45 protein-coding genes and 3 pseudogenes are annotated in these 54,720 nt (G+C 61.5%); 27 read left to right on the top strand and 21 right to left on the bottom strand.

Annotated features, from left to right (window positions below; all coding sequences use genetic code 11):
• The 3 genes and pseudogenes from AC5RTT_RS07380 to AC5RTT_RS07370 form a co-directional block, all read left to right on the top strand.
• Positions 1-440, top strand: a 440-nt coding sequence (locus tag AC5RTT_RS07380; RefSeq protein ID WP_494144646.1) for an ATP-binding cassette domain-containing protein, incomplete at its 5' end; no start/stop codon positions are given.
• The gene (locus tag AC5RTT_RS07375) at positions 437-2,212 is read left to right on the top strand and encodes a glycoside hydrolase family 3 protein (RefSeq protein ID WP_494144645.1); all 1,776 of its coding nucleotides are present in this window, start codon (positions 437-439) and stop codon (positions 2,210-2,212) included. The genes AC5RTT_RS07380 and AC5RTT_RS07375, both read left to right, overlap by 4 nt.
• 866 nt (positions 2,213-3,078) lie before the next feature.
• Positions 3,079-5,105: pseudogene (locus AC5RTT_RS07370) on the top strand (PhoX family protein).
• A gap of 904 nt (positions 5,106-6,009) precedes the next feature.
• On the opposite strand, the gene AC5RTT_RS07365 reads toward AC5RTT_RS07370, so the two are convergent.
• The 13 genes from AC5RTT_RS07365 to AC5RTT_RS07305 all read right to left on the bottom strand — a co-directional run bounded on the left by AC5RTT_RS07365 (position 6,010) and on the right by AC5RTT_RS07305 (position 17,285).
• A complete protein-coding gene (locus AC5RTT_RS07365; RefSeq protein WP_494144644.1) occupies positions 6,010-6,288 on the bottom strand; it encodes a hypothetical protein in 279 nt (92 codons plus the stop codon).
• 47 nt (positions 6,289-6,335) lie between these two features.
• Positions 6,336-7,085, bottom strand: a complete 750-nt coding sequence (locus tag AC5RTT_RS07360) for an SDR family NAD(P)-dependent oxidoreductase (RefSeq protein ID WP_494144643.1) — start codon at positions 7,083-7,085, stop codon at positions 6,336-6,338.
• Positions 7,082-7,855 (bottom strand): SDR family NAD(P)-dependent oxidoreductase, encoded by a 774-nt coding sequence (locus AC5RTT_RS07355; protein ID WP_494144642.1) that lies wholly within the window; start codon positions 7,853-7,855, stop codon positions 7,082-7,084. Before AC5RTT_RS07355 ends, AC5RTT_RS07360 begins: the two co-directional genes overlap by 4 nt.
• A gap of 3 nt (positions 7,856-7,858) precedes the next feature.
• The gene (locus tag AC5RTT_RS07350) at positions 7,859-9,334 is read right to left on the bottom strand and encodes a gamma-aminobutyraldehyde dehydrogenase (RefSeq protein WP_494144641.1); all 1,476 of its coding nucleotides are present in this window, start codon (positions 9,332-9,334) and stop codon (positions 7,859-7,861) included.
• Between the two features lie 45 nt (positions 9,335-9,379).
• Positions 9,380-10,459, bottom strand: a complete 1,080-nt coding sequence (locus AC5RTT_RS07345; protein WP_494144640.1) for a proline racemase family protein — start codon at positions 10,457-10,459, stop codon at positions 9,380-9,382.
• On the bottom strand, positions 10,456-11,373 hold the full coding sequence (locus AC5RTT_RS07340) for a dihydrodipicolinate synthase family protein (RefSeq protein WP_494144639.1): 918 nt from the start codon (positions 11,371-11,373) through the stop codon (positions 10,456-10,458). The genes AC5RTT_RS07345 and AC5RTT_RS07340 overlap by 4 nt, the downstream gene beginning before the upstream one ends.
• A 26-nt stretch (positions 11,374-11,399) precedes the next feature.
• On the bottom strand, positions 11,400-12,665 hold the full coding sequence (locus AC5RTT_RS07335; RefSeq protein ID WP_494144638.1) for an NAD(P)/FAD-dependent oxidoreductase: 1,266 nt from the start codon (positions 12,663-12,665) through the stop codon (positions 11,400-11,402).
• A gap of 52 nt (positions 12,666-12,717) precedes the next feature.
• Positions 12,718-13,527 carry an amino acid ABC transporter ATP-binding protein gene (locus AC5RTT_RS07330; RefSeq protein WP_258804268.1) on the bottom strand — a complete coding sequence of 270 codons (810 nt, stop codon included), beginning with the start codon at positions 13,525-13,527 and terminating at the stop codon, positions 12,718-12,720.
• 56 nt (positions 13,528-13,583) lie between these two features.
• A complete protein-coding gene (locus AC5RTT_RS07325) occupies positions 13,584-14,324 on the bottom strand; it encodes an amino acid ABC transporter permease (RefSeq protein WP_494144637.1) in 741 nt (246 codons plus the stop codon).
• Positions 14,325-14,343: 19 nt separating this feature from the next.
• Positions 14,344-15,192 carry a substrate-binding periplasmic protein gene (locus AC5RTT_RS07320; RefSeq protein WP_494144636.1) on the bottom strand — a complete coding sequence of 283 codons (849 nt, stop codon included), beginning with the start codon at positions 15,190-15,192 and terminating at the stop codon, positions 14,344-14,346.
• Between the two features lie 438 nt (positions 15,193-15,630).
• Positions 15,631-16,224 (bottom strand): short chain dehydrogenase, encoded by a 594-nt coding sequence (locus tag AC5RTT_RS07315; RefSeq protein WP_494144635.1) that lies wholly within the window; start codon positions 16,222-16,224, stop codon positions 15,631-15,633.
• A 7-nt stretch (positions 16,225-16,231) separates the two neighbouring features.
• The gene (locus AC5RTT_RS07310) at positions 16,232-16,948 is read right to left on the bottom strand and encodes a GntR family transcriptional regulator (RefSeq protein ID WP_494144634.1); all 717 of its coding nucleotides are present in this window, start codon (positions 16,946-16,948) and stop codon (positions 16,232-16,234) included.
• Positions 16,949-17,039: 91 nt separating this feature from the next.
• Positions 17,040-17,285 carry a hypothetical protein gene (locus tag AC5RTT_RS07305; RefSeq protein WP_494144633.1) on the bottom strand — a complete coding sequence of 82 codons (246 nt, stop codon included), beginning with the start codon at positions 17,283-17,285 and terminating at the stop codon, positions 17,040-17,042.
• Between the two features lie 190 nt (positions 17,286-17,475).
• Between AC5RTT_RS07305 and AC5RTT_RS07300 the strand changes: the two genes are divergently transcribed.
• On the top strand, positions 17,476-18,981 hold the full coding sequence (locus AC5RTT_RS07300; RefSeq protein WP_494144632.1) for a CoA-acylating methylmalonate-semialdehyde dehydrogenase: 1,506 nt from the start codon (positions 17,476-17,478) through the stop codon (positions 18,979-18,981).
• Positions 18,982-19,074: 93 nt separating this feature from the next.
• Here AC5RTT_RS07300 and AC5RTT_RS07295 read toward each other — a convergent pair whose 3' ends face one another.
• Positions 19,075-20,427: a helix-turn-helix domain-containing protein gene (locus AC5RTT_RS07295; protein WP_494144631.1), complete on the bottom strand. Its 1,353-nt coding sequence runs from the start codon at positions 20,425-20,427 to the stop codon at positions 19,075-19,077.
• Positions 20,428-20,791: 364 nt separating this feature from the next.
• Here AC5RTT_RS07295 and AC5RTT_RS07290 point away from each other — a divergent pair, with 364 nt between their 5' ends.
• The 5 genes and pseudogenes from AC5RTT_RS07290 (at position 20,792) to ppsA (ending at position 27,869) form a co-directional block, all read left to right on the top strand.
• Positions 20,792-22,153: an aspartate aminotransferase family protein gene (locus AC5RTT_RS07290; RefSeq protein WP_494144630.1), complete on the top strand. Its 1,362-nt coding sequence runs from the start codon at positions 20,792-20,794 to the stop codon at positions 22,151-22,153.
• Positions 22,154-22,594: 441 nt separating this feature from the next.
• Positions 22,595-24,073 carry an alanine/glycine:cation symporter family protein gene (locus AC5RTT_RS07285; protein ID WP_494144629.1) on the top strand — a complete coding sequence of 493 codons (1,479 nt, stop codon included), beginning with the start codon at positions 22,595-22,597 and terminating at the stop codon, positions 24,071-24,073.
• 79 nt (positions 24,074-24,152) lie between these two features.
• Positions 24,153-24,503, top strand: coding sequence for a CBU_0592 family membrane protein (locus AC5RTT_RS07280; protein WP_494144628.1), 351 nt, complete (start codon positions 24,153-24,155; stop codon positions 24,501-24,503).
• Positions 24,493-25,309 (top strand): annotated as a pseudogene (locus tag AC5RTT_RS07275) (pyruvate, water dikinase regulatory protein). The gene AC5RTT_RS07280 and the pseudogene AC5RTT_RS07275 overlap by 11 nt, the downstream one beginning before the upstream one ends.
• 154 nt (positions 25,310-25,463) lie before the next feature.
• The gene (gene ppsA, locus AC5RTT_RS07270; RefSeq protein ID WP_494144627.1) at positions 25,464-27,869 is read left to right on the top strand and encodes a phosphoenolpyruvate synthase; all 2,406 of its coding nucleotides are present in this window, start codon (positions 25,464-25,466) and stop codon (positions 27,867-27,869) included.
• A 949-nt stretch (positions 27,870-28,818) separates the two neighbouring features.
• Here the strand turns inward: ppsA and AC5RTT_RS07265 are convergent.
• The 6 genes from AC5RTT_RS07265 to AC5RTT_RS07240 all read right to left on the bottom strand — a co-directional run bounded on the left by AC5RTT_RS07265 (position 28,819) and on the right by AC5RTT_RS07240 (position 35,231).
• Positions 28,819-30,339, bottom strand: coding sequence for a SulP family inorganic anion transporter (locus AC5RTT_RS07265; protein WP_494144626.1), 1,521 nt, complete (start codon positions 30,337-30,339; stop codon positions 28,819-28,821).
• Between the two features lie 199 nt (positions 30,340-30,538).
• Positions 30,539-30,967 carry a universal stress protein gene (locus AC5RTT_RS07260; protein WP_494144648.1) on the bottom strand — a complete coding sequence of 143 codons (429 nt, stop codon included), beginning with the start codon at positions 30,965-30,967 and terminating at the stop codon, positions 30,539-30,541.
• 179 nt (positions 30,968-31,146) lie between these two features.
• Positions 31,147-31,950, bottom strand: a complete 804-nt coding sequence (locus tag AC5RTT_RS07255; protein WP_494144625.1) for a sugar phosphate isomerase/epimerase family protein — start codon at positions 31,948-31,950, stop codon at positions 31,147-31,149.
• Between the two features lie 52 nt (positions 31,951-32,002).
• Complete coding sequence (locus tag AC5RTT_RS07250; RefSeq protein WP_494144624.1) at positions 32,003-32,935, bottom strand: carbohydrate ABC transporter permease; 933 nt, start codon at positions 32,933-32,935, stop codon at positions 32,003-32,005.
• A complete protein-coding gene (locus tag AC5RTT_RS07245; RefSeq protein WP_494144623.1) occupies positions 32,935-33,921 on the bottom strand; it encodes a carbohydrate ABC transporter permease in 987 nt (328 codons plus the stop codon). The genes AC5RTT_RS07250 and AC5RTT_RS07245 overlap by 1 nt, the downstream gene beginning before the upstream one ends.
• On the bottom strand, positions 33,918-35,231 hold the full coding sequence (locus AC5RTT_RS07240; protein ID WP_494144622.1) for an ABC transporter substrate-binding protein: 1,314 nt from the start codon (positions 35,229-35,231) through the stop codon (positions 33,918-33,920). The genes AC5RTT_RS07245 and AC5RTT_RS07240 overlap by 4 nt, the downstream gene beginning before the upstream one ends.
• A gap of 179 nt (positions 35,232-35,410) precedes the next feature.
• On the opposite strand from AC5RTT_RS07240, the pseudogene AC5RTT_RS07235 reads away from it, so the two are divergent.
• The 4 genes and pseudogenes from AC5RTT_RS07235 to AC5RTT_RS07220 form a co-directional block, all read left to right on the top strand.
• Positions 35,411-35,535, top strand: a pseudogene (locus AC5RTT_RS07235) (LysR family transcriptional regulator); the annotation flags it as partial.
• Positions 35,536-35,541: 6 nt separating this feature from the next.
• Positions 35,542-36,342 (top strand): LysR substrate-binding domain-containing protein, encoded by an 801-nt coding sequence (locus AC5RTT_RS07230; RefSeq protein WP_494144647.1) that lies wholly within the window; start codon positions 35,542-35,544, stop codon positions 36,340-36,342.
• A 297-nt stretch (positions 36,343-36,639) separates the two neighbouring features.
• Entirely contained in the window at positions 36,640-37,848 is a 1,209-nt protein-coding gene (locus AC5RTT_RS07225; protein WP_494144621.1) for an aspartate transaminase, read from the top strand.
• Between the two features lie 23 nt (positions 37,849-37,871).
• On the top strand, positions 37,872-38,552 hold the full coding sequence (locus tag AC5RTT_RS07220) for a 4-carboxy-4-hydroxy-2-oxoadipate aldolase/oxaloacetate decarboxylase (protein WP_494144620.1): 681 nt from the start codon (positions 37,872-37,874) through the stop codon (positions 38,550-38,552).
• Between the two features lie 518 nt (positions 38,553-39,070).
• On the opposite strand, the gene nac is transcribed toward AC5RTT_RS07220, so the two are convergent.
• Positions 39,071-40,006 carry a nitrogen assimilation transcriptional regulator NAC gene (gene nac / locus AC5RTT_RS07215; protein WP_494144619.1) on the bottom strand — a complete coding sequence of 312 codons (936 nt, stop codon included), beginning with the start codon at positions 40,004-40,006 and terminating at the stop codon, positions 39,071-39,073.
• A gap of 301 nt (positions 40,007-40,307) precedes the next feature.
• On the opposite strand from nac, the gene AC5RTT_RS07210 reads away from it, so the two are divergent.
• The 14 genes from AC5RTT_RS07210 (at position 40,308) to AC5RTT_RS07145 (ending at position 54,124) form a co-directional block, all read left to right on the top strand.
• Complete coding sequence (locus AC5RTT_RS07210; RefSeq protein WP_494144618.1) at positions 40,308-41,390, top strand: ABC transporter substrate-binding protein; 1,083 nt, start codon at positions 40,308-40,310, stop codon at positions 41,388-41,390.
• A 48-nt stretch (positions 41,391-41,438) separates the two neighbouring features.
• Positions 41,439-42,563: an ABC transporter ATP-binding protein gene (locus AC5RTT_RS07205; protein WP_494144617.1), complete on the top strand. Its 1,125-nt coding sequence runs from the start codon at positions 41,439-41,441 to the stop codon at positions 42,561-42,563.
• Positions 42,560-43,480, top strand: a complete 921-nt coding sequence (locus AC5RTT_RS07200; RefSeq protein ID WP_494144616.1) for an ABC transporter permease — start codon at positions 42,560-42,562, stop codon at positions 43,478-43,480. Before AC5RTT_RS07205 ends, AC5RTT_RS07200 begins: the two co-directional genes overlap by 4 nt.
• Positions 43,481-43,483: 3 nt before the next feature.
• A complete protein-coding gene (locus AC5RTT_RS07195; protein WP_494144615.1) occupies positions 43,484-44,299 on the top strand; it encodes an ABC transporter permease in 816 nt (271 codons plus the stop codon).
• A 223-nt stretch (positions 44,300-44,522) separates the two neighbouring features.
• Positions 44,523-45,311, top strand: coding sequence for a LamB/YcsF family protein (locus tag AC5RTT_RS07190; protein ID WP_494144614.1), 789 nt, complete (start codon positions 44,523-44,525; stop codon positions 45,309-45,311).
• A gap of 1 nt (position 45,312) precedes the next feature.
• Positions 45,313-46,032, top strand: a complete 720-nt coding sequence (locus AC5RTT_RS07185; protein WP_494144613.1) for a 5-oxoprolinase subunit B family protein — start codon at positions 45,313-45,315, stop codon at positions 46,030-46,032.
• Positions 46,029-47,042, top strand: a complete 1,014-nt coding sequence (locus tag AC5RTT_RS07180) for a 5-oxoprolinase subunit C family protein (protein ID WP_494144612.1) — start codon at positions 46,029-46,031, stop codon at positions 47,040-47,042. The genes AC5RTT_RS07185 and AC5RTT_RS07180 overlap by 4 nt, the downstream gene beginning before the upstream one ends.
• 45 nt (positions 47,043-47,087) lie before the next feature.
• Complete coding sequence (locus AC5RTT_RS07175) at positions 47,088-48,428, top strand: MFS transporter (RefSeq protein WP_494144611.1); 1,341 nt, start codon at positions 47,088-47,090, stop codon at positions 48,426-48,428.
• Between the two features lie 79 nt (positions 48,429-48,507).
• On the top strand, positions 48,508-49,269 hold the full coding sequence (locus AC5RTT_RS07170; protein WP_494144610.1) for an SDR family oxidoreductase: 762 nt from the start codon (positions 48,508-48,510) through the stop codon (positions 49,267-49,269).
• 50 nt (positions 49,270-49,319) lie between these two features.
• The gene (locus tag AC5RTT_RS07165) at positions 49,320-50,261 is read left to right on the top strand and encodes a 2-hydroxyacid dehydrogenase (protein WP_494144609.1); all 942 of its coding nucleotides are present in this window, start codon (positions 49,320-49,322) and stop codon (positions 50,259-50,261) included.
• Positions 50,258-51,028, top strand: a complete 771-nt coding sequence (locus tag AC5RTT_RS07160) for an SDR family oxidoreductase (RefSeq protein WP_494144608.1) — start codon at positions 50,258-50,260, stop codon at positions 51,026-51,028. Before AC5RTT_RS07165 ends, AC5RTT_RS07160 begins: the two co-directional genes overlap by 4 nt.
• On the top strand, positions 51,028-52,095 hold the full coding sequence (locus tag AC5RTT_RS07155) for an L-idonate 5-dehydrogenase (protein WP_494144607.1): 1,068 nt from the start codon (positions 51,028-51,030) through the stop codon (positions 52,093-52,095). Before AC5RTT_RS07160 ends, AC5RTT_RS07155 begins: the two co-directional genes overlap by 1 nt.
• Positions 52,096-52,409: 314 nt before the next feature.
• Positions 52,410-52,925: a gluconokinase gene (locus tag AC5RTT_RS07150; protein WP_494144606.1), complete on the top strand. Its 516-nt coding sequence runs from the start codon at positions 52,410-52,412 to the stop codon at positions 52,923-52,925.
• Between the two features lie 812 nt (positions 52,926-53,737).
• Entirely contained in the window at positions 53,738-54,124 is a 387-nt protein-coding gene (locus AC5RTT_RS07145) for a hypothetical protein (protein ID WP_494144605.1), read from the top strand.
• Positions 54,125-54,720 lie beyond the last annotated feature (596 nt).

The raw sequence follows: 54,720 nt of genomic DNA, 5'->3' as shown, positions 1-54,720 counted from the left end.
CCGCCGATGCACTCCAGCGGTACCCCAGAGAATTCAGCGGAGGACAACGACAGCGGGTAGCCATCGCACGGGCACTTGCGCTGTCACCAAAACTCATCGTATGCGACGAACCTGTTTCCGCCCTCGATCTGACGACCCAGGCCAAGGTAATGGAACTGCTCCTGGACGTACAGAAAGAAACAAACGTCGCCCTGCTGTTCATCTCCCACGACCTCAGCGTCGTCAGGGTCCTCAGCCACAGGGTCGCCGTGATGTACGGCGGACAAATAGTCGAAACCGGTGAAGCGGCCAAAGTCACCACCGCACCCGAACACCCCTACACCCAACGCCTCCTTCTGGCAGCCCCCGTAGCCAATCCCAAACGCCAAGCCGAACGCCGGCAGGCGCGGGCAGCAGCCATCCAAAAAGACAGCAACGAAAGAAACCGGATCAACGCATGAACACCCCTAACCCTCCCAGGACCATCGAAAAGTCCAGCATCGAAGACACCCTCGCCAATCTCACCCTGGAAGAAAAAACCGGACTGCTGTACCAGCCCATCGTGTTGATTGACGACGAACTTGATCTCGACGCCCCCTCTCCGCTGAACGGAGAGTCATTAAGGGAGCAAATCGTCGACAAGGGCATCCGCTACTTCTGCCTCGGAACAATGCCTTCCCCGGCCAACGCCCACACTGTTTTCCAGGAACTGCAGAACCTGGCAACCTCCACGGGCTCCAGGTTGCCGATTATCTTCTCAACGGACCCGAGGCACTCATTCATCCAGAACGAGGGCGCCAGCCACAGTGCTTCCGGTGTTTCCCAATGGCCGGAACCGATCGGTTTAGGCGCGATGCGTGATCCCGAAACTGTCCGTGCCTTCGCCGACATCGTGCGCCAGGACTACCTCGCCATGGGCATCCGCATGGCGCTTCACCCCCAAGTCGACCTGGCCACGGAACCGCGCTGGGCACGTCAAGCCCAGACATTCGGTGCCGACCCCCATCTCACAGCGACCCTCCTCCGGGCCTACCTCGAGGGCCTGCAGGGCCCCACCCTGGGACCAACCAGCATCGCGGCAACGACAAAGCACTTCCCGGGAGGCGGTCCCCAACTCGACGGCGAGGACCCGCACTTCCCGTACGGACGCGAGCAGGTCTACCCGGGCGGCCGACTGCGCGACCACCTGCTCCCCTTCGAAGCCGCGATCGACGCCGGCACGGCAGCGATCATGCCCTACTACGGCATGCCGGTAGGACTGACTCTCAACGGTGAACCCGTCGAGGAAGTTGGCTTCGCCTTCAACCGACAAATCCTCACCACGCTGCTCCGCGAGGAACTCGGATTCGACGGGATCATCCTCAGCGACTTCGGCCTCATCACCGACGCGACCGTTTTCGGCAAACCCTTCCCGGCCCGCGCCTGGGGCGTGGAACACCTGAACCGCCACCAACGTGTCAAAAAGCTTCTCGAAGCTGGCGTCGACCAGTTCGGCGGTGAAAGCGACACCAGTCTCGTCACTTCGCTCGTCCAAGCCGATGAGCTGGACGAAGAACGAATCAATTCATCCGCCCGCCGTCACCTTACCCTGATGAACAACCTGGGCATCATGGCATCCAGCCAGGCCCCCCGACCGCAGCAATTCGGCACTCCCGAGCAGATCATCCTGGGCAGGTCCGCCCAATCCAAGTCCCTTACCGTGCTGACCAATAAAGACGTCGACGGCGTGGCACCTCTTCCGGCCACCAGGCCGCATCGCGTCTTCTTGTCGAATTTCGACCCCACAGCACTCCCGGACGGCTGGACGGAAGCGCCCCTGGAAGACGCGACCATCGCCGTTGTCAGGGCCCACGCACCCTACGAAAAGCGCGATGCCTACTTCCTGGAAGATGCCATGGAACAAGGCACCCTCGAGTTCGCACCGGAATTTATTGACAGAATGCGTTCCGTGGCGCAAAAGGTTCCGCTTATCTTCATCGTTACCCTAACCCGCCCCGCAATCCTCACACCCATCGCCGAATTTGCCTCCGCCGTCGTAGCCGACTACGGTGCGTCAGACGAAGCCGTCATGGACGCCATCACCGGCAAGGTCCAGCCGCTGGGCAAACTTCCTTTCGAACTGCCTCGCAGCATGGACGCCGTTACAGCGAGCCGTCCCGATGTGCCCTCTGACACCAAGGACCCTCTGTTTCCCATCGGTTGGGGCCTGGACCTGAACGCGGTCCGGGCATGAACACCATGAGCGAAGCCACCCGTGAGCTCCTCGTCCAAGCGTTCCGCAGAGCACCACCTTCCATTAAAGGGAGGCGTTGTGGCGGTAAGGATATGTATTACGGATGCGGAAGGCAGCTGCCGCAGCCTCTAGCCGCTCCTTTCAAGCCGCTAAGCATGGCTGTTGCGTATGCGTCGGCCCATTCCGGTGGGGACTTAGACCTCGAACGGGGATAGTGGGTGCTATCCACCGCTAAGCATGGCGATGGACGAAGGATTTGCGACTGCAGTGCCTGTTAGTCAGGGACATGGCAGGGAAAGGGCGCGCAGCCCTCATTGGGCTGCGCGCCTTGTGTCAGACCTTTCGGGGCAGGTGGATATTCAGTCCGGTCCGCGTGAACGAGGACGATGCGCTCGAACCATACGTATCCGGCTCCTTGGCGTCCGGCGATGCACTCCATCGCATGGCCATTCGAGCAGGAAGTCATTTTGGCCGTCCCGGGCGCAATGTTTTGCCAGCTGACTTCCCGGACTCGAATAACTGCGTCGGCAATCTGTATGTGTTCTTCGCCGGACGCGGATCCGGTCTTTTTTCTGAGTCCTTTTGGCCCTGAAGGTTTTATCTGCCTGTACCGGTCTGCTTTGCCCCAGAGGACTTCGAGGGTGCCGACGAGGAGGGGGGCTCCAGCAGAAAATCGCTCTCACGTTGAGAGCAACGTTGTGGCGGCGATCCCTGGCGGGTGAACCTCGGGGGACAAAAACGTGAGCAAAGGAGCCGAGATGTTCTCGGGAAAGAATTCCAGGGTCTCCAACGACGGCGCTGAACCGTCGACATTGACTATTCGAGGAGGAATAGTGTCTGAAGGAAAGCGGCGGATCCACCTGCCTATGGCCGAACACGTCCGCGGTAAGCGCAGCCCTGTAACCTGCGCACTGAAATGCGGCAACGCCTGCGCAGGCCCCCTCTGCAACACAAGTTCCAACGGCTACTTCCGCGAGGTCGTCGAGGGCGCGATCTCGAGGCGGGCCGTACTGGGGCTGGGGCTCACAGGAGCCCTGACGCTAGCGCTCACAGGCCCCGGACGCGCTCAGGCCTTGGCCCCAGCGGTAACGGCCCCCGGTCGTTCCAAGCTGGTCTTCGAACCGATTGCGCCAGTTGGCGACACGGTCGACGGGGTATCCGTGCCGACCGGCTACACCTGGCGCCCCATCGTACGTTGGGGAGAGCCGCTCTTTGCCGATGCCCCTGATTTCGATCCGCACGATCAGACGCCGGAGTCCCAGGCCCGGCAGTTCGGCTACAACAATGACTATTCGGACATTCTGCCCCTGGCCGGCAGCAAGGGCAGGCACTCGCTGCTGTTTGCCAATCACGAATACGTCAATCCAGAACTCATGTTCCCTGCCGCGGAGCTGACTGCGGAGCCCGCACGCACCCGCGCCGTCGCCCGGGCAGCGGTTGGGCTTTCCGTGGTGGAGCTCAAGCGGAAGAACAAGAACGAGCCCTGGAGCTACATCCAGGGCGCTCCCCGCAACCGCCGCTTCCTCATTGAAACCGAGTACCTTTTTACCGGTCCGGCCGCGGGATCACCGCTGCTTCGCACGGTGGATGACCCATCCGGTCTTAGTGCGCGTGGCACGCTGGGCAACTGCTCCGGTGGGACTACTCCCTGGGGCACGGTCCTCTCCGGGGAGGAGAACTTCCACTTCTGCTTCCGTGCCGGCGGAACGTCCGAAGGTGACCTGCGGTACGGGCTGAGAGACACCCCCAGCCCGTCGGGCTGGGAGCTGGACCAGCCGCGCTGGGACACCCGCCAGCCTGGCCACGAGAACCAAGCGAACCACTTTGGTTGGATCGTCGAAGTTGACCCCTACGATCCAACGTCGACTCCTAAGAAGCACACCTCACTAGGTCGAATCAAGCACGAAGGCGCCAACGTCCGGATCGCTGCCAACGGCCAGGCAGTGGCGTACTCCGGAGATGACGAACGCTTCGAATACCTCTACAAGTTCGTCTCCGATGACGTCTATGTTGAGGGCAACCGGGCGCACAACATGACGCTGCTGCATCAGGGCAACCTGTATGTGGCGGAGTTCTCCGGCAACTCCGGCCCTGAAATCGACGGCAGCGGCGAGGTCCCTGGAGACGGTTCCTTCGACGGCACGGGCCGCTGGCTGCCGCTCGTCGTAGACGGCGAGTCCGCGATCCCGGGCATGAGCCTGGAGGAAGTGCTGGTCTATACCCGCCTGGCTGCCGACCGGGCCGGTGCCACGAAAATGGACCGGCCCGAAGACGTCCAGCCGCACCCGGTCACGGGAAAGATCTACGTGGCCTGCACCAACAACTCCGACCGCGGCAAGGCAGGCAAGGAAGGGGCCACCGAGGTCAACCCACGCCTGCTCAACCGCAACGGCCACATCGTGGAGATCACCGAAGACAACGGGGATCAGACCTCCACCACGTTCACCTGGAACCTGTTGCTGGTTGCTGGCGATCCCGCTAAAGACCCCACAGCGTACTTCTCAGGCTTCCCGGCGGACCAGGTTTCGCCGATTTCCTGTCCGGACAACCTAGCCTTCGATTCGGCAGGCAACCTCTGTGGGTGTCCACTGATGGCGCCGCCAAATCGATCGGCTATAACGATGGCCTATTCAAGGTAACCCTCGACGGGCCGGACCGCGGGAAAGTGGAACAATTCCTTTCGGTGCCCCGCGGTGCCGAGACGTGTGGACCCATCATCCACGACGAGGAACGCCGCATCTTCGTCTCCGTGCAGCACCCAGGGGAGGAAGGCAGCTACGAAGCGCCGCTCTCGCTCTTCCCGGATTACGTTCCGGACGGTGAAATGCCACCAGCGGGAGCCTTCCGGATGCCTCGCCCCTCGGTCATCCAGGTGTACCGCATGGACGGTTAGCCTCCCAGGGACGCGGCTCGGCCCGTGGCACCTGATAAGGGCACCTCGGGCCGGAACGCGGGAGCTAGAAAGTCGGGCACGGGTCGCAGACGCAGTGCCAGGAACATAAGCACGCCAGTGAGGCTTCCGAACGTAGGACTGTTACCCATCCTGAACTGTCAGCATCAGGTCCCCGGTCGGTACCTTCGTGTGAGCGGGTGTTTTGGCAGATCCGTGGCAGTTCTTTTGTAGCCCTCACCCGCCAAATCTCGAGTGCCGATAGTGGATATTCCGTCAACCTGGCGAGGCTCGGACCAGCTGCGCTGTGTGACTCTGTTCCATCCACAGCTGGGGTCAATTCGGGTTATCCACGGCTGGATAATGGGAGCCCCTGGACTAGCTCCCGGCAGCAGGAGCGGTGGATAACCCATGAGAATTGTCCCTGAGTGTGGGCGGCGGCGGGACCCAGCCTCTCAGTGGACTCGGATTGGAGCCTTATCTCGGAGATTCAAACAAGGCCCCTTGTGTCAGGCTGGGGTGTGCCTTAAGGAGACGAACTGCCTTGCCTTTTGGTTCGACGCGTTCGAGGAGGGAGGTTGTTACTCGTTGCCATGATCCGCGGAGGGCGGTTGCCCTTTCGCTGGCAACTGGGACAGCGGATCGTTTTTAGCCGTGAGGACGGCGAGATCGTGGATAAGTTGTTGCACCTCGCGTTCACGGCCTCGGGAAGGCAAGGCTTGAGACCTGCTCAATTGGTGGGAGGAGCAGGAATGCGCGGCACGCCCGTGGGCCGGGCTATTGCGGGGCGCTCCTCGCGGCAAACGGATCAATGAATCTCACTGGTTCCATACGACCTCCCCTAGGCGTTTTCGTTTCTTGAGTCTATGCAACGTGGATTGTGCGTGGCCCAAGAGCCAGCATGGATTTAGGGCTCCGATGACAGTTTCTGCTTCGGCGGGGCCGGCTCGTAGAGAGCTTTTGTTATTTCGTAGTGAAAGCCTTCGCGGTCCTCTGTTGCCCAGGCCTCGTAGAACTCAGCTTTTTCGAACAGCCTCCGGTTCTGCGCTGGGGGACGGAGCCATAGGATCTTTCCGTCGTCAGTGACGGCGTCCACATGGCCGCTGCAGACGGGGCTGCCTTGGTGCCGGATTTCGATGGTGGCTCCGGGGAGGAGGGTCCAGTCGGTGATGCGTCTCAGGTCCATTGGCGGGTCGTCCTTTCGGTGTTGGCCTGGATTGTGGTGGTGGTTGGTTAGCGGACGTAGTCGGCGCCGGTGATGTCGATGGTGGCGCCGGTAGTGTGTCGGGATCGGCCCGATGCGAGGAAGGCGATCATCTCGGCGATGTCCTCTGGTGGTGTGACTTCGCCCAGTGGGAGCGTTTGGAGCATGGGGTCGTCGGGGGAGATGTGCGCGGAGATATCGGTTGCCACCCATCCGGGAGCGACGGCGTACGCGAGGACGTTGTCCTTGCCGTAGCCCCGTGCGATGCCCTTGGTGAGGGCCAGGAGTCCGCCCTTTGCTGCGCCGTAGGCGAGGTGTTCGGCGTCGTCGCCTCGGTGAGCGGAGCGGCTGGTGATGTTGATGATGATTCCGCCGCCCCGCTTTCGGAATCCAAGGATCGACTGCCGGCACAGGTCGGCGGGAGCCAGGAGGTTTAGTTCGTAGTTGGCCTGCCAGCCGTGCTGCCACGCGGCATCGTCATCGATTTCCGATGCCAGCCAGGCGCCTGCGTTGTTCACCAGGACGTCGACGCCGTCCCGCCATCGAGCCGCCTCGGCCCAAACCTGCACGCGCTCTGTCGGGTTTAGAAGGTCGCCCTGGACGAGCTTTACACGGTCCCCGAGTCTGTCCGCCGTGGCTTGGGCGGAGTCTTTGTCGTTTCCGTAGTGCAGGATCACGTGCGCGCCTTCGCAGTGAAGCGCGACGGCGGTCGCACGGCCAATGCCGCGTGACGCTCCCGTGACCAGGACGGTCTTCCCGGCAAGCATTCCGGCGCTCATGCGACGGCCTGCGCGCCGGTAATTTCGACAACCGAGCCGCAGATATAGGGCGCCTCATCCGAGGCGAGGAATGCCACGAGTGCTGCGACTTCTTCCGGCTTGCCGATGCGCCCGAAGGGCACGAGCGCGTCCAGGTCGGCGACCGTCCGGCCGTTCCGGGACAGGCCCGCTTCGAGCATGGCTGTGTGGATCTCGCCCGGGGCGACGGCATTGACCCGGATGTTGTGCGGGGCGTAGTCGCGGGCCAGGTTCTTGGTGAAGGCGACGACGGCGGCCTTGGACACGTTGTAGGCAATGTGCCCTGGTGCCGGGTACAGGCCCCATTGCGATGCCGTATTGACGATGGACCCCCCGCCGGAGTCGATCATGTGCGGAAGTACCGCCCGGCACAGGTAAAACAACGCGTCCACGTTGACGGCAAAGGACACGTCCCAGTCGTTCTCCGTCAGGGACAGCAGGTCCCCGCGCCGGTTGATGCCGGCGTTGTTGACCAGAACGTCCAATCGGCCGTGTGCTGTAATGACCTGCTGCACGGCGGCAGCAGCCGCTTCCGGGTCCAGGAGGTCAAAGACCAGCGGGGCGGCTGAAAGGCCCTCCCCGACGAGTGCTTCAGCGACTTCCTTGGCCGCCACCTGGTTGGCGTCAGCCACGATAACATGGGCGCCTTCGGCGGCCAGCCGGCGGCTGGTGGCGGAACCAATTCCGCCACCCGCCCCGGTGACCAGCGCTGTCTTGCGGTGGAAGCGGGAGGTGAGTCCCGTCGTGGCCATCCCCTAGCTCTCCAGCGAGAAGATGGTGCGGTGCCAGGCCTTGGCCTTTTCGCCGGTCAGGTCGAACATGACGTGCTTGACCACGGTGTATTCGTCGAAGGAGTAGGTGGACATGTCTTTGCCGAAGCCGGACTCCTTCATGCCGCCGTGGGGCATTTCAGAGATGATCGGGATGTGGTCGTTGACCCAGACTGCTCCTGCGCGGATTTCGCGGGTGGCGCGCAGGGCACGGTAGATGTCCTTGGTCCAGGCGGAGGCGGCCAGGCCGTAGGGGGTGTCGTTGGCCAGGGCGATGGCTTCGTCGTCGGTGTCAAAGGGGGTAACCGCCAGGACGGGGCCGAAGACTTCGTCGCGGAAGATTTCGCTGTCCGGGGTCGCGTCGGCTACCAGGGTGGGCCGGTAGTAGGAGCCGTCGGCAAGGTCGCCGTCGGGGATGCCGCCGCCGAGCACGCGGGCGTAGCCGCGGGCCCGTTCCACCATCTCAGCTACCTTGTCGCGGTGCACCTCGGACACGAGGGGCCCCATGTCCGTAGCAGGGTCGGAGGTGGCACCAAGCTTCACCTTGGCGTACAGGTCGGCGACGCCGGCGATGAACTCCTCGTAGACGGAGCGGTGGACGATGGCCCGGGTAGCTGCGGTGCAGTCCTGTCCGCTGTTGATAAGGCTGCCGGCGACGGCGCCGTGGATGGCGGCTTCGAGGTCGGCGTCCTCGAAGACCACGAACGGTGCTTTGCCGCCGAGTTCGAGGTGGACGCGCTTGGCCGTTGTCGCGGCGGCGTCCAGGACGGTGCGGCCCACCACGGTGGAGCCTGTGAAGGAGAGCATGTCCACATCGGGGTGGCGCAGCAGTTCCGCGCCAACGGTGGAGCCACGGCCGGTCAGGACATTGATGACACCGTCGGGCATGCCTGCCTCGGTAGCGACCTCGGCGAACAGCAGCGTGGTCAGCGGGGTGATCTCAGCGGGCTTGAGCACGATGGTGTTGCCGGCGGCAATGGCGGGAAGGATCTTCCACGCGGCCATCTGCAGCGGGTAGTTCCAGGGCGAGATGGAACCGATGACGCCGATGGCTTCGCGCCGGATCGAGGAGGTGTGGTCTGCCGAGTATTCGCCCATGGCCTTGCCCTCGAGGTTGCGGGCGGCGCCGGCGAAGAAGGCGATGTTGTCGATGGTGCCGGGAACGTCGAACTCGCGGGTGAGGCGGATGGGCTTGCCGGCCTGGCGGGACTCGAGCTGGGCAAATTCTTCGGCCCGTTCTGCCATCAGTTCCGCGAACTTGGTCAGCACAGCCGATCGCTCGGCCGGGGTGGCCCGTGACCAGGCGGGGAAGGCGTCCTTCGCTGCCTGGACGGCGAGCTTGACGTCGTGGCTGCCGGCGAGGCTGATGGTGGCGACGGTGCTTCCGTTGGACGGGTCGATGACGTCCACGGTTGCGCCGCTGGTGCCTTCGAGGATCTTGCCGTTGATGAACTGGCTCACAGCTCCTGCTTTCAGTCGTTCGTAAAGATGTGTGGTTGGTGCTTTTTAGGCGCCGGGTGCCCAGATGTCGCCCACGGTGTAGCCGGTGGGGAAGGGGTCGGTGGGGTCAAGGACCCATTGGCCGCGTCCTGTGATCCAGCCCCGGCCGGTGACGGTGGGGAGGACGGCCTCGCGGCCCCCTGCTGTCCTCGTCGTGCCTGTCAGGCGGCCGATGAATTCGCTGCCGATGATGCTGTGGTGGGAGAAGTCCTCGCCGATGGCAAGCTGGCCGCGGGCGTGCAGAGCCGCCATCCTGGCGCACGTTCCGGTCCCGCAGGGGGAGCGGTCCAGGGCGCCGGTCCAGGTGGACGGATCGGAAGGGACCAGTTTGCCGTTGGACAGTACGACGGTGTTGCGGTCCTGCCGCCCGGGCGCCCTGTCACCGGTGTGCAGCATGACCAGGTTGACGCCGGAGATGAGCGGGTTGTCGGGGTGCGTGCACTGGATCTGTTCGGCTGCTGCCATCTTGATCAGGGCCCCGGCGCGGGCCAGTTCCTTGCCGTTGTCCGGGTGCAGTTCCAGCCCAAGGTCGGCTGCTTTGGCCTGGGCGAAGAACTGGCCGCCGAAGACCACGTCCACGGGCACGGTGCCGAAGCCAGGGACCTCAAGGGGGTGGTCGAGTTCGACGACGAACGCCGGGACGTTCACGACGGTCACCGAGAGGACCTTGCCCTCGTGCACTTTGGCGACTGCCTGGACGACGCCTACGGCGGTGTCGATGGTGACGACGGTTTCCGGTCCCCGGACTGGAACGATGCCTTCTTCCAGTGCCGCGGTGACGGCGCAGATGGTGTTGGATCCGGACATCGGGGTGAACCCGCCCTGTTCGAGGACGACGATGCCGAAATCGGAGCCTTCATTCACTGCGGGCAGGAGGATGACCGAGCAGAGGCCCGGGTAGCCGCGCGGCTCATGGAGCATGAGCCGGCGCAGCCAGTCCAGGTTTTCCTTGCAGTACTGCAGGCGCTCCGCCATCGTGTCGCCTTGGACGAGCCCGGCGGCGGAGGTCAGGATTCGGCCCGGCTCGCCCTCGGCGTGTACCTCAATGGCGTCGAGGGTGATCTTGGTGGCGGAGCGCGGGGTCATGCTGCTACTGCCGGGAGGACGCCCGCGTTGCGGAGGATGCCGGCGAAGCGTTCGCGCTCTGCGGCAGGAAGGGGCTGGATGGGCAGGCGTGCCGGGCCGACGGGTTCGCCGATGAGTTCGAGGCCGGCTTTGATGCCTGCGACGTAGTTGACGGATTCGAGGAAGTCGCTGATGGCCCAGAGGTGCTTCCACAGTTCGCGGGCGCGGTCCAGGTCCTTCTTTTCTGCCAGGGCTTCCCAGAATTCGACGGCGAGTTCCGGGACCACGCCTGCGGTGCCCCAGACGGAGGCTTCGGCGCCGGACGCGATGCCGAAGAACGTCAGGGTGTCCCAGCCGTTGAAGGCCTTGATCTTGTCCGTGCGGGCGGCGAGGAGTTCTGCCAGTCCTACGGCGTCATCGGAGGTGTTTTTGATGTAGTCCACGCCGTCGATCTCGCCCAGTTCGGCGAGTTCGGCGGCGGTGAGCTGGATTCCGGTGGCGCCGGGAACGTTGTAGTAGACGATCGGGATGTTGATCGATTCGGCCACTGCGGACAGGAAGGACTTGAGGGTGGTCAGGTCCAGCGGGTCGTAGAACGGCGGGACCAGCATGATGGCGTCCGCGCCCACGTTCTCTGCGTGCTGGGCCAGGTCGATGGCGCCCTGGGTGGACAGTGCGCCGATGCCGGCCACGACGGGGATGCGGCCGTCGGCGCCCTTGACGTAGAGCTCGATAACGCGGCGGTATTCCTCGGGGGAGAGCGTGGTGAATTCACCGGTGGTGCCGGTGGGGACGATGCCGTGGATTCCGGCGGAGACCAGGCGATCGACCTGGCGCTGGAGTGCTGCTTCGTCGATGGCGCTGCCGTCCTGGGTGAACGGGGTGGTGACGGCTGCGAGGATGCCGCGGAGGTTCTTCTTGGTGCGGGTAGACATAGTGGTTATTCCTGTCGGTAGGTGTCTTAGTTGGTCGGGACCGGCTGTTGGCGGTGGACGCCACGGAAGCGGTCTGCCGTGAAGGGTTGAAGTGTGGGTGCCATGCGGCCATGGACGATCAGCTTGGTGAGGGCTGCAGCGGTGCCTGGGGCGAGGGTGATGCCCATCATTCCGTGGCCGGTGGAAACGTAGGCGTTCTGCAGGTGTCCGAGGTGACCTATGACCGGCAGGCCGTCTGGTGTCATGGGCCGCATGCCGGCCATGGGCGTTGGCTTCGTTGCGGGTGGTTCCCAGCCGCGGAAGTATTTGCGTGGGGCGCGCATGATTGCATCGACCCGGACCTGGTTTACCTTCTCGTCCAGTCCGCCGAATTCCATGGTTCCGGCAAGGCGGAGGCGGTCGTTGAAGGGTGTAACTGCTACTTTGGCGTCCCAGAGGTTGACCGCGCTGCGCAGGCCGAGCGCGGGAACCTCCACGCTGTAGCCCTTGCCGGGACGCACGGGCAGCGGCACACCGAATTGCTTCGACAGGTTTCCGCTCCAGGCGCCAGCGGCCAGGATGAAGTTATCAGCGGTGTAGCGGTTTCCGCCGCTGTGCACGCTGGTGACGCGGTCGCCGTTCCGGTCCACCGCGTCGATGGGGGAGTTCTCGATGATCTTGACGCCCATTGCGAGCAGCCGTCGATGGAGTGCGGTGGCCATGGCGCCCGGGTCTACGTGCCGCTCCTGCGGGAAGTAGATTCCGCCAAGGACTTCATCGGTGAGCAGTGGCTCCTGCTCGTGCACGGCGTCGCGGTTGAGAACGCGCGGCTGTCGTCCGTATTGGGACGCCAGGTCCAGGTTGTCGATGTGGTGGTCGAAGTTGTCCTGCTCCATGAACGCCATGAGCAGGCCGTCCGTGTGCATCTCGAAGTCCATGCCGTCGGCCCGGTACTCATCGAAGATCTGAAGCGTATCGGCGGCGAGGCGCAGATGGCCCTCGAACCCAGCGCGCTGGTCACGCGCGTTGGACTTGCGCCACATGCCGAGCATGAACCGAACGAAGGACGGTTCAAGGGAGGGCCGGATGTAGAGCGGGCTGTCCGGGCGGAGCATCCACTTCATGGACTTGAGGACCACGCCCGGTCCCGGCACGGGTGCCGATTCTGCCGGGCAGATCCAGCCGGCGTTGACCTTCGAGGCGCCCAGGCCGGTGGCCCGGGCATCAATGACGGTGACGCTCTCACCCTCGCGGGCGAGGTGGTAGGCCTGGGTGAGGCCGATAACGCCGCCGCCAATAACAACGGTATGCACTGTATTTCCTTTCTTGGTCCGTTCTATGCCCGGCCCGCGTCGCGGGCTCGGCCTAGAAACGGACGGCGTCCACGAACTTTTTGAGGTCTTCGTTGTCGCAGTTGTCGAATGCGGCTTCCGGGGTGGCGTTGACGGCGATTTCGCCTTCGTGGAAGAACACCACCCGGTCCGCGGCCTTGGACGCGAACGCCATGTCGTGGGTGACCAGGGCTACCGCGATGCCGTCCTCTTCCTTCAGGCGGCGCAGGACATCGAGGACCTCCGCTGCCACGGGCGGGTCAAGGGCTGAGGTGATCTCATCGCAGAGCAGGAGCTTGGGCTTCATCATCAGGGCCCGGGCGATGGCCACGCGCTGCCGTTCGCCGCCGGAGAGCTGGGTGGGCCGGCTGAGGATGTGGTGTGCCATGCCCACTTCGGCCAACGCTGCTTCGGCCCGGTCACGCCCTTCCGAGGCGCTAACGCCTCGCGTTTTCCGTGGTGCGAGGACCAGGTTGTCCAGCACGTTCATGTGCGGCCACAGGGTGTAGGCCTGGAAGACCATGCCCACTTCAGAACGGATGTTCTCCCATTCCTTGGTGCGCTTCTGCCCAGCGAACACCGTGTGGCCGTCGATGACGATCTCGCCCTCGTCGGGGTCGGTGAGGCCTGCAAGCGCACGCAGCAGCGTTGACTTGCCGGAGCCGCTCTTACCGATAATGACGGTGATGTCACCCTTATTCATGGTGAAGTCCACGTTCCGGAGGATCTTCCGGGGTCCAAAGCTCTTTTGGAGTCCGCCGGCTTCCACCAGTACCTGTCCGTTCCCGGACTGGGCTGGAGCATGCTCGGGAGCTGCCACCTGAATGCCCTTCTGTTCGCTCACTTCATTGTCCTTCTGCGGGAAGTTGGTGGGAACCTGCGGAGTAAGTGCCGAGTGGCTCATCGTGCCACCGCCACTCGCGCACCAGGCATCATCCGGGCCCAAACGCTGGTCCGGGAGGCCCCGCCCATTGCTGCGTTGTTTTGCATGCGCCGCTCAATGGAGCTGGTGATCAGCGAAACCGGGAACGCGATGGCGAAGTAGATGAACGCAGCCAGGGTGAAGATCTCCAGCGCCCGGTAGTTCTGCGCAGAGATGGTGTTCGCAAGGAACATCAGGTCGGCGACGGCGATGGTGGAGACCAATGCCGTGTCCTTGAACAGGGAGATGTTCAGGGACAGGATGACGGGCAGCTGCTGGCGCATGGCCTGGGGAACGATGATGTAGCGCAGCTGCTGGAAGCGGCTCAGCTGCAGCATCCTGCCGGCCTCTACCTGTTCGACCGGCACCGACTGGAAGCCGCTGCGGTAGGTCTCGGCCATGAAAGCGGTGAGGTTGGCAGTCAGGGCGATGATTGCCGAGGTGTATCCCGGCAGGGTTACGCCGGTGAGGGCTGGCAGTGCGTAGAAGATCCAGAACAGCTGAACCAGCAGCGGTGTGCAGCGGAAGATCTCGATGTATCCCTGGGCGGCCCAGCGGATGACCTCGATCTTTGACATCCGGGCTACCGCTACGGGAATGGCCAGGACCATGCTGATCACAATGGTGATGACCGTGATTTGAAGCGTAATTCCCAAGCCTTCAAGCATTCGAGGCAGGGCACTTGCGACCACGTTCCAGTCGAAGTTATATCCATTCATGACGGGCTCCTAACGGAGGCTACTTCTTGCGAAGGTCGCCGAGGCTGTCGATTTCGACGTAGCCGACCTTGGCGTAAGCCTGCTTCAGCTGGCCGCTCTTCTGCGCCCGTTCGATGGCGATGTTGACGATCTGGAGGGAGCGCGGATCGATGCTGGCCGGTACACCGTAGGCAGCGGACGCGGAGTAGATTTCAGGTTCCGGGACGATGATCTTCAGGCTGGGATCGGCCTGGGCCTGCGATTCCGCGGTGGGCAGATCGGTGAACTCGGCGATCGCGCGGCCGGACTGGACCGAGGAAATGGCGTTGGAGTAGCTGTCTACAGACATGATGTTCGAGGTGTGGCCCTGAAGCGCCTTTTCCGGGGCGGAGCCCTGGGCGGCAGTGATCTGCCCGCCGTTGGCCAGCAGCTCTTCGACGGTCTTGAAGGGGGAATCAGCCTTGACCACGAAGACTCCCTGGTACTGGTACACGGGGTCCGTGAAGCCGATCGCCAATGACCGCTCCACGGTGTAGTCAAGGTTCGCGGCGAAGTCGTACCGGTTGGCCTGCAACCCTGCCACGATGTTCTTCCATTCGGCGGGCACCGGTACCAGCTTGACGCCGAGTTGCTTGGCCAGATCCTCCAGCGGGATGAGGTTCGGACCGCCAAGGGTGCCGTCTGCCTGCTCGACCGTCATCGGGGGTGCAATGGCAACGCCGACGCGGAGTTCACCGCGCTTCTTGATGTCTTCGATGAAGTTTCCTTGGGCGGAACCGGACGTTGCCGACGCGCTGTTTCCGCGGAAGCCCGAGCCGATGTAGCCGCCGGCGATGGCGACCAGAATGACAGCGAGGACTGCAAGGACGATTTTGCTTGTTTTGGTCATTGTTCTAAACCCTCTTTACGGGAATGGGTTACCGGACTGGCGGGGGAGTTCTGGTTGCCAGCTCGAAGGAAAGTGGTGGGAGTCGGCAGCAACGTCGCTGCCTGTCCGTTGTAAGAAGCGGCTGATTGTGGTGCCTTGGTGGTTTGGTTGTTTTATTGTCTTACAATCAGCGTTGTGGATCAACAATAACCCTGTGACCAGGACCACGTCCAGTAGGTTTTGAAAAAAATGTCAGATCCCCGTGAAATACAGGTGTAACGATTGGGGCCTGGATTCCCGTGGGAACCGCGGCTGCGGCGGTGAGGTTGTCGGTAGATGTAAATTTCGCGTTACCTCTGTGGCGCTGGGCACCTGCTAATGCACAAGAGGCGGGTCTTCACGTCTGTGAAGACCCGCCTCTGTGGAAGAGCCGTTGTTGCCGGAGCCAGCCGGCGCGCATCAGTCCAGTGCGTAGACCTGCCCCGTTTGGATGCCTTCGACGGATTTTACGTAGGCGCGCCCGACGGTATCAGCGGGCACCTGCGAGAAGCCGGGGAAGTATTCGTGATACCCGGTGGCTTCGGTGAGTACGGAAGGGCTTACGGCGTTGATGCGGATCCGCCGTGGAAGTTCTGCTGCGGCTGCCATGACGAAGGATTCCAGTGCTCCGTTGGCCAGTGAGGCTGCGGCGCCTGTGAGGATGGGTTCGCGGGCAAGCACCCCGGTTGTCAGGGTGAAGGAGCCGCCGTCTGTGATGTGGCTGAGCCCGATCTGAACCAGGTTGACCTGCCCGAGGACTTTGTCCTCAAAGCCGTCCCTGAAGTCCTTGTCTGTAAGGTCGGTCAGCGGCTTGAAGGGGACAGATCCGGTGCAGGAGATGACCGCGTCCACCGTGCCGATCTCATCGAACATGAGTTGGATGGAGTCCGGCTCGGTCAGGTCCACGGCCACGTTGCCGGAACGGGATGCCTCGATCACTTCGTGGCGGTCTTTCAGTGCTGAGACTGCTGCGGACCCGAGCAGACCGTTCGCTCCAACAATCAAAATTTTCATACTCTTCTTACCCCTTCTTGGCCGGTGCATCGTTAAGCAGCGGGATGAGCTCCTCGGCACTGCGCACCGTGTGTTCGGTGAAGGCCTTTTTGATGACCTCCAAGTCCTTCGTCCGAATGGCGTCCACGAGTTTTTCGTGGACGCGGTGGGCACGTACGGGGTCGGCCCGCGCTGCCTGGTCCTGGGCGAGGATAATGGTCAGGTGGGCTTCGGTGACCGGCCAGAGGCGCAGCAGCAGTGCGTTCTCGGAGGCAGCCCACAGCTTACGGTGAAAGGCCAGATGGCTTTCGTGCCGTATCACCGGGTCCGGGTCCATCTCGACCTGGCTGTATTCAGCCCAGCTTTCCTCCACCATGCGCATCCGGCGGCCGGAGGCATCCCCGACGATGGCGCTGACTGCGAGCATGTCCAGGGCCATGCGCGTGTTGGCCAGGTCCATGATGGCCGCCGCGTCGAGGGTGGCCACGCGAAGGCCGCGGTAGGGTTCCTGGACCAGCAGGCCCTCTTGCGCCATCTGGTTCAGCGCCTCGCGGACGGTGGGCCGGCTGACGTTCAACCATTCGGAGAGCTGCACCTCGGTGAGTTTCTCGCCAGGTTTGATGGTGCCGAGTACAACAGCGCGGCGGATTTCGTTAATCACGCCGTCCCTGCGCGACACCGAAGCCACGGGGGACATCCGCAGTGGCAGTGCCACCGGATCTGATGACAGGTGCGTTTCCGCCATGGGCTTCCCCAATGCTAAAAGTCGGCTCTACAGTTGCAGATTGTCAGACAAGACTACCGGCTTCGGGCCCGCGCGTAAATGGTCCTGGGGTTCAGCGGGGCTGCTGTTCACATTTTCCGGCTGCGGGCCTGGTCTGTCCCGGAAGCCACAGGGCAGGAACGCCGCTGTTTGCCGGCATGACGCTCCCTTCGCTGATGTACCGCGCCGCGGACGGGGCTTCGCCCAGTTCACGCTGGGCAGGGAACCACCACCCGCTTTCGGGGCAGTGTTCTCCGGTGCGGACAGCAAGGGCTTCGGTTCTGGCGGCGGCCAGAGACGCGGGTCGGCGTCGTTTCATTTGTACTCCTGAAAAGGGGCTGCTGTTTGCATAAAGGCTATTCGCCCATCTTTTACCCCGAACCGTGTACAAATGTCGATACATCAAGCAGCCGGACTCCAAATGTAGGCAGGGGACATCTGTCCGGCCGCCTTAGCGTTGATGGCAAGCCACCCGGCAATCCCCTCATTAGATGAAAGCGAGAAGAAGCGTGTCAGCGAACCAAGAACTTCCCGTACTGTCCCACTGGATCAGCGGAGCTGAAACGCCCTCCTCCGGAGAGCGCACCGCGCCAGTGTTCGACCCCGCACGCGGCATCGAAACCAAACGCGTAGCATTGGCCAACGCCAGCGACATCGAGTCCGCCATCTCCTCCGCACAGAAGGCCTTCCCGGCCTGGCGCGACATGTCCATCACCAAGCGCCAGCAGATCCTCTTCCGCTTCCGGGAACTGCTCAACGAGCGCAAGGGCGAACTCGCCCAGATCATCACCTCCGAGCACGGCAAAGTGGTTTCCGACGCGCTGGGCGAAATTACCCGCGGCCAGGAAGTCGTGGAACTGGCTACCGGCTTCCCGCACCTGATCAAGGGCGAACACTCCGAGAACGTCTCCACCGGGGTGGATGTCTACTCCACCAAGTCACCGCTGGGCGTCGTCGGCATCATCAGTCCGTTCAACTTCCCCGCGATGGTGCCGCTGTGGTTCCTCCCGATCGCCATCGCCGCCGGCAACACCGTCGTCCTCAAGCCCAGCGAAAAGGACCCCACCGCCGCCAACTGGCTCGCTGAACTCTTCACCGAAGCCGGCCTGCCGGACGGTGTCTTCAACGTACTCCATGGTGACAAGGAAGCTGTTGACGGCCTCCTGGAACACAAGGACGTCAAGGCCATCTCCTTCGTTGGCTCCACACCGATCGCCCAGTACATCTACGAGACCGCCGCCCGGAACGGCAAGCGCGTCCAGGCCCTGGGCGGGGCAAAGAACCACATGCTGGTCCTGCCCGACGCGGACCTTGAGCTGACAGCCGACGCCGCCATCAACGCCGGCTTCGGTTCCGCCGGTGAGCGCTGCATGGCCATCAGCGTCATCGTCGCCGTCGAACCGGTCGCCGATGAACTCATCGAAAAGATCACCTCCCGCATGTCCACCCTGAAAATCGGCGACGGTCGCCGCAACTGCGACATGGGCCCGTTGGTCACCCGGCAGCACCGCGACAAGGTGGCCTCCTACATCGATGTGGCCCTCGAAGACGGCGCCAAGGTCGTGGTGGACGGGCGCGGCATCAACGTCGACGGCGACGAGAACGGCTTCTGGCTCGGCCCCACCCTGATCGACGACGTTCCTGTCACCTCACGCGTCTACACCGAAGAGATCTTCGGTCCGGTCCTGTCCGTGGTCCGCGTCCGCAGCTATGAAGAAGGTGTGGACCTGATCAACTCAGGCGCATTCGGCAACGGCACGGCCATCTTCACCAACGACGGCGGAGCGGCCCGCCGGTTCCAGAACGAAATCGAGGTGGGCATGGTCGGCATCAACGTGCCCATCCCCGTCCCGGTCGCGTACTACTCCTTCGGTGGGTTCAAGGACTCGATCTTCGGCAGCTCCAAGGCCTACGGCCTGCAGGGCTTCCAGTTCTTCACCCGCGAAAAGGCCATCACCTCACGCTGGCTCGACCCCAGCCACGGCGGCATCAACCTGGGCTTCCCCCAGAACTAAAAGGGGAAAAGAATGTCAGGGAACCGGCACTGGTCTCCTGACAAAAAGGGCCTCCGGCGCATCCTCGCGCGCCGGAGGCCCTCCTGCATAATCTCAACGGGGACTTTGATCCTTTTCCAGGAACTGCACGGCTGCAAACAGCTCCAGCCGGTCACGCATCCCGTCCAGGTTCAGCCCCAGGATCCGCCCGACGGCGTCAATCCGGTTTCGCAGTGTGTGCCGGTGCACCCCCAGGCGGCGGGCGGTCTTGTCCCACACGCAGTCATTGGCGAACCATTCGCGGACCGTTTCCAGCAGCTGCGTGTGCTCTTCCGCGTCGTGGGCGATCAGCGGCTGTAATAACCCACGGGCTACCGGGCCGGCTTCCTCTTCCCGCAGGAGTCCCAACATGCCGCCTTCGGACAGCTCGGAGAAATTGACCAGGCGCCGGCCGAGCTCGGCGGCACGCCGGGCGGCACGGGTGGCTTCTTCGAGCGCGCCAGGCAGTGCGTCCATGGCCGTTTCTCCGGAGACACCGGCCACCGCGCCATGGCGCTCCAGCAGTTCCAGGACCCGGCCCTGGTGTGCCTGTCCGGCGAGGATCACGAGCAACTCACCGCGCAGCGCGTAGAACACTGCGCCCCGGTGGTCATCAGCCAGGAGCTCCAGCGCCTCAAGCAGGTTAGGCGCCGGGCTTTCCTGCCGTGATGCCGTGACCAGCAGGGGGTCCCGGGGCAGCTGGCCCCAGACCTGCCGCGCCGTTTTGCCTGCAACATCAATGCTGCCGGCAAGCAGCTGCTCGAAGACGCCTGCGCGAAGATGGCGGCGGGCGGTATCGAGTGTGCGCGCCTGCTCAAGAGCCAGGCTGGCCAAACCGATGACGCTGTTGACGATGTCCGCCCGGGCCGGATCCAACGGCTCAATGGCGCCCAGTACCAAGGCGCCGCGAAGACTTCCCTTACGCCCCAGGGTCTGCAGGGTCACCGACTGGCCCTCAATCTGCAGGTGCGAGGCAGAACGGGTGCCAAGATCCAGGGCGCTTCGCACCCTTTGGGTCACTTCGCCGGCGATGTGTGAGGGCACCGGCCGGTTCCGGGGCATGCGGACATAATTACCTGCAGCATCGTACAAAGCCACCCAGCTGTGCAGCTGGCGCTCCAGCTCACCAAGAATCGATGTCAGACCATCAGGCCGCAGTGCCGCGCGGGACAGTGCCCGCTGCGCCTGCAACGACCACTCGGCCCGGGCATGCTCTTCCCTGGCAAGGTAGTCCGCCACCATCCTGATGATTGCGATAAACGGCGTTCGGTCCGGGACTTCCAGTAGCGGCAGGCCCTGGCTTCGGCACGCTTCTTCCAACCCCTGAGGCAAGGTCCCGTGGATCACCTGCGTCGCAAAGCCCAATCCCACGATGCCGTGATCCACCAGCCGGCGCACGTACTCCACATATGCCTGTTCGTTCGGCACCTCAGCTAAGCTGCGCCCCGTAACCCCTGATGTCCTGGTAACTGCTGCCGAGTCAGCCGCGAACTGGCTGCCGTCGGTAAGTAGAAGCTGCCCCCGGTCAAGGAACGGAGTGGGATCCTCAAGATCCGAACTGTGAACCCAGCTGATGGGCTCATCAAGCCTTGGGGAGCCCAGATCAGGAACAACGAGCCGGAGCTTGAGTGCCCGGCTGCGGAGGAGAACATTAAGGCTTGGGGGCATTGCGGCCTTCCGATGTGAAAACGTCGAACTCTGTAGAGCTGATTGTACAAACGTATACCTAGGTCTAGGGCTTTGCGGGCGGATGATGAAGTAACTCCCAATCCACCTACCGAGAGGAACCGTCATGGTCGCCAGCCCGGCAACCCTGCACGCAGCAGACATTAACGCCGCAGCCACCAACGCCGCCCTCAGCAACGCCGAGGTCGTTGCCCTGGACCGGGCCAACGTCTTTCACTCCTGGTCAGCGCAGAAGTCATTGAACCCGATCGCGATCGCCGGCGGTTCGGGCAGCACCGTGTGGGACCACGACGGCAACACCTTCCTGGACTTCTCCAGCCAGCTGGTCAACACCAACATCGGCCACCAGCACCCTAAAGTCATCGCAGCCATCGCCCGCCAGGCAACGAGCCTGGCGACCGTGGCACCCGCGGCCGCCAACCACGTCCGCTCCACGGCCGCCGCCAAAATCCTCTCCCACGCCCCGGCCAACATGGACAAGGTCTTCTTCACCAACGGCGGCGCCGATGCCAATGAGAACGCCATCCGCATGGCCCGTCTTCACACCGGCCGTGACAAGGTCATTTCCCGCTATCGCTCCTACCACGGCAACACCGGCTCCGCCATCGCGGCCACCGGCGACTGGCGCCGGATCCCCAACGAATACTCCCGCGGCCACATCCACGTCTTTGGCCCCTACCTCTACCGCTCCGAGTTCTGGGCGGAAACACCCGAGCAGGAGACCGAGCGTGCCTTGCACCACCTGCGCCGCGTCATCCAGGCAGAGGGGCCGCAGTCAGTTGCCGCCATCCTGCTTGAATCTGTTCCCGGCACTGCCGGGATTCTGGTTCCGACACCCGGCTACCTTGAAGGTGTCCGGGCGCTGTGCGACGAATACGGCATCGTGATGATCCTTGACGAGGTCATGGCAGGATTCGGGCGCACCGGCGATTGGTTCGCCTTTGACGCCTTCAACGTCACCCCGGACCTGATTACCTTCGCCAAGGGCGTGAACTCCGGCTATGTGCCGGTGGGCGGCGTCATCATTTCAGGTGAGATAGCCGCCACCTTTGACGAACGCGTCTTCCCCGGCGGCTTGACCTACTCCGGGCACCCGATCGCCGCTGCCTCCATCGTCGCCTCCATCGAGGCTTTCGAAGAAGAGGACATCATCGGCAATGCCGCACGCATCGGCCGGGAACACCTCGAGCCGGGCCTGCAGGCGCTTGCCAAAAAGCACAGCGTCATCGGCGAAGTCCGCGGCCGCGGCGTTTTCTGGGCACTCGAACTCGTGCAGGACCACACGACCCGCACACCTGTCACTGCGGACTACATGGGACGCCTCAAGGCTGAACTGTTCGCGCGGGGACTGCTGCCGTTCATAGCCGACAACCGCATCCACGTCGTCCCGCCGGCAGTCGTCACCGCCGAAGAAGTAGCCCAGGCACTGGATATCTACGACCAGGCCCTGGCAGCCACCAGCATCTAAGCTCAGCACGACAAACTGATGAAGCCCCGCCTGGGCACCAGCCAAGGCGGGGCTTCATCTGCCGGGCGCCTCTGATCCCGGAAGGATCCAACGGTTCATCGATGACGCTCGAACGAGGCTCCAGTGGCGGCAACTGCCGGTGACAGTTCCTTCTCTGGCCGGTATCGATGCCCGGCCAGCAGGGGGCCTTCGGTCGCGGCAGGAAACCTCTCAGACGGGGCCGTCGTGTGCAGCACGTTATACCTTGACATGTCCCAGATCACAGCTTAGGCTTTTCATATTGTCTGACAATCTGGCAACCGCGGGTGATGCACGAGCTGACCGGTCCGCCCGCCCGGATTTGCTCTAAAAGGGCTCACGAACTGGCCAACAGATCACCACGCAGGGCATAGAGCTTTGCTCAAAGGGACATGGATGTCTCTTATGCAGAAGGAGCATCACTTGGAAAACCTCCTCAGCACTGTCTACGACTTCATCTGGGACCCGCTCGTATACGTCACCCTCATCAGCGGGCTGGCTTACACGATTGCGACACGGGCCGTGCAGGTGCGGCACCTTAAGGGAATGGTCAAGTGCCTCTTCGGGCGCGCCAGTTCGAAGACCGGCACGTCGTCTTTCCAGGCTTTTGCGATGGCTCTGGGCGGACGGGTTGGCGTTGGAAACATCGCCGGCGTTGCAACCGCCATCGCCTTCGGCGGTCCTGGTGCACTGTTTTGGATGATCGCCACTGCCGCACTAACCGCATCCAGTGCATTCATCGAGGCCACGCTCGGCCAGATCTACAAGGTCAAGTCGGACGGCGAGTACCGAGGCGGTATTCCCTGGTACATCGAGAAAGGTCTTCGCCTCAAATGGCTTGCGGTCACTGCCGCTGTCGTGGCCGTCATTTGCTACACCTTCCTGATCCCGGGAGTGCAGTCCTCCACCATCGTGACCTCGCTGGATACAGCCTTCGGTATTCCAACATGGATTTCCGGCCTGATCCTGGTCGTCCTCACCGCTCTTGTTGTCTTTGGTGGAACCCGGCGCATCGCCGCCTTTGCTGAAAAGGCTGTTCCTGCGATGGCGGCCGCCTATGTGCTGCTTGCCATCGTCGTCCTGGTCATGAATTTTCATGCCATCCCGGAAGTCATCCGGCTGGTGCTGGCCTCCGCGTTCGGGGCCGACGCTCTTTACGGCGGCATGATCGGCGCGGCCGTGTCCTGGGGTGTCAGGCGCTCCCTGTATTCCAACGTCGCAGGTGTCGGAGAAGGCGGCTTTGCCGGCGCAGCGGCGTCGGTTTCCCACCCGGTCAAGCAAGGGCTGGTCCAGTCATTCTCCGTGTACATCGACACCGTGCTGGTCTGCACAGCAACCGGCGTAATGATCCTATCCACCGGCGCGTACAACATTCTGCCTGAGGGGCGGGCCGCGATTGTCGAGAACCTTCCCGGAGTGAAACCAGGTGCAGAATTTACCCAGGTCGCCGTGGACACGATCCTCCCGGGGATAAACCTAGGCGCCGGCATAGTGGCCGTGGCCATCTTCTTTTTCGCCTTCACATCAATCCTGTCGTACTTCTACTACGGCGTGACGAACATTGTGTACCTGACAGGAACCTCCCGAGGCGTCCTGGCGCGCATCGTCCAGGCCGGTGTGCTGCTGTCCGTCTACCTCGGCACAGTCCGCAGCACGGAACTGGCTTGGACACTCGGGGACATCGGTTACGGCCTCATCGCCTGGTTCAACATGATTGCCATTGCCTTTCTCTGCCCTATCGCCGTGCGTGCACTGCGCGACTACGAACGCCAGAAAAAACTGGGACTCGACCCCGTTTTCCACCCGGCAACGGCTGGCATCAAGGGTGCGTCCTTCTGGGAATCCTCAGACGCTCCTGCACCGCCCCAGCAGGACGGCGCCAAGTCGAGTGGAAATCGCTGAATCTGCTTCACGCACAAGCCGCCCGGGTCCGCGCCCCCGCTTTAGTGTGGCCGCCAGTCAATACTCCTGAAAGGACATCGTGGAACTGCTGTGGGAAATAGCCGGGTGGACAGGGGCCGCGGCGATACTCAGCGCCTACCTCGCGGTCTCTATAGGGTGGTTGAAGACAGGCAGGACCTTTCAGACCGCAAATCTCCTCGGCGCTTGCGCCTTCGTCCTCAACGGTTCCGTACACCAGGCATGGCCTTCAGTAGCAACGAATGTCGCCTGGTTCCTCATTTCCGCCATCGCGCTCCTGCGCATGCGTCCCGCACGCGCAGAGCCGGTGGTACCAGCTGCCACCCCGCCGACACCCATCCCGGACACCAATGACACGGCCGGACGACTCACCGGCGCTGGCATTAACGGAGAATACGTTCATGACCAATGACATTCGGCCGGTCTATTTCCTTTCGGACAGTACGGGCATCACGGCGGAAACGCTCGGAAACACGTTGCTGACGCAGTTTCCCGCCAACCATTTTGACCGCATGACGATCCCCTTCATCACAACGACCGAGCAAGCCACATCCGTGGTGAAGACCATCGATAACGCCGCCGCCAACGGCCCGCAGCCGATCGTCTTTTCCACAGCAGTCAGCAGCGATGTCCGGCAGATCCTCTCGAGATGTAAGGGAATCATTGTGGACCTGATCGGTACCCATGTGGGGCAGCTGGAGCAGGCGCTCGGGAACTCCCGCGAGCGGGGAACCGGGGCGGGCGCACGGGCTGGGAAATGCGGCGCGCTACCAATCCCGGATGGCCGCCGTCGAATACGCCATGGAACACGACGACGGCCAGAGCCTGCGTGCACTTGAAAAAGCCCAGGTCATTCTTGTGGCCCCGTCCCGGTGCGGCAAAACGCCCACCACCATGTACCTGGCACTGCAACACGGCATCTTTGCAGCGAACTTCCCGCTGGTGGACGAAGACTTTGAACGGGAAGGGCTGCCCAAGCCCCTCAGACCCTTCGTATCGAAGTGTTTCGGACTCTCCTCAAACCCCCTGCGCCTGAGCCAGATCCGTACCGAACGACGCAGCGGCTCCCCGTACGCCTCCCTGCGCCAGTGCGGCTTCGAACTGCGCAGCGCAGAGCAACTGTACGTATCGCACAGAATTCCCTACCTGAACTCGGCCACCGTCTCCGTGGAGGAAATGGCGGCCACTATCCTGCAGCGCATGAACATAAAGCATTGACAAAACAATTCCACAGGCATGTGACTCACGTCATGCCACATGGAAAGAAGCCCCAAAGACCTGTCACCCTAAACAAGAATTTGTCCCCGCCGCCGGCGGCCGCCTGAACGGTGGGGGACACCTGCACGCCATCACCTGCAAAGGAGCAGCAACAATGACAACAGACGTACTCTGGCTCTCAGAGCTGGGACTGAAGGACCTGGACCGCGTGGGCGGCAAAAACGCCTCCCTCGGCGAAATGGTTCAGAATCTCACCTCTGCCGGCGTGATCGTGCCGGACGGCTTCGCAACGACAGCAGATGCCTACCGCAGCTTCCTGGCCGATTCCGGCCTGGACCAGAAAATTGCCGACCGGCTCGTAGGTTTAGACACCGACGACGTCACCGCCCTCGCCTCCGCCGGCCAGGAAATCCGGGGCATCATCCGCCAGACACCCTTCCTGCCGGACTTTGAAGCGCAGGTCCGCGATTTTTACCAGCAGCTTGTGGACAAGCACGGCGGGTCCGAAGACCTGTCCTGGGCCGTCCGTTCCAGCGCGACCGCCGAAGACCTTCCGGACGCGTCCTTCGCCGGCCAGCAGGAAACCTTCCTGAACGTGCGCGGCATCGAAAACATCCTGCTCGCCATCAAGGATGTCTTCGCGTCCCTCTATAACGACCGGGCCATCGCCTACCGCGTGCACCACAAGTTCGAACATGCCGACGTGGCACTCTCGGCCGGGGTGCAGCGGATGGTGCGTTCCGACGTCGGCGCCTCCGGCGTCATGTTCACCATGGACACCGAGTCCGGCTTCAACGACGCTGTCTTCGTGACCTCCTCCTACGGCCTGGGCGAGGCCGTGGTCCAGGGCGCCGTGAACCCGGACGAGTTCTACGTCTACAAGCCCGCACTGGAGGCCGGCCGGCCGGCCATTCTCAAGCGGGGCCTGGGCGAGAAGGCACTGCAGATGACCTACACCGCCAGCCAGGAGATCGGCCGCACCATCGACTTCGTCCCGGTGGAGGCATCCCTGCGGAACCGCTTCAGCCTCACCGACGAGGACGTCGAGCAGCTCGCCCGGCACGCCATCGCCATCGAAAAGCATTACGGCCGCCCCATGGACATCGAATGGGGCAAGGACGGAATCGACAACCGCCTGTACATCCTGCAGGCCCGTCCCGAAACAGTGCAGTCCCGCCGCGCCCCCGGCAGCCAGAGCCGCTTCCGCCTCAACGGAACCAGCCGCGTGCTCTCCGAGGGCCGGGCCATCGGCCAGCGCATCGGTGCCGGCAGCGTCCGTATCCTCACCGCCATCGACCAGATGGCCGCGTTCCAGACCGGGGATGTCCTCGTCGCGGACATGACCGACCCCGACTGGGAACCGATCATGAAGCGTGCCTCCGCCATCGTCACCAACCGCGGCGGACGGACCTGCCACGCAGCCATCATCGCCCGCGAACTGGGGATCCCCGCCGTGGTCGGGACTGGAAACGCCACCGAGGCGCTCTCCGACGGCCTCGAAGTCACTGTCTCCTGCGCCGACGGCGAAACCGGCGTGATCTACGAAGGGCTCCTGGATTTCAGCGTCGATGAAACCGAGATCACCCACCTGCCCGAGGCCCCCGTCAAGGTGATGATGAATGTGGGCACCCCGGAACAGGCGTTCACATTCGCTCAGCTGCCCAACCACGGTGTGGGCCTGGCCCGGTTGGAATTTATCATCAACCGCCAGATCGGCATCCACCCCAAGGCCCTGCTGAACCTGGACAGCCAGCCGGAGGACGTGGCCGTGGAGATCCGGGAGCGGATCGCGGCGTACAGCAGCCCGCGCGACTACTACATCAAACGCCTCGCCGAAGGCGTATCCACAATCGCGGCGGCCTTCGCGCCGGAGCCCGTCATCGTGCGTATGTCCGACTTCAAGTCCAATGAGTACGCCAACCTGATTGGCGGACCTGCCTATGAGCCGCACGAAGAGAACCCAATGCTCGGCTTCCGCGGCGCCTCACGCTACCTGGAGCCGTCCTTCCGGGACTGCTTCGACCTTGAGTGTGAGGCCCTGTCCTTCGTCCGCAATGAGATGGGGCTGACCAACGTGAAGTTGATGATCCCGTTTGTGCGGACCCGCGACGAGGCCTGCAGCGTGATCGAACTTCTTGCGGAGAACGGACTGGTCCGCGGCGAGAACGGCCTCGAAGTAATCATGATGTGCGAAATTCCGTCCAATGCGCTCCTGGCAGACGAATTCCTGGAGTACTTCGACGGATTCTCCATCGGTTCCAATGACATGACCCAGCTGGCCCTGGGACTGGACAGGGATTCCGCCATCGTCTCGGGCGGCTTCGATGAACGCGACCCTGCCGTCAAGAAGCTCCTGAGCATGGCCATCAAGGCGTGCCAGGAACGCGGGAAATATGTGGGCATCTGTGGCCAGGGCCCCAGCGACCATGCTGACTTCGCTGAGTGGCTGGTGTCGGAGGGCATTGACTCCGTCTCCCTGAACCCCGACACGGTGGTAGACACGTGGCTCCGGCTCACCCAGCTGGCTTCAAGGCAGGAGTCGGAACGGGAGTTGAGCTGACGTAGCCTCGGGGAGGAACGGCCGTTGCAACTGTCGAAAGAAGGGAGTTGCGACGGTCGCTCCTCCCCGAGGCCGCGGACATCGTTTCTTGGGCATTAGTGAAACACCGGCCTCATCTACGCCGCGTCCGAGCCTGTGGCATTCGGGGCAACGAGTGCGCTCCGATTCAGGAATCGAACCCGGGGGAGTCGCAGCTTCTGAGATACCGGTGTTCGCTGATCGCGCGGCCGGAACTGGTGGCAACTTTGAACCGTCCATGGCTGGGATCGATTCAGGCTATCCACGGCTGCCGTCGGGGTAGCTCCCTGGCCGCAGTGGCGGTGGATAACCTATAAGAATTGTCCCTGGCTGTGGGTGGCGGCAGCATACCTCTTTACGGTAAGCCGCGAATCCAGTCCCACTGCGTCTGCAGTCCAAGCACGGAGACATCTGTCTGGTTGGGGTGTGCCCTAATTGAACCAACTCCCTACTGCGTGGCGACGGGTTTTCCAAACTTTCCGGTGATGGGTCGGTTACATCCGAGGCCATGTCGCCGGGGCTTTAGGCAGGCCTGGTCCAGCAGCGTTGTTCATAAGGCGCGAGTAGTTCTGAATCGGATAAGCGCACATACCAGTAATCGTCTTAGTGGCTGCCTTCAGACCAGGAAGGACCTCTCGTGTTGCGATGATGGGAGGCCTTTTCTGGTCTTAGGAGTGCGGCATCGCATGAGCCATCCTTTGAGGAAATTCGACCGGCCTTGCCCATTAGGTAAGAAACTGGACGAGAGCACCTGAGTCATCGAGGTTCTGTGCGAACGTCCAAGCTGTCCACCACCAGGTGTCCCTGTCGCGGGCGAACCACGGCAGTTCGGCAGAGCTCTTGTCTGTCGCTGTCTCCCCGGAGGCCTTCTCCGAGAATACCCAATCCAGGACCTGGCTCGAGCTGACTTCACCACCGGGGGAAATGGACATTAGTGCCCGGCGCCGAGCTTTCCGCCGAGTCGTTCGCGAATGGTGGTGCTGGCCTCGTTGAGGCCGACAATCTTTACGTCCTTGCCGTGGTGGCGGTACTTCTCGGTGATGGCGTCCAGGGCGGCGATGGTGGACGCGTCCCAGAGGTGGGAGGCGTGCATGTCGATGACCACGTGGTCCGGATCCAGGGCGTATTCGAACTGTGTGTACAGATCATTGGAGGAGGCGAAGAACAGCTCGCCGTCCACCACGTAGGTGGCCGTTTCGTGGCCGTCCACGTTCTTCACGGTCCGTTCGACTGTAACGAAGTGGGCCACGCGGCGGGCGAACAGCACCATGGCCACGAGGACTCCAACGCCGACGCCGATGGCCAGGTTGTGGGTGGCGACGGTGACGATGACGGTCGCGACCATGACCATGGTTTCGCTCTTGGGCATCATTTTCAGGGTGCGGGGGTGGATGCTGTGCCAGTCGAATGTTGCCCAGGAAACAAAGATCATCACCGCGACGAGGGCGGCCATCGGGATCACGGAGACCACCCCGCCGAGCGCCACCACGAGGATGAGCAGGAAGACCCCGGCAAGGAAGGTGGAGATCCGGGTACGGGCACCGGAGGCTTTCACGTTGATCATGGTCTGGCCGATCATCGCGCAGCCACCCATGCCGCCGGTGAACCCGGTGACGACGTTGGCAACGCCCTGGCCCCACGCTTCTCGGCTCTTGTGGGAGCGGGTGTCCGTGATGTCGTCGACGAGCTTGGCGGTCATCAGGGACTCGAGGAGCCCGACGAACGCCACGGCGAGGCCGAAGGGGAAGATGACCTGCAGGGTCTCAAGCGTGAAGGGCACGTTCGGGATGAACAGCGAGGGCAATGATTCCGGGAGCTCGCCCTTGTCACCCACGGTGGGAACCGCGATGGCAGCCAGGACGGTGATGAGGGTCAGAACGACGATCGCGACCAACGGGGCTGGAACGACGTTCGTAAGCTTAGGCAGGCCGAAGACGATGAGCAGGGCCAGTGCCGCCAGCGGGTAGACCAGCCATGGGACGTTGACCAGCTCGGGGACCTGGGACATGAAGATCAGGATGGCCAGGGCGTTAACGAAGCCCACCATCACCGAGCGCGGAATGAAGCGCATCAGCTTCGCCACCCCGGACAGGCCCAGGATGATCTGGAAAATCCCGCCGAGGATGACGGCGGCGATGAAGTAGTCCACGCCGTGGGACTTCACCAGCGGGGCGATCACCAAGGCGATCGCGCCCGTGGCGGCCGAGATCATCGCCGGCCGGCCCCCTACGAACGCGATGGTCACCGCCATCGTAAAGGAAGCGAACAGCCCCAGGCGGGGATCGACCCCGGCGATGATCGAGAAGGCGATCGCTTCGGGAATCAACGCCAGCGCGACGACAAGCCCGGCAAGGACTTCCGTCTTGAGCCTTCTGGGAGATTTGAGGGTTTCCCGGACAGACTGAAGCTGTTCGGGAGTGCAGGCGGGGGCGTCCCCGGTGGTGGTGGCCATTGCTGTCTCCGTTCATGGTCAGGAAGACGCGCATCAGCGCCCTCACCACCCGGCTCTGATCATGGCGGCTCGTGGAGTTCGTGGATGAGGCAATCCACGAGTGAGCCAAAAACCACCTGTCGCAGGTGGACATGCTTGTCGACAGGCGCAGACAGCTAACGCTGAGCGAGTGGCTGTGGATCGTTCACATAATAGGTGTCTATTCGTCGTGGTAGGTGTTGGCGATGTAAACATCACAGGGTGCGTTGTGCGCGACGCTGTTGGCTACGCTGCCCAGCAGTCGGCCAATCCCTCGCATTCTTCGGTTGCCGACTACAATCATCGTTGCATCAAGGCGGATGGCCTCCTTGATCAGTGCCTCCGCCGGTTTGCCCCGAGCAGCAAAGTGCGTCACATGCACTCCGTCCTCATCGGTTTTGGTCAACATTTTGGCGACGTTTCCGGCACTATCTGCCTCTGAGAGAATGAGCCGGTCTGAGCCATGTCCAAGGGCTTCCACACGCTCGTTGTCAAAGGCTGTAACGACGTGAAGAGAGGCGCCCAAAGCTTCGGCAAGGCCCCGTGCGCACTCTGCCGCTTTCATGGCCGTTTCGCTGCTGTCGACTCCGACAACTATTACTCCACTCATTTTCTTCCTTAGCTTGTGATCTTCATGCAGCCCCGCGGCTAACCGGACAATGGGTTGAAGCTGCCAGCTACAACCGCTGGCAGCTTCAATCAAGGGAAACAAGCCGGACCGTTCTTAGCCCCGGACTGCTCAGCTGTGAGGTTGGTCCTGGTCCGTCGCGCTCGACTTGCTGGTTGCTTCTAGAGGACTGATTTCAGGTAGCGGACAGACTTAATGAAATCCTCGTCCAGGTGGGGTTCGCACTTTGCTTCCATGGTGAGCTTGCCTGTGTAACCGTCGGCTTTCAGGGCAGCAACCTGACCGGCGATGTCTGTAACGCCGATGCCGAAGTGCTGCCATGTCATGACACCATCGATGAATTGCCCGTCTTTGAGGTGGACATTCCTGATATAGGGCTTGAGCATTTCGTAGCTTTCGCGGAAGTGTCGCTGTTCCGCCTCGTAGAGGTTGCCGGTGTCCCACACATAGCCGAAGTTGTCCCTCCCTACGCCCTTGAGCAGGGCCAGGCAGTTCTCTCCCGTGTCCGCCCATGAGCCCGGAATGTTCTCGAGCTGGACAGTGAATCCGCGCTTTCCGGCCCGGTCCGCTGTATCACCGAGGATATCGATGACCCGCTGCAGGTCTGCTTCAGTGTCTCCGGCGGCGCGCTCAACACCGAAGACGATGAGGGTATTGATGCCCATGCGTTCGGCCAGGTCCAGGCTCATGTCCAGGATGCCGTTGGAGTGCAGGGACAGAAGGTCGCTGTTGAGCGGGGCCTTGTAAAGCCCGGGGGAAACGGCGGAGAGAGTGATCTCGTAGTCTTTTGCATACGTCTTGAGACGATCCCATGCGGCCGCTTCCACTACCGGGAAGCGCTTGGCCTCGACCATGCGGATTTCGACGTCACTGATGCCTTCCGCTTTGGTCGCTTCAAAGATTTTGGGGAACGCGGCAGGGGACCGGTCGGGGGTGACTTCGTCCGTTACTGTCGACAGGATCATTCGGGATTTCTTCTTTCTATTGTGATGGGGTTCTGTTCGTGCGGGGGAAATGTCAACCTTTGACCGCTCCGGAGGTCATGCCGCGGACCAAGGATTTTTGCAGCAGCAGGTAGACCAGCAGGGACGGTATAAGGGCCAGGAAAGCGCCGGCCATGAGAACTCCGGTGCCCACTTGCACGTCAGCCCGGAGACTGGCCAACGCTACCGTGATGGTGTAGTCGGCGGTGCTGTTGGCTGCGATCAGGGGGAGCAAGTATTGGTCCCAGACGCCAATGAAGCCGAAGATCGTGACGACCCCCAGCGCGGGTTTACAGAGCGGAAGAATCACCTGGAACAGCATCCGGAAATCGCCGGCGCCGTCTATTTTTGCTGCTTCCTCAATTTCGTCCGGAATGTCCTTCATGAACGCCGTCATCACCAGGATGGAGAAGGCGGAAGCCGCCACAGGCAGGGCGACAGCCCAGATGGTGCCCCTCATGTTGATGCCCGTCAGCGGTACGTCCCCCAGGATTACAGCCAAGGGAACAGCCACGACTTCCTCAGGCAGCATCATTGTGGCCAGGAACAGCCCGAGTATGACGGCCTGGCCGCGAAAGCGGTGCCGTGCCAGTGCGTAGGCGGCGGTCACGGCAGCGATGATCTGCAGAAGCAGCCCAAAGCCCGCGATGAGTACGGAGTTCAGGAAGAAGCCCCAGACGCCACGGTCCGTGGCCACTTCGAAGTTGCGGAAGCTGGGGTTTTGCGGAATGAGGCTTAACCGGGTGGGATCTGAGTTGAGGTCGAAGGCACTGGCGATGATCGCCAGGATTGGCCCGGCAAAAAGCAGTACCACCAGGCCGGCAAGGCCGAGCCGCAGGAACACGGACGACTTTCGGTCGCCTTTCCACCCAAGGGCGGTTTCGAACCGGCCGTCCTGTTGGGCGCTGTGCCGGATTTTGCCGGTCGAAGCCGGTTCGGGAGTTATGTTCTTAATGGACACGATCATCACCCTTCCTTGCGTCGCCGCATTACCAGCACTGCACCCAGAGTCATGACCACCGTGGCCAGTAGCAGCAGGACCGAGGCGGCAGAGGCCACTCCGATGTCATTTCGTTCGAAGCCCAGCGAGTAGACGCGGGTCATCCAGACGTCGGTGGCACCCGAAGGACCTCCTCCGGTCAGAACCCATACGTCGGTGAAAACCCTGAGGCTTCGGATAGCTGCGAGGACGATCACGATCGTCATGGCAGGACGGAGCGCCGGCATTACGATGTATCGCAGCCGCTGCCACGTATTTACTCCGTCAATGGCGCCGGCCTCATACAGGGAGCGGTCAACGGCTGCCAGGCCCGCGAGGAGGATGACCATGTTGTAAGGGGCCCCCTGCCAGATGCCTACTGCCATGACTGCACCCAGGGCGGTGTCCGGGTCCTCTAGGAATCGGACCGGCCCTGCTCCTACCAGGCCCAATAAGGCGTTGATCACGCCATCAGGAGCGGGGTAGTAGATGATCCGCCAGATTTCCCCGATGACCGCGGTGGCTGTTACCACCGGCAGGAACGCGAGGGTCCGGACAAATGCCAGGCTGCGGCTTGCTCCTTCCAGGATCATTGCCAGTGCCAGCCCGCCAAGGACTGCTCCAATGGACTGGCCGACGCCGAGCAGCAGTGTGTGCCTGATGGCGGCTCCGAACTTGGGATCCGACAGGACGGTGTTGTAGTTGTCGAAGCCCACCCAAATATCACCGAGGAAAGGCCGCACGTCGTGGAAACTCATTGAGATTCCGGCAAACATCGGAATGAACTTGAAGTACAGGAAAAGCAGGAGGGCAGGGAAGAGCAGGAACCACACCATCCAGGGGAACGCCTTACGACGACGTCGCGTGGGAGCTTCTGCTGGTCTGCCGTGCCTGACCTGCCGCCGCTCCATCGCCGGTGCCGTGCCCGGCACCGGCGCGGAAGCCGATGCCGGGTGGACGATCTTCTCCATCATTTGAGAGCGTCCCTGCTTTTCAGATCCTCGGTGATGCGGTCCGCGAGGGCTGACAGTTCCTTCGGGACATCGGAGGAGCACTGCCCGAACATCGAATTAAGCGTCTCGGCCACATCCTGGCGAATAACGGTGAAATCGATCTCGGAGGGCAGGAGTTGGGAATCGGAGAGCTGTTCCTGGACCACATTCCAGCGGGGATCGCCATAAACCTCAGCTGCGTCCACTGATTCGTTGACCGGGAGCCGGACCACGGGCTGCCCTGGGGCGGTCATGCCAATCTTTTGGGCCTCTTCAGAGATGAGGAATTCTGCCAGGGCCTCTTGCTTGTCAGGTTTGTTGGTGGAGGCCCCGAAGTAGATGCTGGTCCGTTCCGTCAGCGTTGTACTCCCGCCGGGCCCTTCGGGCGCGGTGATGACCTCGTACTTGTCCTTGCCCGGTGACTTGTCGAAGTTCACGAAGGCGTAGGGGCCGGTCTGGTAGATCCCGGACTTGCCTTCAGCAAAGAACGGCGTGGCACTGGCATTGGTGAGCGCGCCGGGCTGGACCATGTTCGGAGTGCAAAACCATGATTTCAACCAGGTGACCGCTTCCACCGTTTGGGGGTTGTCCACCTCGACGCTGTATTTCCCGTCACCGCCGCTGACGATCGAGCCGCCGCGCTGCCAGATGTAGGACGAAGCCCACCATGTGAAGAATCCACGATCGGTTGTTCCGGGTACTGTCATCCCGTACGTATCACCGTTGACGCCGTTGCCGTCTGGGTCTCCCGTTGCGAATGCCGTAGCGAGGGCCAAGAGTTCTTCGTGGTTCTTTGGGGTCTCGATGCCGAGCCGTTCCCTCCAGTCCTTGCGGATGAAGGTCACCTGGGCATGTTGGCTGAAGGGAACTCCGTAGGTGTTGCCGTCGGCTGCCTTGACCGAGTTCCAGGAAGCGTCACTGAGCTGATCCGCTCCTTCGATCGCGTTTCGGTCAACTGAACGGAGCATGCCTTTGTCCGCGTAGCTCGCCATGCTCGACTGGTCGTAGATCATCACGTCCGGAAGGTCCTTGGATGCGGCGCGGGACTGCAGTTGCGTCTCGAACTCCACAGTGGCCAGGTAGTCCACCTTGATGCCGGTCTTTTCTGTGAAGGCGTCAAGCACGGCCTGGTAAGTCTTTGCGGCCTCCGGGCCGCTTCGCGACCAGACTTCCAACGGCTGGCCGTCATCGGCGGTGCTCGCCGGTTGGGATGACGAGCATCCTGCTGAGCAAATCAAAGCGACCGAACATCCCGCTGCCATAAGCGAGCGGAGAAGAGTCAATTTAGTCATGGGTTGATCCTCGGCTCTTCCTCCAGCATGGAGGCCCTCAATTTGAGGTTGGAATCGACTGTACCCAGCTAAAAGACGTTTGTGAGCGGCATCACCATACGCACTCAAGATGCCCATATCGTGCTTTCCGATGGATACCCTTGCTCTGGGATAATTGTGATCCGCACCAAAGGGAGTACATGGACACCTGGAAGCTTGAAGCGTTTGTGAAGACTGTCGATCTGGGCAGCATTTCACGCGCCGCGATCGCTCTTCACCTAGCCCAGTCTGCCCTAGTCAGCACTTGTCGAATCTCGAAACCAGGCTGGGTGTGAAGCTGCTGGTCAGAACCAAGCATGGCGTCGAACCCACCGCAGCGGGGCGAGTTCTGTATAGGCATGCTCAACTGATCGTCCGAGGAGTCGATAACGCCGTGCAGGAGGTCAAAGCGGTATCAGATGGCCCCAGCGGACGGGTTTCAGTTGGCTTGGCCCCGTACAGCCTTGCCACCGAGCTGGCGGTCCCGCTCATTGAAGCCGTTCGGGAAGCAGCGCCAAAAATCGTCCTGCATGTCAGGGAGAATTTCGGCTCAATTTTGAGTGAAGCAATAGCAACCGGGCAGATGGATTTGGGCATCCTCTACACCCCGGTTCCTCTGCGGGCCGTGCACGTCGAGCCGCTTCACCGCGAGCGACTCTACCTGGCGACGAGTGTACGGTCAGATCTCCCGGATCCTGTCCCCTTCACAGCCCTGACTGACGTGGGCGTCTTTTTGCCCTCGCGCCAGCACTCCATCCGACTTGCTGTGGACGCCGCCTTCCAACAGCACAACCTCTTCCCACGGCTGCTAGGTGAGGTCGAATCGATGCCTACGCTGCTTGAACTCATTGGCAGAGACCTGGGGGCAACCATCCTGCCGTTGTCAGCATTTCCGTCCCTGGAAAAGTATCCCGATGTCCAGCTCCACGAACTTGAGGACCCAATTACCGAGATAGGCCTTGCCCTGTGCACTGGCAGTCACCAGCCTCTGTCTGAGCAGGCCCGCGTCGTCGAGGTCATCCTGAAGGAACTACTGGCCAAGCACGCCGGCATCACAGCGCCACACCGGCCGGCTACGGATGCTTCAGGCTAGGTCTGCATACTCCGATCCGCACCGGCGCAGCGCAGCTGGAGTTTCCGAAGGTCCTTTCCACAGGGCTGCGGGGTTGAATGTCTATCAGGCCCTCCTTTTCCCGCCCGTGCGTGGGGTCACGGGTATGTGCCCCTCGCCCAAGTCATCGCGATCAACCACCCTCTGGGCCGCGGCAGGGAGTTCCGTGTCATAAGCAACGCTTATCCGTCCACGCACTTTAGGTCTTATCCATAACTGCATCTCACTCCCTAGGCTCAAAAGGAGATTAAGTCCTGACTCCGAACCTTGGAAGAGAACATGCCTGAATTCATACCCGCTTCGCGCGTCTCCCGTATCAAGTCCTCGGCGAGCGTGGCCGCCGCCGCGCGTGTCCGGGAACTTAAGGCAGAGGGTCGCCGCGTCCTGGACCTCACCGTGGGTGAACCTGATTTTGACACCCCGGACAGCATAAAGGCGGCGGCAGTGGCGGCCATCGAGGCTGGCGACACGAAGTACACGTCCGTCACCGGAACGCCGGCCCTACAGACGGCAGTCCTGCAGACGCTGGAGCTGCGCACAGGGCTGCACTACTCGGCCAACGAGATAACCATCGGTGGCGGTGCCAAGCAGGTCATCTTCACAGCATTCATGGCCTCACTTGACGCCGGAGACGAGGTCATCGTTCCCGCGCCGTACTGGGTCTCGTACCCCGACATGGTCCTCGCCAATGAAGGCACACCCGTCATCGTCCCGTGTCCTGAGGAAGACGGCTTCAAGCTGACTCCAGGTGCCCTCGAAGCAGCCATTACTGACCAAACCAAATGGTTGATCCTCAACACCCCGTCGAACCCGACAGGAGCTGTCTACACCCGCGATGAACTGCGCGCGCTGGCTGACGTTCTGCTCCGCTTCCCGCAGGTCTACGTCCTGACGGATGAAATCTACGACCAGATCTACTTCGGGGAGGGCCGGCTCTGCAGCCTGGTGGAAGTAGCATCAGAACTCAAGGACCGGATCCTTGTAGTCAACGGGGTATCCAAGGCATATGCCATGACAGGCTGGAGGCTGGGTTACGCCGTTGGTCCCGCCGGAGTTATCAGTGCCATCAACAAACTTCAGTCCCAGATTTCCTCCTGCCCTTCTTCGATCAGCCAAGCCGCTGCCGCTGCAGCAATGACCGGCGATCAATCCTTCATTCGAACCAACACAGAGGTCTACCGGAGCCGCAGGGATCTTGCAGTAAACGGTCTCAACAGCATTGAGGGGCTCGCCTGCTCCACCCCCGAGGGCGCCTTCTACGCCTACGTCAACTGCACTGGCGTCATGGGCAAGAAGACTCCCGAAGGAACCGTGATCAACAACGATCAGGACTTTGTTCTTTACCTCCTGAACAACGCATCCGTTGCGGCAATTCCGGGATCAGCCTATGGACTGGGGCCTTACTTCCGAATCTCGTATGCCACAAGCCACTCGGTAATTGAAGAGGCAATCGCCGCCATCGGCAAAGCCGTCCAAGCACTCATCTAAAACCAGTACCAAAGGAAACTCTTATGATTCACGTCAAAACCAACATCGAGCGCCCCTCTGAAGATGTGGTCAGCAGGCTCAGCAAATTCTCGTCCGCTACCATTCACGAGGCCCAAGGCCGAAAGGGAGCCTTGAGCTCCAAAATCAAGCCCATTGACCGTTCCATGTCCTTTTGTGGCCCGGCCCTTACGGTACGTTGCGCCCCTCGGGACAATCTGATGCTGCAGGTGGCTATCCATTACGCACAGGCTGGAGATGTCGTCCTGGTGTCTGCCGGCGAATTCGAAGAAGCAGGCACTTTCGGCGACGTCCTCGGAAACGCCATGAAGGCCAAGAACCTGGCCGCGATGGTGACCGACTCCGGTGTCCGTGACACAAAAGAGCTCATCGAGCTCGGCCTTCCCGTGTTTTCAGGCAGCGTCTGCATCAAAGGAACCGTCAAGGAAACCATCGGGCCCATCAACCATCCGGTGGTCTTCGGGGACGAAGTCATCTACCCCGGAGATATTCTTCGCGGTGATGCCGACGGCGTTGTCGTCGTCCGCAAAGATGAAGCTGAAGACGTGATCCGCCTGTCGCAGGAGCGGGAGGACGCCGAGCGTGAACTGATTCGTCTCTATCACGAAGGCGGCACCACGATAGAACTGTGCAACCTGACGAACGTGCTCAAGGCCAAGGGCCTGCTCGTTGAGGACGCCCTCTAAAATTCGTGGCAGTGTTAGTGAGGGCCCCATGTCATCTACGACATGGGGCCCTCACTAATCCTGACAACGTACTTTTAACAAGCGAGGAGGGTCCTGTCTCAGAGACAGGACCCTCCTCGCTTGCTAAGCGTAATGTCACGAGCCGACTGCACTGGCGGTCCTTGTCTGCCCGGGAAGCGGATAGGCGGGCGGCCCAAAAAACCCTTCCTGAAGCTCCCAAATCACGGCGGTCGATTCCACAGTCGGCATGACACTGCCCTGGAACACGAAGACCGGCTGGCCGTTGTCTCCTTCCGGCCGCCAGAAGCCATTGGTGGGGCAGTGGGTCCCTGTTCTGGCCACAAGCCGAGGGCTGGCCCCAAGCGGCTTCCGGTACACGCTACGGATCTTCTTCACGGTAGGCTCCAAATCGCAATTCTGAGGAATAATGCCAAGGCGGCTTTGCCTTTGTATTTCCAGATTAGATTCGGGCCGCAGGAACCGCTAAGACCAGAATTGAGTGTCCTGATAAGCAATTTTTATGGGACGCTGTAACTCTGCTTGCCGTATTTGTCACTGAGCATCTCCTGGAGCATTTCCTTCAGCACAAGAAGCACCGCCGACGCCGCTTCCGAAAGGGGTTCGTGATCAGGGGTGCATAAAGCGATTTTGCATTGCAGTTCCGGATCTATGATCCGCAAGACATGGAAATCCTCTGCGTGAAATAGGGCATCGGCAGCCGACTTCGGCAGGATAGTCGCCCCAAGATCTGCCCGCAACAGTCTCGTCAGCGACGGCACCGACTCCACTTCTCCTACCAGCCGCAGTGTTAACCCCTTGCTTTGCAGGCCACCTTCAACGATCTGCCGCAGGGTGTGATTCTGTTCGGGTAGGAAGAGTCCGAACTGGGAGGCGTCCGCCAGGGAGATCTCTCCTGACTCCTGATTGGCTCGTCCTGTTCCATTGACGACCAGGTGCAGGTCTTCCACGATCATCGTGGTGAACTGCACCCCGCGAATTGGGCCGGGCTCGTAAATTAGGGCCATGTCCAGCCGCCCATTTTTGATGGCTTCGCTCAGAACCCCGCCGTATATCTCTGTGAGATGGAGAACGATGTCTGGGTACCTGCGTCCCACCTCACTGATGATTTGGGGCGTAAGGCTTGAGGCCATGCTGTACGGAGCAATGGCTATCGAGACGCGTCCGGAGGGTGCGGCACCTGAACGCGCCACGTCATCACGGGCCTGTTCAACCTGCCGCAGGATCGTCTGGGCATGGCGATACAGCGTGTGGCCTGCGGCGGTAGGGACGACCCCCTGCTTACTCCGAATCAGAAGACGTTGTTTCAGCTCGCTTTCCAACGCGGAAACCTGCTGACTGAGGGCAGGTTGAGCGACGTGCAGAGCCGCAGCCGCACGAGTGATGCTTCCGGAGTCAACGATTTTCACGAAGTACGCAAGTTTCCTGGTGTCCATCTTTCCTCTGCTCGATCTGAAGCGGCACCGGGTCATACATAAAAGTTATGGCGGGATATGCATTAGGTCTTTGTGTGACCCATCTCGCGCCCACTAATCTGAGATCCAGAACACTTCTGTTTGATACACAGATTATACCCGTCCAAACATAAGTCGTTCCTATGGCGGTATAGGCCTTTTGCATAGTTGCCCATATCGACTTAGCTGATTCTTTTACAAACCGGAAATATACGTTCTATAGCTTCCAGCAAGCAATTAAACGACGTCGTTATTTGCCTCCTACTTAGGAAAGAGCCACAGAATGAAATTTATCGCAAAGGGCAGGATCGCGCTGGCCGCGGCCGCTGCTGCAACGCTCGTACTCACTGGCTGCGGAGGTGGCTCCTCGACCCCTGCTGACGGTGGCAGCGCCACCTCAGGTGAAGTGAACCTGATTGCTTACTCCGGTGTGTGGCAGGACCAATACACCGCCGCCGTGATTGAACCGTTCAAGGCGAAGTACCCGGACATCAAGATCAATTACGCGTCCAAGCGGTCCTCAGCTGAGATGCTCAGTGCGCTGCAGGGGCAAAAGAACAACCCTGCAACCGATGTGGCCATCATGGATAACTCGGTCTCCACCACAGGGAACAAGCAGGGCCTGTTTGAGAAAGTGGACGAGGCAAGCGTTCCCAACCTGGCGAACGTCCCCGAAAAGTTCCGGGACAAGGAGGGCTTTGGCCCAGTGGCCATGCTGGACGCTGTCGGACTGCTCTACGACACCGCCACCTTCCCCACACCGCCACAAAGCTGGAAGGTGCTCTGGGATCCGGCATACGCCGGCAAGATCAACGTCAACGCCCCGCCGTCCCTGCTGGGCCTGTCCCTGACGGCCATCACCTCGAAGATGGAAGGTGAGGACTACACCAAGAGCATCGACGCCGCTGTGACTCGCCTGAAGGAGATGGCACCGGGTGTTCAGACCTTTGCTCCCAACCCCGACGAGTACCAGAACGTCATCACGGGTCAGACTGTGCTCGGCCTTGGCCAGAACGCACGCGGCCAGTTCTACAGCGACCAGAGCAACAAGAAGATGGGCGTCACCTTCCCCGAGGAAGGCACTGTCTACCAGATCAACACCATCAACCTGGTGAAGGACGCTCCGCACTCTGCGGCCGCCAAGACATTTGTGGACTACGCACTCTCTGCTGAGGCACAGACCGCATTCGCCAAGGCACTCTTCTACGCCCCCTCCGTCACCAATGCGGACCTGCCAGCAGACGTGAAAGACCGCGTCGTCCCCACCGACGGCTCCGTGAACATCGTTCCGCTGGATGTGGAATTCCTGTCCTCGGCCCGCGACCAGTGGACCGACACCTGGAAGCGCGAAATCATCACCAAATAGTCACCACCGGTGCCCCTCCCAACTTTCCCTTCAGGAGAAGTGAATCCCGTGAATGAAGCAAAACTGTCGATCGAAAATCTGACCAAAAGATATGCAACCGGTCTGGAACCCGCCGTCGACCGCCTGAACATGAAAGTGGAGGAGGGGCACCTGGTTGCGCTCCTCGGCCCGTCGGGCTGCGGCAAGACAACAACCCTGAGGATGGTGGCCGGCCTGATGGACCCGACCGCTGGCTCCATCGTGGTGGACGGCAAGGAAATCACCCATACCCCCGTCAACAAGCGGGGAATGGGCATGGTGTTCCAGTCCTACGCCCTCTTCCCGCACATGAACGTTGAACAGAACGTGGCCTTCGGCCTGGAAATGCGCCAGACCCCCAAAGCGCAGCAGAAAGCCCGCGTGGCAGCCGCACTGGACATGGTCCAGCTCGGCCACCTCGGCAAGCGCCAGACCAGGGAACTCTCCGGCGGGCAGCAGCAGCGCATCGCCCTGGCCCGCGCCCTGGTGGTGGAACCAACACTGCTCCTGTTGGACGAACCGCTGTCCAACCTCGATGCCAAGCTCCGCGAAACCATGCGTACCGAAATCCGGTCCATCCAGCAGCGCACCAAAGCAACTACGCTCTTCGTCACGCACGACCAGGACGAGGCCTTGGACATGGCCGACCGGATCGCCGTTATGAACGGTGGCCTCATTGAGCAGTTCGGATCACCCACCGAGGTGTACCAGCGCCCCCGTACGCATTTCGTGGCCAACTTCATCGGCCAGGCCAACTTCCTTCCCGCCCGGGTGGGTGCCGAAACCGGACCGGCAAACACTGCCGGGGAAAGCTTCTACAAGGTGGATGTCGATGGACTGGGCCAGTTCGGCGCTGTCGGGACGGCAGGCCTGTCCGGCGAAGCCCACGAACTGGTTATTCGTCCGCACCGACTCAACGTCTCCCTTCACGCCGGGGCGACGCAGGGAGCCATGGCGGGCGCTATTGAGCGGGTCAGCTATACCGGGGACGCTTTGTCCGTCGCTGTCCGAGTGGGTGACCAGCAGTTGCAGGCGCAGATGCTGACCGGCAGCGGCGAGCTGCCTCGCATCGGGGACGCCGCGTACCTCTCGTGGTCAGCGGAGGATGCATACCTGCTCCCTGAGCCTGCGGCGCAGCAAAGGCTGGCGGCATGACACTCCTGCGACCCCCTGCCGCCCCGGCGAAGAGCCAGGCCCAGGATGAGGGGCAACTGGAACGGGCCACTGAGCGGAGGAACCGCCGCACTTACTTGGCGCTGCTGCTGCCTGGGCTTCTCGGCCTGCTGGTGAGCTTTGTCTTCCCGCTGGCCTATATGGTCCGGATGTCCTTCAATGAGGGCGCCCCGGACGGCGTCATTATTGAGACGTTCACGCTGGACACCTACATTCGGCCCCTAACCGACCCCTACTACTGGCGGGTCACCCTGGATACCTTCCAGATGGGCGTCACCGTAGGCGTCCTGTGCGTCCTGGTGTCCTACCCTGTGGCCCTCTTCCTGGCCCGCAGCACCAGCAAATACCGTGGCCTGCTCATCGCCATCGCCATCGCCCCGCTGCTCACGTCGGCTGTGGTCCGAACCTACGGCTGGATGGTCATCCTCGGAACCAACGGGCTGGTCAATTCCTCCTTGGACGGGCTCGGCCTGATTGACACACCCCTGAAGCTCACCAACAACATGACAGGCGTGACCATCGGCCTGGTGGAAATCTTCATGCCATACGCCATCTTGGCCATGATCTCCGGGTTCGGCCGGCTCAGCCCCCAACTCGAGGAAGCAGCAGGTTCCCTCGGCGCCAGCAAGTTCAAGGTCTTCACCCGGGTCACGCTCCCGCTGTGCCTCCCGGGCCTGCTCACGGCGTTCCTGCTGGTATTCGTACTTTCCATCAGCACGTTCATTACGCCGCGGCTCTTGGGCGGCGGCAGTGTGCAGGTCCTTGCCACCGAGATCTACGACCAGACCACCGGCCTGCTCAACTGGCCCTTCGCGGCCGCCCTGTCCGTCATCCTGCTGGTGCTTTTCGGCCTGATCATCGCCATCTACCAGCGCCTCACCAAGAAGATCGGAGGCTGAACCATGAGCGACGTCAAGGTATTCAAGCCGCGCTTCAATCCCGCCAAACCCGCCTTCGGGCTGCTGGTGTTCCTGCTCTACCTGTTCCTGCTTGCACCACTGCTGATCGTGTTCGTAGTGTCCTTCGCCTCCAACCAGTACCTGTCCTTCCCCCCGGAGGGGTTCACCCTGAAGTGGTACGAGATGCTGCCGCAGGAAAGCACCTTCATGGAGGGCATGAAGGTCAGCCTGATCGTGGCCGTCATCGTCACCCTCATTGTCCTCGCGCTGGGCGTGCCGGCCGCACTGGCCCTGGAACGATTCGAGTTCAAGGCCAAAGCCGCCGTCCAGTCGTTCTTCCTCTCTCCGCTGCTGATCCCCAGCATCGTCCTGGCTCTGGGCATGGTCCTGCTCTTTGGGCCCTTGGAGTTGAACAACACCTACGCGGGCATCATCATCGGCCACGTCGCCATCACCATCCCGTTCGTCATCCGGACCACGCTGATGAGCCTGGCCACTACCGACACGTCCTGTGAGGCGGCCGCCCGCATCCTCGGCGCCGACTCCTGGACCGTGTTCCGCCGCGTGACCCTGCCCATCATCCAGCCAGGGGTCATCGCCGGCGGCGTCATCGCCTTCATCGTCTCCTTCGACGAAGCCGTCATCTCACTGTTCGTGGCCGAATCAGGCCTGCCAACCCTTCCCGTACAGGTACTTCGGTATGTGGAGAATTCGGCAGACGCCGCCGTCGCAGCCCTGTCCGTGTTCCTCATCCTGATCTCCTTGGCCGTTGTTGTAGTCGTCGAACGGGTCATGGGCCTCCGGAAAGCCCTACGCTGACCCGGATCCGCCTGTCACCCAGGCCCGAGGTCATAACTGAGAGCTATTGGGGGACACCGATTACGTCTTTGTGTGGGACAAGTCTCGATGGAAGACTTTTCATGGGTCATTGAGGCCACATCTCACATTTCATTTAAAGTCAGCAAGCCTGCCTGCACCCCTGTGCCGGCGAATCTGCTCCTTTCCTCAAATAACCAACCAACACGACACAGGAAGGCGAATCATGGGTCCCACGGTAGATCTCGTTGCAGATCTAGGCGAAGGCTTCGGTGCCTACACTCTTGGAGACGATAATGCGCTGCTGGACATCGTTTCCAGTGCCAACATCGCCTGCGGATTCCATGCTGGGGACCCGGATATCATGAACCGGACCGTTGCTGAGTGCGTGCGACGCGGAGTGAGCGTCGGAGCCCACCCCAGCTTCCCCGACCTTCGTGGTTTTGGACGACGGGCCATGGACCTGACAGCAGATGAAGTACGCAACGACGTTCTTTACCAGCTGGGCGCTTTGACCGCCTTCGCTTCATACCACGGGACGCGTATCTCCCATGTGGCACCCCACGGGCGCCTGGGGAACCTGGTCGCGACCAGGCCGGATTATGCTGCAGCCGTTGCAGATGCCGTTTCGCGAGCGCAGGAGGACCTCATAGTCCTCGCCCAAGACGGAGAACTCGCCACCGCCGCCCGGGAGCGCAATCTCGCCGTGGGCATCGTGGGCATCGCCGACCGTGCATACATGGAAGACGGCACCTTGGTACCGCGCAATCAGGCGGGTGCCGTCATCCATGACCCAAGGACAATCACCGACCGCACCATCAGGATGGTGTGCGAGGGCGTCATCGAATCTGTGGCCGGTACTGACATTCCCATCGTTGCCGACACGGTCCTACTTCATGGCGACAATCCCGGTGCTGTTGAGCTTGCACGCCTCATTCGTGCTGAGCTTACGGCCTCAGGGGTGACCATAGCGCCCCTGGCGCAGGTCCTGGCGGCAAAGGAAACGGCAGCCTGAGATGATTGAAGACTCCACACCAGTAGAAATCCATGAATCCGGTGACGCGGCCCTTCGTGTTGTGGCCGTTTCGGCCGACAGGGACCGGAACTGGAACACTGTCCATGCCCTTGCCGGCTGGCTTGAAACCGCTGGCGCTGACGGCATCCATGGAGCTGTGCCGACCTACGACTCCGTGCTCGTAGAGTTCGACCCCTACCTCACCTCTGCCCGCCAGATTCGTGCGTTTGTCCTTCTAGGGATGCGCCAGCTGGACTTTGTGGGTGCCCCAATGAGGGAACCTCAGGAGTTCAGTGTTCCAGTGGTCTATGGCGGAGAGTATGGTCCGGATCTTGAAATGGTGGCAGACCACGAGGGACTATCCGTCACTGACGTTATCGAGCTGCACACGTCGAAGAGGTACATCATTCGCTGTCTGGGCGCCCCGGCTGGCTCACCGATGATGGACGGTCCGGATTTTCCCGTGCCGGTACCCCGCCTGAAGGATCCGAGACTTTCAGTTCCCGCCGGCGCCGTTTCTGTGGCAGGCAGGCAGGCGGTCATCGCACCAGCGGTTGCCCCCGGAGGCTGGTGCGTGATCGGCCAAACACCGCTGAGCGTGTTGAATGTTGAAAATCATCCGCTCGTTCCGTACCTGCCGGGAGATGTAATCCGATTCCACGAAATTACAGCCAGCGAGTTTGCCCGGTTGGCCGGCAAAGAACTGGAGGCGTCCCGATGACCGGAACTTTAACGGTCCAACTTGCCGGTCATTCGGTGGTCACTGACCTGGGCCGATTCTCAGGACCTAAGTACGGGCTTCCGGTTAACGGCGCCCTTGACCAGTTCTCGGCTCGGGCTGCCAATATTTTGGCCGGCAACACCGATAACGAACCGCTGATTGAGGTGACGGCGCTGGATTTCCGAATGCGGGCAAGCACTGACCTTCTGATCGCGGTCACTGGTGCACCCCTCACGCTTACCGTCGGCGGCCGTGAATACCCCCAGTGGCAACCCGTCTCCGTCCGGGCGGGGGAGATTGTTGCGCTTCAAGGGATCAACGCGGGACTGCGGGCTTACATATCCGTGCACGGGTCCTTCGAAGTTCCCGTCCTGATGGGCAGCTGCGCACCCGATACCGTAGTGGGTTTTGGGCTGCGACTCTCCGAAGGGATTGTGCTCAAGACGCTCAAGAGCGTCAAGCCGGTACGCCAGCCATATTATGATTTGCCGCTGTTCCGGTTCGATCTTGACCTGCCCCGTTTCAGCGCAAACCCGGTCATTGAGGTCACCGACGGCCCCGATATCGAGGAGTTCGGTGAATCAGCCGGTTTGTTGTTCACCGGAACCTATACGGTCAGCGGACGCAGCAACCACATTGGGCTTCGGCTTGGCGGGGAACTGCCCGAACGGCAGGCCACTGGGGAAGTCCTTTCCCGCGGAGTTCCGGTGGGCGCCGTCGAAGTGCCTTCACGTGAGGAACTCCTGGTCCTGCACCGGGGACGAGGGGTGACAGCGGGTTACCCGGTTCTCGCCGTGGTCACGAGCACTTCGCTGGACGTCCTTGCACAGCTGAGGCCCGGTGACAGGATCTGGTTCCGCAAGACGACAGTGGCCGAAGCCACGGCCCAATATCGCGCTGCTATTCGTCAGCTCGAAACCTTGCGAACGACGGTAAACACAGTTTTCGCCCTCTTGGGCATAGGTTCCCCCGGAACGTGGCAGAACCTCGTGCCAGCTGCAGGCACCTGACGAGCAACACTTTCGCATTTGGTACAAAGAAGTAAGGAACTACTGATGTCAACATCAACACGGGTGGTCGGAGCGCACAGTGACCGCCTAGATCCCAAGCAAACCCGAAAAGTCGTAACAGCCGGGTGTGTGGGAATTTTCGTGGAGCTCTACGACAACGGGATATTCGCCTTCATGGCAGGAACGCTCGCCTTGGTCTTCCTGGCGCCGGGCAACCCGGACAACGCCCTGCTGTTTGTATTCGCCGGTTACGCCGTTTCCTTCTTCGTCCGGCCCCTTGGGGCAGTTGTCTGCGGGTACCTTGGTGACATCATTGGGCGGCAGAAACTCTTGGTTTTCGTCATCCTGCTCATCAGCGTCGCCACGGCAGGTATCGGCTTGCTGCCTGGCTACGCCGCCATCGGCATCGCTGCGCCCATTCTGCTAGTGCTGCTCCGGATGCTTCAGGGCTTCTCCGTCGGTGGCGAAGCTGCCGGCGCCATGACCTTCCTGGCAGAACATGCCCCCGAGGGCAAGCGCGGTGTTATTACCTCCTACGCTCAAATAGCCTCTTTCGCGGCCCTGCTTACCGGCACGCTCGTTGCTTACTCCATGTCCCCGTGGCTTACCCAGGAAGCAATCGACGGCGGCGGCTTCGGCGCGTTTGCTTGGCGTATCCCGTTCCTGGTTGCCATCCCCATGGGAATTATCGGCTGGTACATCCGCAAGGCCATCAGCGACACCCCGAACTTCGAGAAGCTGAAGGAAGAAGGCGGGCTGTCCAAGAACCCGCTCAAGGAAGCCTTCGCCTCCGCCGAACACCGCCGCGCCATGCTGCTGGCCCTCTTCATCCCGCTGATGAACGGCTCCGGCTACTATGTCCTGTTCTCCTACATGCCCACGTTCCTAAAGGGCAAGCAGCTCAACTTCACTATCGGTGAAGCCCTGTTGGTTACCGCCTGCAGCCTGGTGGTCATCTGCATAGCCATCCCGTTCATGGGGGCGCTCTCGGACCGTATCGGGCGTAAGAAGGTCATTGCCGGTTCCGCCATCGCCATGGCAGTTCTGGGAATTCCGTCCTACGCGCTCATCGCCACCGGTGAAATGGCGTTCGCCATCCTGGGCGCCAGCATCATGGCAGTGGTCTTCGCCGGCCACACCGCGGTGATCCACATCCTGATCGTCGAACTTTTCCCCACCCGTGTGCGGTATTCAGCCTACGGTCTGGGCTACAACATCTCGTCGGCACTTTTCGGCGGCACCGCGCCGCTGCTAATGACCTGGCTGATCTCCTCCACCGGCAACATCTACATGCCTGCTTTCTACGCAGTGATCACCGCGCTGGGCACGCTTGCCGCCGTCAGCACCGTCAAGGACCGGGCGCACCAGCCGCTCCGCGACGCTTAACAACTTGCCGGCTACTGCCGGGTGAGCCACTACCACTCAACTCTCAACTTCGAATTCAACCCAGCTATTGGAGACTTCCATGTCCTTTTCAGAATATTCAACCGCCTTGGTAACCGGTGCCTCAACAGGAATGGGCGCCGCGATTGTGGAGCTGCTGACCAAGAGGGGCTTGACGGTCCACGCGGTTGCACGTAATGAAGAGCGGCTGAAGGAGCTCGCGGACAACACCGGAGCCATCCCGCACGCCATTGACCTGACCGACACCGCCGCACTAACAGCAGCAGTTTCCGGCCTTGAAGTGGATGTTTTGGTCAACTGTGCAGGCGTCTCGCGCCCCGGCAACATCCTGGATTCCAGCGAAAGCGACATCGACGAACTGGTCGACGTAAACCTCCGCGCTCTGCTGCAACTCACCCGTCTCGTGCTTCCGGGCATGGTGGAACGGGACAACGGCCACATAGTGAACATCAGCTCTATTGCAGGCGTTTACAACTTCTACGGCCACACGGTGTACCACGCGACCAAGGCTGCGGTGCACCAGATTTCCCGTCAGCTCCGCAACGATACCGTGGGCAAGCGCATCCGCGTCACTGAGATTTGCCCCGGACGCGTTGAGACCGAAATTTTTGGTCGGAACATGGGCGGTACCCCGGAAGCCATGGAGGAGGCGTGGAAGACCTACTACGAGGGCTACGAATCGCTTACCACTGATGACATCGTCAACGCCTTGGACTACGCCGTCGAAACACCACGCCACGTGAACGTTGGCATGCTCGAACTGATGCCCACGTTCCAGGTGCCCGGCGGTCTGACCTTTGACCGCCGCGTAGAGACCGTCTGATTCCGCGGCCGCCAGTTCCCCTCTCCAATAACAACCGATAGGCCCTTCCGATGCAGTTAGTGCAAACCGTCAGTTTCCCCGATGCCCAGCTTTTGGCAGACCTGTCCCCGCTTCCTTCTGGGCTCCGGGGAGTGGTGTGGGACATGAAGGACAAGCCGGACTCGGCGCTGGGCAAGATCGATGGCGTGATCCTGCCGTACATTGACGCGTCGGCGGTGCTGGGCTCCCTCGGGTACGTCCCAAACCTCAAATTCGTACAGACGCAGTCAACGGGTTACGACGGGGTTCCGGAGGCAGCCGGTCCGGCTGCGGCAGTTGCTACTGCCTCGGGCGTCCACGCTGCTGCCACTGCCGAGCTCGCGGTGGGACTCATGCTGGCCAAGTTGCGGGGGATTGACCAGGCCGTTCGAGACCAGCAGATTGAGAGCTGGAAGCCCCAGCGCCGTCAGTCCCTGGCCGACCGGCGAATCCTGCTGCTGGGCATTGGCGGCATTGGGAAAGAACTGGCCCGTCGTTTGGAGCCGTTCGAAGTGACGGTTACCAGGGTAGGAAGCTCCGCCCGGACCGACTCGGACGGCCAGGTTCACTCCTCTGAAAATCTTGTTGCCTTGGCCGCGGACCACGACATCCTGGTGTCCGTCCTGCCGCTGAACGACAAGACCCATCATCTGGTGGATGAGAAGGTCCTTTCCGCGTTGCCGGATGGTGCCCTGGTGGTCAACGTCGGCCGCGGAGCTGTGATTAGCACCGATGCCCTCACCCGGGAAGTAATGTCCGGCCGCCTAAACTGCGCGGTGGATGTCATCGATCCCGAACCGCTGCCGACAGGCCACCCACTGTGGTCGGCGGAGAACGCCCTTATCACACCGCACGTGGGCGGCAACGCTTCAGCCTTTGAGCCGCGGATCCTCAAGCTCCTCCGGCGCCAGCTAGAAGCCCTTGCTGCCGGGCAAACCCCGGCGAACCTCGTCCGGCAGGGGGCGTTCTCATGAGCGGACTGTTCGACCTTACCGGGCGCGTTGCCCTTGTCACCGGCTCCAGCCGCGGTATCGGTTCTGCCTTGGCAAGGGCACTGGCGGACGCTGGAGCCACTGTTGTGCTCAACGGCGTCAACGCTGAGCGGCTCAAGGCAGCTGAAACGGCGCTGGCCGCGGATTTTCCACCCGGCCGGATCGCCAGCTGTGGCTTCGACGTCACCGACGCCGAAGCCACCGCGCGGGGCGTCACCTGGATCGAAGAAAACGTGGGTCCGCTGGACATCCTGGTCAACAACGCCGGGATCCAGCACCGGGTGCCCATGCTGGACCTGGACGTTGCCGACTGGGAACGGGTCATTACCACCGACCTCACCAGCGCGTTCCTGGTGGGCCGGGAAGCAGCCCGGCACATGATTCCCCGCGGGCGCGGCAAGATCATCAACATCTGTTCGGTCCAAACCGACCTGGCCCGTCCCACCATTGCACCCTACATCGCGGCCAAGGGCGGCCTCCGGAACCTCACCCGCGCGATGACGGCGGAGTGGGCCTCATCCGGATTGCAGATTAATGGCATCGCGCCGGGCTACATCCACACCGAGATGACCCAGAACCTGGTGGATGACGAGCAGTTCAACTCCTGGATTCTAGGCCGGACCCCAGCCCACCGGTGGGGCACCGTGCAGGACCTGGCGGGACCGGCCGTTTGGCTTGCATCCAGCGGATCGGATTTCGTCAACGGCCAGACCATTTTTATCGACGGCGGAATGACGGTGGTGGTGTAATGCTGACATCGCGAGAACTTCCGCAGTCCGGGCCTGCCGTTGTCGCCCACGGCGCCGGTGACCTGAGAATCGATACGGTTCTCTTGGGTACCCCTGAGCAGGACGAAGCCGTCATCGAAGTTGCGTTCGGCGGCATCTGCGGTTCAGATTTGCATTACTGGATGCACGGGGCCGCGGGCGAGTCGATCCTGAAAGCACCCCTTGTTCTCGGGCACGAGATATCGGGGGTTGTTGTCCGGGCAGCAGCGGACGGCACCGGCCCAGCTGCTGGAACCCCGGTCACAGTTCATCCCGCTACCCCGGCTCCAGGAAAGGAACGGTATCCATCTGACCGGCCCAATCTTTCACCCGGGTGCACTTATCTTGGCAGCGCCGCACGGTATCCACACAAGGACGGTGCCTTCAGCCGCTATGTCAAACTGCCGACCCGGATGCTGCGCGTCCTTCCGGAGAATGTGGATCTTCGGACCGCTGCCTTGATCGAACCTGCCAGCGTTGCCTGGCACGCCATTTCCCGCGCGGGCGACGTAGAAGGTAAGACGGCGCTGGTCATCGGCTGCGGTCCCATCGGTGCCATGGTCGTAGCTGTACTTAAACGTGCCGGCGCAACCAGAATTGTCGCTGTCGATGTGCATTCCAAGCCACTGGAGATTGCCAGCGCCCTTGGAGCCGATGAAGTTCTCGCCGCTGCCGATGTCAACGCTATCGCGGCGGTGGAGGCAGACGTCGTCATCGAATCCTCCGGCAACCACCATGGACTGACTTCGGCTATCCGGGGTGCAGCCAGGGGCGGAACAGTGGTCATGGTCGGTCTTCTGCCCACCGGGGCGCAGCCAGTTCTCATTTCCTTGGCGATCACCAGGGAGCTGCAGCTTGTAGGATCTTTCCGCTTCAACGACGAGATCGATGAAGTCATCGCTGCCTTGGCCGATGGCACACTGCAACTGGACCCGGTAATCACCCACCAGTACCCCCTGGAGAAGGCACTTGAAGCCTTCGAAGTAGCCCGCAACTCGGCTGAATCCGGAAAGGTTCTCCTGGATTTCTCAGCCAGCACCGACAACTAGAGTTTTCGACGCAAAGATCATGACATGAACTGGGCACTCAGCACCTACGACCGGAAGATATGGAACGTTGCTGACTACAGCAAACGGGACAGAATCTGGCGGCGGGACAGGCGAGGACACCTGGTCTGCCCAGCCTGCCAGGGTCCTGCCCATTTCAGGGCCCGGTCGGGTAACCGTAAACCAGTCTTAGCAGTCAGCCATAAAAGGAACTGCCCCGTGGTCACGGTAACAAGCAGTCCATTCCGCGATCTCCAAAAGACGACGCACCTGCTTATGACTGATCAAGCCGGCACCGACCATAGAACAGGAAAGACATGGACAGGCAAATCCCACCTCTCGTAGTAATGGGCGTCTCGGGGTGCGGCAAATCGACGATCGGCACACTCCTCGGAGCACGACTCGGCATCCCCTTCGCGGACGGCGACGATTACCACTCATCAGCGAACAAAACGAAAATGGGCAGGGGAGTACCGCTTACTGACGAGGATCGGTGGCCGTGGCTCGCAGAGATCGGGCACGCTCTGGCAAACACCGCAGGCAGCAGAACCGGCGTTATCGCCTGTTCAGCACTGAAGCGCAGATACCGTAACTTCCTGCGGACATATGCACCGGAGGTCGTCTTCATCCACTTGGTGGGCGGAACGGGAACCATCACCGAACGGATCAACGGGCGGGTTCACGAGTACATGCCGAGTACTCTGCTGGAGTCCCAACTGGCTACCCTCGAAGCCCCGGACACCGACGAAGCCCACATCACCGTGGATATCAACAACAGCCCGGACGCCATTGTGGACCAGATCCTTGCTCAACTCGAGGGCAAGTTCCGCTAGCGGGATGGTTTCCATGACTGGCAGTGGTGAAGGAGGGATCCGCAGAATATCCCTGCCACCTACCCAGGAGGATCTCATTACAGAGCTCACTCATGGCTTTATTGGTGGACTAGCAGCGCTGGGTGCTGAACATGTCAGCCCCCGACCAGCCGCCTTTGAAAGCTCATTTTCCCGCGCGTGGGCTCACTGGCCTCCGACCGCGCGCACCCCGCTGTCCTCTTTCACCGCCGGTCGCTACGGCTCCAAGGTGATCCTGTACCGCTTACGCGAGGAAGCTTTCGAGGACATGCTCTCCTCCATAGGAGTGGACTTAGAGCACTTTTTCGGCATTTGGGCCCCGCACGCAGCGCCTGAAGAATGGCGCGAGCTCGCCCGCGCATACCTAGCGTACGTGGGGCAACGAACTTCTGCCGTGGGCCCCCAGTCAGTGCCGACACACCAACATGATGAGGGAGAACGGAGACCGACCGGTGTTGAAGTACCCCTGATTGGCAGGAACGGCAACAGGGTGCCGGGCGGGCTGGTGCGCCGCCGCACCACTGCGCTCATGTGGAGCGGAAGGTCACAAGGGCCCAGCTCCAAACATGCAACCGCTTTTTCCGATGACAACGTGTGAGGCAGCAATGGCTAGATATATAAAGGATCCGGAACCCTCCGCTCGCCGCGCAACAATTGCATCGGGCTACCGGTACCGAGGAGCGCGGAAAATAGAGTCGCCAGCGCAGAAGGCTGAGAAATTCCGCGAACTTCTGAAAGAAAATCGCCAGTTGCTTTCATTCAAGTCCAGCAACCTTCGTAGCATCTCATCCCGAATGAACGAGCATATCGCCCAGGCATACGTGGACGGCGTCAAAATTACTGTGCTGGCAGAGGCTGCACAGCTGACACGAGTAGACGTCCGCAGGATAGCCCTGTCGTTTGAGGAACTCTACCCCTCGGAAACACGACCAAAGGATCATCTGGCAAGCATCGCAGCTCTCAGGGACGAGTTGAGCGCTCTCGAAGCCGACAGAATTGCAGTTGAAGAGAAGCGGCTAAAGGTCATAGCCCAGGTTCGGCGTAAGGGCCTGTTGGACGATTACGAACTGGCGTCCCTGACTGGCCTTAATCCGGCTTACGTAGGGAAAATGACATGGGGAGTCAGCCCTCAGGAAGCTACACGACCCTTTACTCGGGGGCTGGGCAAAGCATCTGCTTAGGGCAAATTGTCCGGCCCTGCAAAAGTGTGGCCGAAAGCATGTGCGTGGTGCAGACCGTTCGAACGTTGACCTTGGAAAGAGCACAATTCCTTCGCGGGGGCAGCAACACCCGCATGGGCCTGATAGCGCAGCGGAATTCTCTCTACGCTCTTCAAGCCTCCGAACAAGCGCCTCCTTTTGCCTTTCTCCCAGCGGAAGGAACAGGCACAGGGCCTGCCGAGAAGAGTGCATCGGAAAGCGAGATAAGGGCATCTTGATGCCGTATGGTGACGCCCCTCACGAGGGCAACATTGGCAGGTAGATTCGATACCGAGCCCAGATGAACACCATTGAGGAGCCAGAGTTCGTCGAATTCAGCTCACGCACATTTCTTTTCACTCTCGCCACCACCTGTGTTGATCAAGTCCCTTAAACGGCGACATCAGACTGTCAATGGCCATTAGTTTCTGCCCACGGGCGGCCAGTTGATGTGCCCGCTGGTGGCCAGTAAAACTGCCCGGTGATGGCCAATAGATCTGCCCACTTGGATTCGGCGGGATTGGCCATCGTCGGGTTTGTTAGTTCAGTTGGGTGACTCCTTTTCCGGCGAGGGCCTG

The sequence above is a fragment of the Arthrobacter sp. Y3221157 genome, assembly GCF_059089865.1.
Note: the sequence above shows the minus strand (reverse complement) of the source record. Positions and strands in the feature narration are given on the sequence as shown.

Coding starts and splice junctions, on each gene's coding strand:
- AC5RTT_RS07310 (WP_494144634.1), bottom strand. CDS start 16,948: ATGGCGGAAACGCACCTGTCATCAGATCCGGTGGCACTGCCACTGCGG.
- AC5RTT_RS07210 (WP_494144618.1), top strand. CDS start 40,308: ATGAAATTTATCGCAAAGGGCAGGATCGCGCTGGCCGCGGCCGCTGCT.
- AC5RTT_RS07305 (WP_494144633.1), bottom strand. CDS start 17,285: ATGAAACGACGCCGACCCGCGTCTCTGGCCGCCGCCAGAACCGAAGCC.
- AC5RTT_RS07340 (WP_494144639.1), bottom strand. CDS start 11,373: ATGTCTACCCGCACCAAGAAGAACCTCCGCGGCATCCTCGCAGCCGTC.
- AC5RTT_RS07290 (WP_494144630.1), top strand. CDS start 20,792: ATGGTCGCCAGCCCGGCAACCCTGCACGCAGCAGACATTAACGCCGCA.
- ppsA (WP_494144627.1), top strand. CDS start 25,464: ATGACAACAGACGTACTCTGGCTCTCAGAGCTGGGACTGAAGGACCTG.
- nac (WP_494144619.1), bottom strand. CDS start 40,006: ATGGACACCAGGAAACTTGCGTACTTCGTGAAAATCGTTGACTCCGGA.
- AC5RTT_RS07360 (WP_494144643.1), bottom strand. CDS start 7,085: ATGAGCGCCGGAATGCTTGCCGGGAAGACCGTCCTGGTCACGGGAGCG.
- AC5RTT_RS07365 (WP_494144644.1), bottom strand. CDS start 6,288: ATGGACCTGAGACGCATCACCGACTGGACCCTCCTCCCCGGAGCCACC.
- AC5RTT_RS07190 (WP_494144614.1), top strand. CDS start 44,523: ATGGGTCCCACGGTAGATCTCGTTGCAGATCTAGGCGAAGGCTTCGGT.
- AC5RTT_RS07185 (WP_494144613.1), top strand. CDS start 45,313: ATGATTGAAGACTCCACACCAGTAGAAATCCATGAATCCGGTGACGCG.
- AC5RTT_RS07165 (WP_494144609.1), top strand. CDS start 49,320: ATGCAGTTAGTGCAAACCGTCAGTTTCCCCGATGCCCAGCTTTTGGCA.
- AC5RTT_RS07155 (WP_494144607.1), top strand. CDS start 51,028: ATGCTGACATCGCGAGAACTTCCGCAGTCCGGGCCTGCCGTTGTCGCC.
- AC5RTT_RS07170 (WP_494144610.1), top strand. CDS start 48,508: ATGTCCTTTTCAGAATATTCAACCGCCTTGGTAACCGGTGCCTCAACA.
- AC5RTT_RS07245 (WP_494144623.1), bottom strand. CDS start 33,921: ATGATGGAGAAGATCGTCCACCCGGCATCGGCTTCCGCGCCGGTGCCG.
- AC5RTT_RS07255 (WP_494144625.1), bottom strand. CDS start 31,950: ATGATCCTGTCGACAGTAACGGACGAAGTCACCCCCGACCGGTCCCCT.
- AC5RTT_RS07220 (WP_494144620.1), top strand. CDS start 37,872: ATGATTCACGTCAAAACCAACATCGAGCGCCCCTCTGAAGATGTGGTC.
- AC5RTT_RS07345 (WP_494144640.1), bottom strand. CDS start 10,459: ATGACCCCGCGCTCCGCCACCAAGATCACCCTCGACGCCATTGAGGTA.
- AC5RTT_RS07315 (WP_494144635.1), bottom strand. CDS start 16,224: ATGAAAATTTTGATTGTTGGAGCGAACGGTCTGCTCGGGTCCGCAGCA.
- AC5RTT_RS07355 (WP_494144642.1), bottom strand. CDS start 7,855: ATGGCCACGACGGGACTCACCTCCCGCTTCCACCGCAAGACAGCGCTG.
- AC5RTT_RS07145 (WP_494144605.1), top strand. CDS start 53,738: ATGAACGAGCATATCGCCCAGGCATACGTGGACGGCGTCAAAATTACT.
- AC5RTT_RS07195 (WP_494144615.1), top strand. CDS start 43,484: ATGAGCGACGTCAAGGTATTCAAGCCGCGCTTCAATCCCGCCAAACCC.
- AC5RTT_RS07175 (WP_494144611.1), top strand. CDS start 47,088: ATGTCAACATCAACACGGGTGGTCGGAGCGCACAGTGACCGCCTAGAT.
- AC5RTT_RS07225 (WP_494144621.1), top strand. CDS start 36,640: ATGCCTGAATTCATACCCGCTTCGCGCGTCTCCCGTATCAAGTCCTCG.
- AC5RTT_RS07265 (WP_494144626.1), bottom strand. CDS start 30,339: ATGGCCACCACCACCGGGGACGCCCCCGCCTGCACTCCCGAACAGCTT.
- AC5RTT_RS07240 (WP_494144622.1), bottom strand. CDS start 35,231: ATGACTAAATTGACTCTTCTCCGCTCGCTTATGGCAGCGGGATGTTCG.
- AC5RTT_RS07375 (WP_494144645.1), top strand. CDS start 437: ATGAACACCCCTAACCCTCCCAGGACCATCGAAAAGTCCAGCATCGAA.
- AC5RTT_RS07325 (WP_494144637.1), bottom strand. CDS start 14,324: ATGAATGGATATAACTTCGACTGGAACGTGGTCGCAAGTGCCCTGCCT.
- AC5RTT_RS07320 (WP_494144636.1), bottom strand. CDS start 15,192: ATGACCAAAACAAGCAAAATCGTCCTTGCAGTCCTCGCTGTCATTCTG.
- AC5RTT_RS07260 (WP_494144648.1), bottom strand. CDS start 30,967: ATGAGTGGAGTAATAGTTGTCGGAGTCGACAGCAGCGAAACGGCCATG.
- AC5RTT_RS07200 (WP_494144616.1), top strand. CDS start 42,560: ATGACACTCCTGCGACCCCCTGCCGCCCCGGCGAAGAGCCAGGCCCAG.
- AC5RTT_RS07150 (WP_494144606.1), top strand. CDS start 52,410: ATGGACAGGCAAATCCCACCTCTCGTAGTAATGGGCGTCTCGGGGTGC.
- AC5RTT_RS07180 (WP_494144612.1), top strand. CDS start 46,029: ATGACCGGAACTTTAACGGTCCAACTTGCCGGTCATTCGGTGGTCACT.
- AC5RTT_RS07160 (WP_494144608.1), top strand. CDS start 50,258: ATGAGCGGACTGTTCGACCTTACCGGGCGCGTTGCCCTTGTCACCGGC.
- AC5RTT_RS07250 (WP_494144624.1), bottom strand. CDS start 32,935: ATGATCGTGTCCATTAAGAACATAACTCCCGAACCGGCTTCGACCGGC.